Annotated in this window: 37 protein-coding genes (2 of these 37 only partly in view); 16 read left to right on the forward strand and 21 right to left on the reverse strand. The window is 55.3% G+C overall.

What is annotated here, in order from left to right; genetic code table 11:
- The 7 genes from HG66A1_RS30835 to HG66A1_RS30865 all read right to left on the reverse strand — a co-directional run.
- On the reverse strand, nt 1–10 hold the 5' portion of the coding sequence (locus tag HG66A1_RS30835; protein ID WP_145045584.1) for a hypothetical protein. It extends 305 nt beyond the left edge of the window; 10 of the gene's 315 nt are visible here — the first part of the coding sequence; its start codon is at nt 8–10; its stop codon lies off the left edge, out of view.
- A gap of 69 nt (nt 11–79) precedes the next feature.
- Nucleotides 80–1,159, reverse strand: a complete 1,080-nt coding sequence (locus HG66A1_RS30840; RefSeq protein ID WP_145193275.1) for a DUF1559 domain-containing protein — start codon at nt 1,157–1,159, stop codon at nt 80–82.
- 255 nt (nt 1,160–1,414) lie between these two features.
- Nucleotides 1,415–1,885 (reverse strand): hypothetical protein, encoded by a 471-nt coding sequence (locus HG66A1_RS30845; RefSeq protein WP_145193277.1) that lies wholly within the window; start codon nt 1,883–1,885, stop codon nt 1,415–1,417.
- Between the two features lie 36 nt (nt 1,886–1,921).
- Complete coding sequence (locus HG66A1_RS30850; RefSeq protein WP_197996894.1) at nt 1,922–3,442, reverse strand: DUF4339 domain-containing protein; 1,521 nt, start codon at nt 3,440–3,442, stop codon at nt 1,922–1,924.
- A gap of 286 nt (nt 3,443–3,728) precedes the next feature.
- The gene (gene lnt / locus HG66A1_RS30855; RefSeq protein WP_145193281.1) at nt 3,729–5,618 is read right to left on the reverse strand and encodes an apolipoprotein N-acyltransferase; all 1,890 of its coding nucleotides are present in this window, start codon (nt 5,616–5,618) and stop codon (nt 3,729–3,731) included.
- A 225-nt stretch (nt 5,619–5,843) separates the two neighbouring features.
- Entirely contained in the window at nt 5,844–7,058 is a 1,215-nt protein-coding gene (gene glp, locus HG66A1_RS30860; RefSeq protein WP_145193283.1) for a gephyrin-like molybdotransferase Glp, read from the reverse strand.
- Between the two features lie 22 nt (nt 7,059–7,080).
- Complete coding sequence (locus HG66A1_RS30865) at nt 7,081–7,686, reverse strand: anthranilate synthase component II (protein ID WP_145193285.1); 606 nt, start codon at nt 7,684–7,686, stop codon at nt 7,081–7,083.
- 363 nt (nt 7,687–8,049) lie between these two features.
- Here HG66A1_RS30865 and HG66A1_RS30870 point away from each other — a divergent pair, with 363 nt between their 5' ends.
- The 5 genes from HG66A1_RS30870 to HG66A1_RS30890 all read left to right on the forward strand — a co-directional run bounded on the left by HG66A1_RS30870 (nt 8,050) and on the right by HG66A1_RS30890 (nt 16,068).
- Nucleotides 8,050–9,966: a polysaccharide biosynthesis protein gene (locus tag HG66A1_RS30870; RefSeq protein ID WP_145193287.1), complete on the forward strand. Its 1,917-nt coding sequence runs from the start codon at nt 8,050–8,052 to the stop codon at nt 9,964–9,966.
- A gap of 145 nt (nt 9,967–10,111) precedes the next feature.
- Nucleotides 10,112–11,101 carry a sugar ABC transporter substrate-binding protein gene (locus HG66A1_RS30875; protein WP_145193289.1) on the forward strand — a complete coding sequence of 330 codons (990 nt, stop codon included), beginning with the start codon at nt 10,112–10,114 and terminating at the stop codon, nt 11,099–11,101.
- A 3-nt stretch (nt 11,102–11,104) separates the two neighbouring features.
- Nucleotides 11,105–12,610: a sugar ABC transporter ATP-binding protein gene (locus HG66A1_RS30880; RefSeq protein WP_145193291.1), complete on the forward strand. Its 1,506-nt coding sequence runs from the start codon at nt 11,105–11,107 to the stop codon at nt 12,608–12,610.
- On the forward strand, nt 12,607–13,557 hold the full coding sequence (locus HG66A1_RS30885; RefSeq protein ID WP_232102091.1) for an ABC transporter permease: 951 nt from the start codon (nt 12,607–12,609) through the stop codon (nt 13,555–13,557). The genes HG66A1_RS30880 and HG66A1_RS30885 overlap by 4 nt, the downstream gene beginning before the upstream one ends.
- 171 nt (nt 13,558–13,728) lie before the next feature.
- On the forward strand, nt 13,729–16,068 hold the full coding sequence (locus HG66A1_RS30890) for an efflux RND transporter permease subunit (protein ID WP_145193293.1): 2,340 nt from the start codon (nt 13,729–13,731) through the stop codon (nt 16,066–16,068).
- A gap of 16 nt (nt 16,069–16,084) precedes the next feature.
- On the opposite strand, the gene HG66A1_RS30895 is transcribed toward HG66A1_RS30890, so the two are convergent.
- The 8 genes from HG66A1_RS30895 to HG66A1_RS30930 form a co-directional block, all read right to left on the reverse strand.
- Nucleotides 16,085–18,037, reverse strand: coding sequence for a helicase-related protein (locus HG66A1_RS30895; protein ID WP_145193295.1), 1,953 nt, complete (start codon nt 18,035–18,037; stop codon nt 16,085–16,087).
- A 343-nt stretch (nt 18,038–18,380) separates the two neighbouring features.
- A complete protein-coding gene (locus HG66A1_RS30900) occupies nt 18,381–19,328 on the reverse strand; it encodes a DNA-methyltransferase (protein ID WP_145193297.1) in 948 nt (315 codons plus the stop codon).
- 31 nt (nt 19,329–19,359) lie between these two features.
- Nucleotides 19,360–19,998 (reverse strand): thioredoxin family protein, encoded by a 639-nt coding sequence (locus tag HG66A1_RS30905; protein ID WP_145193299.1) that lies wholly within the window; start codon nt 19,996–19,998, stop codon nt 19,360–19,362.
- A gap of 45 nt (nt 19,999–20,043) precedes the next feature.
- Entirely contained in the window at nt 20,044–21,114 is a 1,071-nt protein-coding gene (locus tag HG66A1_RS30910; RefSeq protein ID WP_145193301.1) for an Ldh family oxidoreductase, read from the reverse strand.
- Nucleotides 21,115–21,299: 185 nt separating this feature from the next.
- A complete protein-coding gene (locus HG66A1_RS30915; protein WP_145193303.1) occupies nt 21,300–22,622 on the reverse strand; it encodes a PQQ-binding-like beta-propeller repeat protein in 1,323 nt (440 codons plus the stop codon).
- A 29-nt stretch (nt 22,623–22,651) separates the two neighbouring features.
- Nucleotides 22,652–24,121, reverse strand: a complete 1,470-nt coding sequence (pyk, locus tag HG66A1_RS30920) for a pyruvate kinase (RefSeq protein WP_145193305.1) — start codon at nt 24,119–24,121, stop codon at nt 22,652–22,654.
- A gap of 69 nt (nt 24,122–24,190) precedes the next feature.
- Nucleotides 24,191–26,716: a DUF255 domain-containing protein gene (locus HG66A1_RS30925; protein ID WP_197996895.1), complete on the reverse strand. Its 2,526-nt coding sequence runs from the start codon at nt 26,714–26,716 to the stop codon at nt 24,191–24,193.
- 290 nt (nt 26,717–27,006) lie between these two features.
- Complete coding sequence (locus tag HG66A1_RS30930) at nt 27,007–27,960, reverse strand: AAA family ATPase (protein WP_145193309.1); 954 nt, start codon at nt 27,958–27,960, stop codon at nt 27,007–27,009.
- 323 nt (nt 27,961–28,283) lie between these two features.
- Between HG66A1_RS30930 and HG66A1_RS30935 the strand changes: the two genes are divergently transcribed.
- The 6 genes from HG66A1_RS30935 to HG66A1_RS30960 all read left to right on the forward strand — a co-directional run bounded on the left by HG66A1_RS30935 (nt 28,284) and on the right by HG66A1_RS30960 (nt 35,515).
- Nucleotides 28,284–30,392 carry an alpha/beta hydrolase family protein gene (locus HG66A1_RS30935; protein ID WP_145193311.1) on the forward strand — a complete coding sequence of 703 codons (2,109 nt, stop codon included), beginning with the start codon at nt 28,284–28,286 and terminating at the stop codon, nt 30,390–30,392.
- Nucleotides 30,393–30,517: 125 nt separating this feature from the next.
- Nucleotides 30,518–31,588, forward strand: coding sequence for an AAA family ATPase (locus tag HG66A1_RS30940; protein ID WP_145193987.1), 1,071 nt, complete (start codon nt 30,518–30,520; stop codon nt 31,586–31,588).
- Nucleotides 31,545–32,450, forward strand: coding sequence for a DUF58 domain-containing protein (locus tag HG66A1_RS30945; RefSeq protein ID WP_145193313.1), 906 nt, complete (start codon nt 31,545–31,547; stop codon nt 32,448–32,450). Before HG66A1_RS30940 ends, HG66A1_RS30945 begins: the two co-directional genes overlap by 44 nt.
- Before the next feature lie 21 nt (nt 32,451–32,471).
- The gene (locus HG66A1_RS30950; protein ID WP_145193315.1) at nt 32,472–34,721 is read left to right on the forward strand and encodes a VWA domain-containing protein; all 2,250 of its coding nucleotides are present in this window, start codon (nt 32,472–32,474) and stop codon (nt 34,719–34,721) included.
- A 95-nt stretch (nt 34,722–34,816) separates the two neighbouring features.
- Complete coding sequence (locus HG66A1_RS30955) at nt 34,817–34,996, forward strand: hypothetical protein (protein WP_145045622.1); 180 nt, start codon at nt 34,817–34,819, stop codon at nt 34,994–34,996.
- Nucleotides 34,997–35,041: 45 nt separating this feature from the next.
- A complete protein-coding gene (locus HG66A1_RS30960) occupies nt 35,042–35,515 on the forward strand; it encodes a DTW domain-containing protein (protein WP_145193317.1) in 474 nt (157 codons plus the stop codon).
- On the opposite strand, the gene amt is transcribed toward HG66A1_RS30960, so the two are convergent.
- A complete protein-coding gene (gene amt / locus HG66A1_RS30965; RefSeq protein WP_145193319.1) occupies nt 35,516–38,176 on the reverse strand; it encodes an ammonium transporter in 2,661 nt (886 codons plus the stop codon).
- A 751-nt stretch (nt 38,177–38,927) separates the two neighbouring features.
- Between amt and carB the strand changes: the two genes are divergently transcribed.
- On the forward strand, nt 38,928–42,182 hold the full coding sequence (gene carB, locus HG66A1_RS30970; protein WP_145193321.1) for a carbamoyl-phosphate synthase large subunit: 3,255 nt from the start codon (nt 38,928–38,930) through the stop codon (nt 42,180–42,182).
- A gap of 64 nt (nt 42,183–42,246) precedes the next feature.
- On the opposite strand, the gene HG66A1_RS30975 is transcribed toward carB, so the two are convergent.
- On the reverse strand, nt 42,247–42,822 hold the full coding sequence (locus HG66A1_RS30975) for a class I SAM-dependent methyltransferase (protein WP_145193323.1): 576 nt from the start codon (nt 42,820–42,822) through the stop codon (nt 42,247–42,249).
- A 205-nt stretch (nt 42,823–43,027) separates the two neighbouring features.
- On the opposite strand from HG66A1_RS30975, the gene HG66A1_RS30980 reads away from it, so the two are divergent.
- The 3 genes from HG66A1_RS30980 to HG66A1_RS30990 all read left to right on the forward strand — a co-directional run bounded on the left by HG66A1_RS30980 (nt 43,028) and on the right by HG66A1_RS30990 (nt 48,048).
- The gene (locus HG66A1_RS30980; RefSeq protein WP_145193325.1) at nt 43,028–45,202 is read left to right on the forward strand and encodes a cation:dicarboxylate symporter family transporter; all 2,175 of its coding nucleotides are present in this window, start codon (nt 43,028–43,030) and stop codon (nt 45,200–45,202) included.
- A 307-nt stretch (nt 45,203–45,509) separates the two neighbouring features.
- A complete protein-coding gene (locus HG66A1_RS30985) occupies nt 45,510–46,643 on the forward strand; it encodes a hypothetical protein (RefSeq protein WP_145193327.1) in 1,134 nt (377 codons plus the stop codon).
- 1,129 nt (nt 46,644–47,772) lie between these two features.
- On the forward strand, nt 47,773–48,048 hold the full coding sequence (locus HG66A1_RS30990; protein WP_145193329.1) for a hypothetical protein: 276 nt from the start codon (nt 47,773–47,775) through the stop codon (nt 48,046–48,048).
- Between the two features lie 490 nt (nt 48,049–48,538).
- On the opposite strand, the gene HG66A1_RS30995 is transcribed toward HG66A1_RS30990, so the two are convergent.
- Together HG66A1_RS30995 and HG66A1_RS31000 are read right to left on the reverse strand one after the other, a co-directional pair.
- The gene (locus HG66A1_RS30995) at nt 48,539–50,161 is read right to left on the reverse strand and encodes an arylsulfatase (protein ID WP_145193332.1); all 1,623 of its coding nucleotides are present in this window, start codon (nt 50,159–50,161) and stop codon (nt 48,539–48,541) included.
- A gap of 608 nt (nt 50,162–50,769) precedes the next feature.
- Nucleotides 50,770–51,765, reverse strand: coding sequence for a TIM barrel protein (locus HG66A1_RS31000; protein WP_145193334.1), 996 nt, complete (start codon nt 51,763–51,765; stop codon nt 50,770–50,772).
- A 134-nt stretch (nt 51,766–51,899) separates the two neighbouring features.
- Here HG66A1_RS31000 and HG66A1_RS31005 point away from each other — a divergent pair, with 134 nt between their 5' ends.
- Nucleotides 51,900–53,135 (forward strand): class I SAM-dependent RNA methyltransferase, encoded by a 1,236-nt coding sequence (locus tag HG66A1_RS31005; protein WP_145193336.1) that lies wholly within the window; start codon nt 51,900–51,902, stop codon nt 53,133–53,135.
- 2 nt (nt 53,136–53,137) lie between these two features.
- Here HG66A1_RS31005 and HG66A1_RS31010 read toward each other — a convergent pair whose 3' ends face one another.
- Both HG66A1_RS31010 and HG66A1_RS31015 read right to left on the reverse strand, forming a co-directional pair.
- Entirely contained in the window at nt 53,138–55,219 is a 2,082-nt protein-coding gene (locus HG66A1_RS31010) for an ATP-dependent helicase (protein WP_145193338.1), read from the reverse strand.
- A 131-nt stretch (nt 55,220–55,350) separates the two neighbouring features.
- Nucleotides 55,351–57,671: the 3' portion of a family 16 glycoside hydrolase gene (locus HG66A1_RS31015; protein ID WP_145193340.1), read on the reverse strand. 223 nt of this gene lie beyond the right edge of the window; the window shows 2,321 of its 2,544 coding nt (coding positions 224–2,544); its start codon lies off the right edge, out of view — the gene reads right to left on this strand; its stop codon occupies nt 55,351–55,353.

The raw sequence follows: 57,671 nt of genomic DNA on the forward strand, positions 1-57,671 counted from the left end.
AGGTTTTCATAGAGAACGCTTTCCAGTGATGAAGTTTCAGCTTTCGAACAGGCTCGAGTAAAACGGGCATCGGTACAGATTAAAATTCGCCCAGCACTCGACCATCGGCAATCCCGCCCAGGCTCTGCCAGGTCGTGTTGTCGATGTTATCGCTGACGAACCGGGTTGCCCCATCGCCCATCAGCACGTGCACGCCACCCGTGTGCCGACTGCGTGCAGGAAAGAGGCCGGGGGCATCATTCGTTCCGCAGGAAACACAGGTAACGCAGTTGGGATAAGGTGAATTCGGATTGAGCAGGGTATTGAACACGGTCAGTCCCCCGTTTCCATAAACCCAGTTCGATCCTGTGTCACCCCGGGGAGCCGTTGCAGCAGGCAGGGTACTGATCATGGCCTGGCATGAAGCTCCCCAGCCTTTGAGATCGGACAATGCAGGGAATGAACTCGCGGTGCTGCCACGACTGCCACCACGAACTGTGTCGCCACGGTCAACCAGGGTGGTGCTGTTGTTGCCGTCACCCATCATAATCTCACTGGCAGCGATTGTATTTGAGCTGCCGTCGATGATATCACGCAGACGAACCGTCTTCCGGTAGTTAAACATACCCACCTGATGCTGCAGGTTCTGAGGTGACGTGTTCGTCGAAGGAGCAGATCCAAACCAGTAAACCGAAGGACCTGAACTGACCGCGTAACTGTTACCTGGTCCCAGACCATAGCCGCCGCCATTCAGAATTCGACGGGTATCCGAAGGACATAGAAACGCGGGAATCACAGCCCGCTTCGCGGTGTCATTCACACCCTGGTTGGGTGCCAGGGAAAAATTGAACTGGTTGTACAACGGTGCCTGATCCATGAACGGCAGGAGCATCGTCTGGGCAGAAAAAGAGAAGTAGGAATAGTTTCCATACCCATAAGTAGACGCATCATAGCGTTCGAAATTCCCACGTGGAAAAATCGAATGCGTGTCGTGGTAATTGTGCATCGCCAGACCAAGCTGCTTCAGATTATTTTTACAGGCACTCCGCCGGGCCGCTTCACGCGCCTGCTGAACTGCCGGCAGCAACAGGGCAATCAAAATGGCAATAATGGCAATCACAACCAGTAATTCGATGAGGGTAAAACCTCTGTTCTTTCGAGAGGGAAAGTGTACGTTCATGATAAATTGTCTCTCAATTGCAGGATGGTAGGAATAACTCTGGCGGGAACTGGGGAGGGTTGCGGTGAATGACCGTGGTGTGAGAAAGTCCATTCACACCAGTATCGGAAGGAAAACTCGGTTATTCACCATTTGTCCACGCAGTGAATTGTAGCACTGGGGAAGACCGTTGAGAAGTAGGCGGATTCAAAAATGAGGTCTGTCTCCGGAACACTGACGCAGTCTGATTTAGATCCCCAGCAGGACACTAAATTATTAGCTTCCTTTATTAATCAGCTGCTCGGCCCTTTTCAGATTCTTGACAAACTTCACCTGATCTTGACTTGGTGTCGTTCTTGCTGAATCCAGCATTTTGGGTAACCAGTCTCTGCTTGCCCACAGCATATGCTGTAGATGCGGGTATTCCGAACAAGCAGTCTCACTCAGGTATTTGACAACCGGTTTCAATTCACCTTGGACCTGTTTTTTGAACTGTTCCCATTCTGCATCACTGGCCTGCAATTTTTGCAGGGCCAGAAATTTTTGATATACCTCTTGCAGCTTTTTCAGCTCGGCTTTTCCATCGTGTTTACCATCTGTGTTGCTGAGTGAATCGGCCAGAGAAACAGAACTTGAGTGAAACATCACTCCTGCGATTAAAATCAGGACCGCTCGCATCCCTGCGACACAGCGACGCGCTGCGGCTCCCAGCTGTGACTTTTGGGTTCTCTTGTCGCTGACGCGCATGGTCGTGTTCCTGATTCAGTAATTTAAATAGCGAACTCATTCATTAATAATGCGTTCTGCCTCTTTGAGATGCTTCTCAAATTTTTCCTGGTCGGGGCTTGGTTCGGTGCGTGCATTGTCCAGCATCCCAGGCAGATAATCGCGGCCCGCCCAGAGCATCTGCTGGAGCTGAGGGCGATCAGAACCGGCACTCGATTCGAGCTCTTTGATCAGGGGGTCCATCTCTGATTTGACCTTGTTCTTGAAACTGGACCACTCGGCATCGCTGGCCTGCTTCTGTTGCAGTGCCAGAAATTCCTGGTGGATCGCTTTGAACTTGGCCAGTTCAGCATCTCCGCCGGGGGCAAACAGGTCTCCCAGTGGGACGAAGTACAGAATTGCAGCCAAGACGATCGCTCCGCCTACACCTCCCAGAATTTTGGGATCCATCATAGGCCCCAGCGCCTCGAATGGATTGGAACGGGCGACTTTGATCTGCGGCTTGGCGGGACGGGACGGCGGAGGAGTGGCAGCCATCGGAACTGGAGAGGCAGCTGGACTACTGGCCGGCGGTGGAACAGCAGCTGCGGGAGTTGCCGCAGCGGTCGTCGCCTCAGCGCTCTCCGTTTCCGCGGGAGCTGCTGCTTCCTCTTTCTTCGGCTCGGGCTTTTTCAACTGTAACGCTTCAATCTGCCAGGCTTCAAACCACTCCCCTTTTCTACCCAGCTTGAGCAAATCGGTGGGTTCGACACGCTGCTGCTCCGCCCACATTTTGATTTTGTGTGCTTCGATTGGACCGTAACCCATGCCTCCCAGTTTGCAGTACCATTTCTGACGGGACCGCAACTTCAGGATCGGTGGCTTGGGTGGCTCTGCTGCTTTCTTCTCTTCTTCTTTTGCTTGCTTTTTCTTGCTTTTCTTTTTCCTGGATGATTCAGAAACTTCCGCTTCTGCCTCTTCGGTCTCCGTTTCGCCGGACGTCGGTACGATCTGGTCTGCATCCATATCTTCCGCATCAATGACGTCCAGGTCACTTCCCGATGAACTTAAGAAGACCACCGTTCGCGCAGGAACCCACTCCGGTTCTGCAGATGACTTCACCTCATCGTTGGGTGCCAGTTCGCCATCAAACAGCATCTGCATCAGATCTTCGGCTGACATCGGCCCGAGTTCATGATTCAGCACCCGGCAGTACCACTGCACTTTCTGATGCTTGCTCCGCACCGCTTCCAAAGTGGCAAAGCGGGGGAGTTGAGATTCGAGCTCGGAAGAAAGCTTATCTTCCTCTTCGACGATTGAGAAACCTTCCATGGAGGGCAAGTTCGCATTCTCTTCCATCCCGAACGAAGAGTCCACGATCGAAAAATCGTCCAGAGAGAGTTCGGTCTCCCCTGACTCGCGTGCGTCGAACAACCCTCCAATGTCTGCTGCGGGAAACCAGTTCCCGCCCTCACCAACTCTGACCTCCATTTGTGGCGTCAGCTTTCTTGCATGAGCCATGGAAAACAGCTCTTCGAAAGAGATGGGACCAGATGTTGTTTCTTCTGACTGCCTGTAATACCAGCTGTCCTGTGCCATTTTTTATCTAACAATCTGTGACAGATCTAAAGTGAATTTGTGCCTGAGTCTCTGGAACTGCGCGCACAAGGCCCGTGCTCTAGTTGCCTATTTTAATGGGCAGGGTAGGGCGCATATCTACGATTTTCGCCTTGTTTTTTCGAAAAACCGACAAAAACAAAGGGGCGCGCGCAGTTCCACCACCTGGAAGTGAGGCGTTTCGACCACCCGCTACCGGAATCGTTACGATTGGCCCCTCCAGCGGTTAGCAGACGCTCAGACATGCCAGATGTCAGACGCAACTGCTTCAGGCAGCAGCAGTTTTCTGCTTTCGCAGCAACAGCCCCATAAAGAAGACAAACAGGGCACTAAAGCAGCAGAAGCCCGCAAACCAGTCACCGTATTTCGTGTACAGGCTGGTCCGGTTATCCAGGGGAACCGTATCGATGACAACCGCATTCATCGATTTGTTCCACCGCCCGGTCTTCGGATTCACAAACGATTTCCGCCCCTGATTGTCACCATCAATGAAGACATCGGGCTCAACAATCATGCCGTCACCATCGATGACAGCCGAGATCCCTGTATTCACGGCACGTACCATCGGCGTCCGGTTCTCCACGCAGCGGAACGAAGCGGTAATCAGGTGCTGATCCAGCTCACTGGAGCCATGGAACCAGCCGTCATTGGTCAGGTTGACAAGGCAGTCGATCGGGGCCGAGGGTGACTCTGCCGTCGATGACTGATTCATTACCGAGCGAACCAGCTGGGGAACGGTATCTTCAAAACAGATCACCGGGGCGAAGTTCCAGTCCTGGTATTCAAAGTTCGCCGCGTGCTTCCCAGGTTGAATCCCGAAGGAGGCCCCATAGGGAGTGAAGACCTGCAGGAAGGGCAGGGTGTCGCGTAAGGGGAGATACTCGCCGAACGGAACCCGGTGAATTTTGTCGTAGCGGGAGGTAATCCCGACATCCGGCCGCACGAAGACAGCAGAGTTATATTGCTCCACGCGCTTGTCTCCGGCAGAGACCGTATCGAGTCCAATCACCAAAGCGGCGTTCGCTTCCTGGCTCATATTCGTCAGTGTTTTGTGAACCGAAGGTTCGTTCCATTTCTTCAGCGGAATTTCCGGTGCGATCGCCTGAAGTTGCTCGTTGGTTTTTCCGTTGCGATCTACCAGCGGCCAGCGGAACATCGTCTCCGGCCAGACTACCAGATCGGGCTGATGCCGGACAGCGGCGCCCATCAACACCAGATGTTTCAGGTAGATTGACCGCCACTGATTCTGATCGTGTTTGACTGACGTCGGGAAATTACCCTGAATCAGCGCGATACGGGGGCCATCTTTAAACTCAGCCTGCCCGCGACGCAGATAGCCATAGCCCAGTACCGACAGAAACAGGGCCAGACAGACCGCGGTCTGAACCAGCTGCTTGCGACCAATCTGATCCAGGTTCTGTTCTTCCGGTGTCAGATTGGTCGGAAAGAGTTGAAGCCGCTTCATCAGTGACATCGGCAGCAGATCGGTAAAACAGGCAGCCAGCATCACCACAACAAAGCTGACACCGTAGGCTCCCGTAATATCACTGATCTGAATCAGCTCGGTCCACCGGTATTGCGTATGGCCAATGTAGTACCAGGAGAACCCGGTCAACAGGTAAGCCCGCATGTATTCCAGACCCACCCACATCACGGGTGCGGCCAGTGGCAACGGAATACGGAACCGATGCACGGAAATGCGGCTCAGAAAGACGAAGGTCGGAAAGTACAATGCGAAGTAACACGCGAGTGCGATCCAGGCGATATACATACTGGGATCACCGAGTCGCATCCACTGCAGCGTGGGAACAGTAAACAGCAGTCCGCCAAAAAGGGTGGCGGTATACATCAATCTGGTTGCGCGGGGAATGCGAACCAATAACAGCAGCGGAATCAGGCAGACCCAGCCCAGCGGTCCGAAGTCAACGGGAGTGAAGCTGGCCCACATCAGCACCGCCGTCAATCCCGACAACGTCCAGGCTCCCCAGGTGGGAGCAGGCGAAGTCCGCGCGGTATTGATGATCCGCTGAATGTCCTGCCCCAGGGCATGATCGGGGGTGGATTCAGGTTGGGAGGATTGAGCATCAGACACGGACTGTGGTTCCATTTCAGGAAGGTCAGAGGGATTTGGTTCGGTAGAAATTGTGGTCGAGGTCATGAGTTCCATCCTTGGTTTTCGATCTCGCAGAGAAACGCTGACTGAGCGATTTCCTGAACGTGAAACGTCCTGTCCCACGGAAACCGGTCATTCTTCTTACGTCGCTTTAACGCTTCTCAATGGGGCCAATCCAGTCAGCGGTCCCCATTTTTATGTCTGATTCTGGTGTTTTTTACTGAAATCAGGCTTTCAGGAGTAGATCAATCAGGGGAGAAACTCACTCTACTACCATAAAAATGTGTCAATTAAGAACCCGCTCTGATACAGCTGATTGCCCGTAGAGAACAGCGCTACTGCATTTGCGGCCACTGTTGCATGCAAATCTGCAGAACCCATTGATTTCAAAGGAGTTACAGACGCAGCCCCCTCTGACCACTCGACGCGAGCGGGTTGATAAGTGGGGCGATCCCCTCGCGAGTGAAAGTCCGCCGTCAGCCGTGCTCTCAATGTCCGGGGCATCGGATGGGGATCTCCGAGGAACTGTCGCAACGCGGAGCGCACAAAAAGTTCGAAACAGACCATACTGCTCACCGGGTTCCCAGGCAAACCGAAAATGTAGCAGGGCGAACCAGTCTCACGCTCCAGAATCCCAAACCAGAGCGGCTTGCCCGGCTTCAGATTCACCTTGTGAAATACCTGTTTCACGCCGGCTGCTTCCAACTCCGAGGGGACCAGGTCCAGTTCCCCGGCAGAAACACCACCGGAGAGCAGCAGAAAGTCGCTCTCGAGACCTTCCCGGATTTTCTCGCGTAGATGGGTGCGTTCGTCGCGGGCGATTCCCAGTGGTACAGGTCGGGCATCGGCTTGCAGGATCTGGGAATGCAGCATGACTTCATTCGAATTACGAATCTGTCCCGCCTGGGGACGCTCTTCCGGGGGCACCAGCTCATCGCCGGTCGCCAGAATCGCTACCGATGGTCGCATGCGGACCGAAATCCGGGGACTGCCGGTCTCGGCCAACGCGCCGATCTCCTGGGCGCGAAGATACGCGCCCGCTTTGACCACGGTCGCCCCTGCCTCCAGCACCGAAGCCCGGTAAAGCATATTCTTACCCGGTTCGACGGGCGTCGTTTTAAGCCGCACCGTCTGCTCGGATTCGTTGATCTCACAATGTTCGATCTGAATCACAGCATCCGCACCTTCCGGCAACGGGGCGCCGGTCATGATCTGCGACGTCTGTCCCGCCTCCAGTGACCGACTCGGCACCGAACCGGCGTAGATGACTTCCTGAATCTGCAGGGTCCCGGTTCCGTCAGGCACGTCGCAACTGCGAACGGCAAAGCCATCCATCAGTGCCTTATCGAACGGGGGAATATTGACATCACTGACGGCATCTTCCGCCAGCACACCATGCGTGGCTTCAAACAATGAGCAACGTTGGGGAGTCGTGGGTCGGACTGTTTTGAGAATCTGATCGAATGCTTGCTGGACAGACAGCATCTGGAACGCCTCCCTCTCTGGATCAAACGCTGGTGAGTTCTTCCGCGGGCAACTGCAGGAAGTTTTTCAGTAGAGTGATTCCTTCGTGCGTCAGAAAACTTTCCGGATGGAACTGCACGCCATGGACCGCGAATTTCCGATGTCGGAGCCCCATGACCTCTTTTGGCTGTCCCTCTTCTTCGACCCAGGCACAAACTTCCAGCTCCTCAGGGCAGGTTTCCTCGGGAACAATCAGGCTGTGATAGCGGGTCGCCTGAAATGGGGAAGTCAGGTTCTGAAACACGCCTTTGCCGTCATGATATACCTCAGAGACTTTTCCGTGCATCAGGCGCTGAGCACGAACCACTTTCGCACCAAAGACTTCTGCGATGCACTGATGCCCCAGACAGACACCCAGGATGGGAACTTTCCCCGCGAAATGTGCAATGATCTCTTTCGAAAGACCTGCTTCACCCGGAGTACAGGGACCGGGAGAGATAATGATTTTCTCAGGGGCTAACCGCTCGATCTCCTCAATCGAAGTCTGATCGTTGCGGGCCACTTCAATCTGAAGTGTCGGATCAATTTCCCCAAACCGTTGAACAAGGTTATAGGTAAAGGAATCATAGTTATCGAGAACGAAAATCACGTGTCACCCTGCAGCAGATCAAGTTAAGTAATGTGTATTGGGAATAACAAATCATAGACAACAGACGGCCGAAAAGCGACTGGCCTGGAGTAATTCCTATCCTTCACGGCCGATCTGGAGCCGCGAATTCCGACTGACCGTCACACGTACATCCATCGGCAAATCAACCAGCGGCGCCTGTCCTCTCTGACTGATAAGACAACGTATTAACTGGTTTGTTCTTAAGAATATTGGTGTTGACCAGAAATGGCAATAATTGTTATGAATCCCTGCCTTTCCGGAAGGATCCGGATCACAAATGCTTAAATGTACACATTTCGCTCGCATTAAACCGGCGGAAACCTGTAAATACAGGGGTTAAGGTTGGACTCCAGGCCGATATCAAACTGGTTGAAACGCTTTACCATCTCACGGCGGCAGCTGTTCTGGATGGTTGTCTTTCTACCTATATTCTGCGCGATCTACTATCTGGCGTTCTGGCTGCGCTATGAAGGCTCTCTCAACGTCGATGGCGTACTGGGAGAAAACGGCTTTCGCATGTTTCGCGCAACGGTCCTCTGGGCCGTTGGTCTGAAGACGATCACCTTCTGGGGGAGCGGCGTCTATAAAATCCGCAGTCGCTACATCACCACCCGCGATGTGGTCAACCTGGCCAAAGCAGTCACCATCAGCTCAATCGGGCTGGCTCTGATCGATTACCTCTTCTTTCCCAAGATCATGCTTCCTCGTTCTGTCTTTCTGATTGACTGGGGCTCCACGATCCTCGTGGTCTGTGGAATCTGTGCCGGAATTCGCATGGTTCGTGACAGTGGCCGCAAGTTTCGCCAGCAGGGAAATTGCAAACCAACATTCATTATCGGTGCCAATGAAGCCGGCGCCGCGCTCTTGCGGATGATCGAACGCGATAAAAATTCCTGCCTGCGAGTCGTGGGTTTTCTGGACGACTATTCCAGCCGGATCGGTACCCGCATCAACGGGGTTCCGGTGCTCGGTTCGCTCGCCCAGATGTGCGTCCTCGCAGAAGACTACGGCGTCTCGGAAGTGCTGCTTCCGGCCGATGAGATTCCGGGCAAGACGGTCCGCCAGTTAATGGAAGCCGGCAACTCGGCCGACATCTCGGTACAGGTACTCCCCAGTTATCAGCAGTTGCTCTCGGGTAAAGTGGAGATGAAACCACGGCCCGTCTGTATTGAAGACCTGCTGGGACGTGAGCCCGTACAGCTCGACATGCAGAACATTCGCGACTGGATGGATGACCGCGTACTCATGGTCACCGGCAGTGCCGGCAGCATCGGTTCGGAAATCTGTCGTCAACTCCTGCAGTTCTCTCCCCGACGACTGATCCTGGTCGACCGGTCCGAGAACAGCCAGTTCTACCTCGAACGGGAACTGATCAAACTGGGATACGCGGGTCGCTTCGACGTCGTGATTGCCGACATCAACGATTCCAAACGCATTCGCGCCGTTATGCGGGAATACCAGCCGGACATTCTGTTCCACGCCGCTGCTTACAAACACGTCCCCCTGATGGAGGGCAACCCTGGCGAAGCGGTCAAGAACATCGCGCTGGCTACCAAACACCTCGCCGACCTGGCAGAAGAATTCAACGTCGGCTCGTTCGTGATGATCTCCTCGGACAAAGCCGTCAACCCGACCAACGTCATGGGCGCCAACAAGCGGATTGCCGAGTTGTACGTGCAGTCGCTCGCCGCTCATTCCCGCTGTCACTTTGTGACGGTTCGCTTCGGCAACGTTCTGGGTTCCGCCGGTAGTGTGGTGCCAATCTTCACACAGCAGATCCAGAACGGCGGCCCGGTCACGGTTACCGACGAACGGATGCAACGTTACTTCATGACGATCCCCGAAGCCTCGCAGCTGGTGATTCAAGCTGGTGCGATGGGGCGGGGCGGGGAAATCTTCGTGCTCGATATGGGTGAACCCGTGCGGATCGTTGATCTCGCAACCGACCTGGTTCAACTCTCCGGTCTCAAGGTGGGTGAAGATATCGAAATCCAGTTCACCGGTCTGCGGCCCGGCGAGAAGCTCTATGAAGAACTGCACGTTGACGGCGAAAAACATCTGCCGACCCGGCATCCCAAAATCATGGTCGCCGAAAAGGTCTCGGTCAGCGAACAGTTCATCCATGACTCCTTCGCGCGACTGGAAGCCATCACCGAACAACCTTCTCCAGTGATTCTCGCAGAAATTCAGCGGATCCTTCCCGAATTTCAGTCCAGCATTTCTCAACCTGCAGAGACACCTCTCCGCCGCGCTGCTTAAAGTCGGACTGTGATCCACTGCAGCTGCGATCAGCCGCTGATTCCCCGCAGTACCTTTTCATCCCTGCCTGAATCTGTTACTTAATAGTAATACAGAGAGTCGTTTTATGGGCCCGTTTCTTACACCATGAAAACGCAGGTAGATTATGAACAAGGCGCTACGGTTTCTGATCTCGTCTTCACTGTTGCTGCTCTTCGCACCACTTCTCAGTGGCTGTAATGACAGCTCCGCTCCTGGAACTGGTTCCGACCCCGCGCAGGCAGAGGGCAACACTGCCCCTCCGGGTCGACTGTTTGGTGCTTCCTTTCAGACATTGAATAATCCCTTCTTCGTCGATCTGGGCAATGGACTGCAGAAAGAACTCGCCGCGCACGGCGATGAACTGATCATCCTCGACGCGCAGTTCAATTCACTGAAACAGAAAAACGATCTCTCCGATCTGATTCTCAAAGACGTCGCCGGCATCTTTGTCAATCCGGTCAACTGGGAAGGCCTCAAAGGGTCTCTACTGGAAGCACAGCGTAAAAACGTGCCCATCATCATCGTCGATGCTCCGGTCAAGGAATCAGACGAAGAACTGATTGTCTGCACCGTCGCTTCCGATAATGTCCGCGCGGGACAACTCGCTGCCGAGGCCCTGGCCAAAGTGAACCCCAAAGCGAAATTGGTCGTATTGCACCTCTCGGTCAATAAAGCCTGTATCGACCGGGTCGCCGGTTTTAAAGAGACGCTGCAGAAATATCCGGACATGGAAATCCTCGACGTTCAGGAAGCCAAAGGGACGACCGAAGGAGCCCGCCCCGTGATGCGTGACCTCATCGGCCGCTATCCCGATCTGAACGCAGTCTTCGCCATCAATGATCCCAATGCCCTGGGTGTGATATCGGCTCTCGATTCGGCTAACAAACTGGACGACGTGACCATCGTCACCGTCGATGGTTCGCAGGCGGGGATCAAAGCGATCCAGGCCGGAAAGCTGCATTCGACTTCGGCTCAGTTCCCCAAGGAGATCGGTAAGATCGCAGCGGAGAAAATGCTCGCGCATCTGAATGGGGAACCGGTTGAAAAAGACGTGAAAGTCCGCGTCGAACTGATCACAACCGAAAATGCGGAGCAGCACCTGGAGGCAGACTGACAGATGCCTGCCACCTTAGCGCCTCTGCTACGACTGGAAGGCATCACCAAGCACTTCGGGAACGTCACCGCCCTGGATCAGGTCAATCTGGAGATTCAGGCAGGCGAAATCCATACGTTGCTGGGTGAGAATGGCGCCGGTAAAAGTACGCTGATCAAGATTCTGGGAGGCATCTACCAGCCCGATGCAGGCACACTCTGGTCGGAAGACGAACCGATTACACTGCCCAACGTCTCAGCCGCCGACCGTTATCAGATTCGACTGATTCACCAGGAACTTTCACTCGCCCCCAATCTCACCGTGGCGGAAAACATTTTCCTCGGCCGCGAACCCAGCACCCTAGGCTGGCTGCGAAAACGGGAAATGAACCGCCAGGCACAAGCATTGATTCTGCAGCTCGGACTCACCGAACTCCGCGACGTGACTGCAACCGTCTCGACACTCAGCACCGCTCACCAGCAACTGGTGGAGATCGCGCGGGCTCTGTCTCAGGAAGCACGCGTACTGGTACTCGACGAACCGACGTCGTCCCTCTCCGAACTGGAAGTGGAGGCACTGTTCCAGACACTCCGTCGCCTGCGCGCACAGGGGGTCGGCATCGTCTATATTTCACATCGCATGGAAGAGATCATGCGACTTTCTGATCGCATCACCGTTCTGCGGGATGGAAAGACGGTCGGCACTGCTCCCGCCAGTGAGGTCAATCCCCAGACACTGATCCGCTGGATGGTCGGTCGAGATATCAAGGACCACTTTCCGCGGCCCTCTCATCGTCCTGGCGCGGTCGCATTGAGCGTGAGTGATTTGAGTAACGCGAACGTGGCAGACGTTTCATTCGAAGTCCGTTACGGCGAAGTTCTGGGGCTGGCGGGGCTGGTGGGCGCCGGACGCACCGAACTCGCCCGGGCTCTGTTCGGCATCGACCGAATCGACAAGGGCACAATTCAGATCGACGGAAAGCCGGTCCGGATCCGCAGTCCCCGTGATGCTCTCAGACAGGGGTTGGTACTGGTTCCTGAAGACCGCAAACAACAGGGATTGATCGTCGAGCAGAGTGTGGCTTTCAATATCACGCTCCCCTGGCTGAAAGAATGGATTCGCGGCTGCGCCTTTCATTACAAGACTCGCGATAAAATGGTCGAACGGACCATTTCACGGTTCGGCGTCAGGCTCTCCGATGCCGAACAACCGGTCCGCGATCTCTCGGGAGGTAATCAACAGAAAGTGCTCGTGGGTCGCTGGATGGAACATCCACCGAAAATCCTGATCCTCGACGAACCGACGCGCGGCATTGATGTTGGCGCGCGGGAAGACCTGTATCGAATTATCGGAGAGCTGGTCAGTCAGGGAATGGCATTGATCCTGATCTCTTCGGACCTGGATGAAGTCATGAATATCTCACACCAGATCGGCACCTTCCGCGCAGGCCGCCTGACAGGCATCTCACCGGCAGAGTCGGTCACCGCGGAAGAAGTCATGCATCAATTAACGGGAGGTAGCAGCGCGTGAAAGTCGTGAAACAAATGGTTCCCCTGCTGGCAGCCATCATTATCCTCCTGCTGCTGTTCCGCATCTGGGTTCCCAGCTTCCTGACACCGGAAAACATGTTGAACCTGACTCAACAGATCTCCGTCAACACGATCCTCGCCTTAGGCATGACGCTGGTTATCCTCGTTGGCGGCATCGATCTGTCAGTCGGCGCGATGGTGGCTCTCGTCGGCACGACCACCGTCTACTGTCTCACCGCACTCTCGGGTGACACCCAAGATCCGTTCATGTTACTGACAGCCATCCTCGCAGGATTGGGGGTCGCTTCTCTGTTTGGAGTCTTTCATGGAATCGCGGCTGCGAAAACCGCCATGCCGCCATTTATCATCACACTGGCTTCCATGCTCATCGCCCGCGGATGCGCGCTGCGTTTCAACGGCGGATTACCGATGCCCATCAAAGACGAACAGACCTGGTTCCTCGCGATTGGCAACGGGCGACTGTTCGATGTCGTACCGTATCCCGTGGTGATTATGCTCTCACTGTTTTTATTGATGGCCCTGCTGCTGCATCGGACCCGTTTCGGTCAGCATGTCTATGCACTGGGCGGAAATCGGGAAGCGGCTCTCTACACAGGAATACCTATTGTGCGGGTAGAAATCACTGTATATCTACTCTGTTCCCTGATGGCGGGCGTCGCGGGCATGATTCATACTTCTCAACTTTATTCGGCGGAACCCGGTTCAGGGGAAATGTTTGAGTTAACAGCAATTGCCGCAGTTGTGGTCGGAGGCACAAGTTTTACTGGCGGACGGGGTACCATGTTTGGTACAATGTTAGGGGCCGTTATTATCGGGATACTCGATAAAGGCCTGAATCAGGCAGGAGTCCATTACTCTCTGCAGTACATCGTGAAGGGCGCAGTGATATTGGTTGCCGTCTACCTTGATGTCAGACGAAACCGATAATCAGACAGCACTGTGCCGATTGCAGCGATTGCGCAAGAGAATGAGCCTGCAAAAAGTTTGTCATTTTCCTGACGGACACGAAGTCGTGAGCTAGACTTCCTGTGTACGTATGGGCTGTTTATGTCCACGTACCGGTTGATCTTGTTAAGCCCCTCGTAAAGAGACCGACTCATGACTTCTGAAAAACCTCGCTATATCCGTCGTTATATCATCACTGTCATTGTCCTGGTTCTGGTTGCGCCCTTTCTGATTTATGGTGCGCATCAGAGCGTCGAAAGCATGAGTATCGCCCCTGAAAAGTGGGCGCCACCTTACATGCAGTCACGCAAAAACTATGACCGGTTCATGAAAGACTTCGAAAGCAACGACCTGATTCTGATCAGCTGGCCCGGCTGTACCGTCGATGATCCCCGGCTGACCGAATTCGAAAAGCGAATCGAAGGTCCCGGCAAGACCGACTTCGGTGAAACCCACGAGGAGATCTTTGATCGAATTGTCACCGGTGCGGGAACCGTCGACTCATTAACGGCTCCCCCGCTCAAGTTGCCCCGCGACGAAGCGCTGGAACGACTACAGGGGGTTCTGGTCGGTAAAAACCTGAAAGACAGTTGTGCGGTGATTATTCTCACCTACCGTGGCAACGAATTACGAACACAAGCCATCGATCATGTATTGAAAGTCGCGCAAGATGTCTGCGGACTGCCGCGCGAAGAATTTTATCTCACTGGACCTCCCGTAGACGGCGTCGCCATCGACCGTGCCAGTATTCACAGTGTGAATGTCTTCGGCGCATTGTCTGCCATCCTCGCAACCCTGTTATGCTGGTTCTGTATCCGCTCCTGGATGCTCACCGGAACCATCCTGCTGGCAGGTCTGTTCGGGCAGGGGCTGGTCCTCTCTATGGTCTACTACTCGGGCGCATCACTGGATGCCGTCCTGATTGTGACACCTTCACTGGTATTTGTCCTTACAATTTCCGCCGGCGTGCACCTGGTCAACTATTACTACGACGAACTCTGTACGACACAGGCGAAAACGAAAACAGAAGCAGAAGAAGCCGTCCGACGCAGTTTTGCACAAGGCTGGTTGCCCTGTCTGCTCGCTGCCATCACCACTGCCATCGGCCTGGGATCCTTGATGGTCAGCCAGATCTCGCCCATTGCCCTGTTTGGCATGATCGCCTCCATCGGTCTGTTGGTCACACTGGGGGTATTGTTACTGATTCTCCCCGGAGCCATGCAACTCTGGCCACCGCAGCGGATTCTGAAAGCCAACCAGGCAGAACACCCCGCTCATATGCCACGAACAATAACCCGTCTGTCCCGCTTCCTGAACGGTTTCACTCACTGGCTGCAGCGGTATTCGCTGCCCGTCTTCCTGACATCATTGATGCTGATGACCGTCTCCGCTTATGGTCTGGTATATACCCGCTCTTCCGTCGATATTCCGTCCCTGTTCCCACCCGGTAGTCAGGTTCTGAAAGATTATCGCTTCAATGAAGATCGCATGGGACCGCTGATTCCCGTTGAAGTCGTTATCCAGTTTGATAAAGACTGCAAGAAGACCTTCCTGCAGCGTCTGCGAATTATTGACGACATTGAGAAGACGATTAAAAACATCGACGGTTATACCGGCACCATGTCGGCAGCGACCTTCGGACCCAATCCGGTCGAACACAACGGTTTTGAATCGATTTTCCGCAAGGTCGTCACCAATAAGAAACTCAAAGAAAACCGTGAAGCCATTCTGGAATCCGTTTACCTCTCTGATGAGGATGGTGAGGAATCATGGCGGATCAGCGCCCGCGTACCTGCTCTCGCACAGGTCGATTACGGGGCCGCACTCAATAAACTGAAATCCACGCTCCAGCCGGAACTGGAAAAATATCGCGAACAGGACGTGCACCTCACCGCGTACTACACGGGGATCATGCCGCTGATTCATACCGTTCAGCAGCTGATTATGCAGGACCTGACCTGGAGCTTCATGACCGCCTTTGGTCTGGTCGCGCTGGTGATTGTCATCGTCCAGAGAAACCTGTGGACGGGTCTGCTCAGCATGTTGCCGAACGTCTTCCCCATCGTGGTCGTCTTCGGCATCATGGGCTGGATGGATATCCCGCTCGACATCGGTTCGATTATGACCGCCAGTGTCGCACTGGGGATCGCCATCGATGACACGCTGCACTTCCTCTCCTGGTTCCGCCGGGAGAAACAGCTGGATCGCAGCTGTGAAGAAGCGGTTCACGCCGCCCTGAAACATTGTGGACGAGCCATGATTCACACCACCATGATCTGTGGTCTGGGTCTGCTGGTCTTCGGCTTCAGCAGCTTCATTCCGACGCAACGCTTCGCCTGGATGATGCTGACCCTGCTGACCACAGCGTTGATCGGCGACCTGTTATTCCTGCCGGCCATGCTCATGCAGCCCTTTGCCCGGCATCTGCAGTTTGCGAAAGCAGGATTGCCCGAGACGATTGGACTCACTCACTCCAAACTCTCTACAGAATAAGCTCAGCTGACACGGGTCAGTGTGCGTTCAAGTTCGCATGCTGACCCATCTGCTGCAGCATCTGACGCCGTGCATTGATCCGGTTCACCAGTTCGACGCGCTGGCGTTCGTGGCGTTTCTCGACCCGCTGTTGTGCCTGATAGAAATAACGGACTGCTGACTGCAGATTCCGTCCGGAACGCTGATAGTCGGTCCGCAGGGCTGCTGCCTGCTCGGCTCCCAGTCCGCTGGTCAGGATCTCATCTTCGAGTGAAAGGAAGACCCGTGCACTGCCGGGATCGCCCTGACGTGCTGCACGACCGGTCAATTGACGATCGATGCGCGAAGATTCGTGCAACTCCGCACAGATCACATGCAGCCCCCCCTGTGCAACGACATCGTCGCCGAGCAGAATATCGGTTCCCCGGCCCGCCATATTCGTAGCGACCGTAATCTTACCCGACTGTCCTGCCCGTTCGATGATGGTCGCTTCGTTCTCGTGATTTAATGCATGCAGAACTTCATGCTCCAGACCGGCTGCTGCCAGGCGTTCGGAGAGCTGTTTTGAAAGATTGACTGACCGCGTACCAATCAACACCGGTCGTCCCTGTGCGTGCAGCGCTGCGGTCTCTTCGACAATCGCGGTCCATTTTTCCTCTGCCGTCAGAAAGACTCTCTCCGGGAGTTGTTCGCGGCGGCCGGGGCGATTGGTAGGAATCGTGATCACGGGAGTGCCAAACACTTTCTTGAATTCACTCCGTGCGGAAGCAGCCGTCCCCGTCATGCCTGCCATGCGGGTGTAGCGGGCAAACAGTTCCTGGACCGTGGTCTGGGCACCGACTCTGGTGGGTGAGGTAATCTCGACCCCCTCCCTGGCTTCAATCGCCTGGTGAATGCCGTTCTGCCACATCCGACCTTCCGAAATTCGTCCCGTGAATTCATCGACAATAGCGACTTTTCCTTCCCGCACGACATAGTCTCTGCCGTTCTGAAAGTAGCTCTGAACTTTGAGGGCCCGTTCGGATGAAAGATAAGCTGTTCCCGGATCGAGCGAACGAGGTGCTTCCGGCTGGAGCAGCAGTTCTCGTATCACCCGCCGTCCCGCTTGAGTGAGTTCCATACCCTTTTGCGGACCATGGTCGAGATAATGTTCGCTTTCGGCAAGCCGGGCAACCGCGGTTGCACTCCACTGGCAGACCTCTGACAGCGAGGCCTCCAGCGCATCAGCCTGTCCGATGATCAGCGGCGTTCGGGCTTCATCAATCAGGATGCTGTCCGCTTCGTCAATCAGTACCATGTAGGGAGACCGCGGATTGAGCAGCCCCTGATCTTCGCCTGTCTGTTCCTGTCCAAACAATTGTTGACGACGCGGGTTCGTGGATGTTTTGAGTTCTGGTGAATTGAGCAGGTCCCGCAGGTAATCAAAGCCGAATTCCCGTGCGGTGCCGTAGGTGATATCGCATTCATAGGCAGCGCGACGTTCGCTCATGGAGGAAGCTGCCGTGACCGTTCCGACGGTCATCCCCAGCGAATGATAAACGGGGCTCAGCCAGCGGGCATCGCGTTCAGCCAGATAGTCGTTCGCCGTCGCAATGTGCATTCCCAGTTCGGGCAGGGCGTTCAAACAGAGCGTCAACGCCGCAGTCAGCGTCTTGCCCTCACCGGTCTGCATTTCTGCAATCGCCCCCTCATGCATGGCGATCGCGCCGAGGTACTGCACCGGGTAGGGAGTCATTCCCAGGTGCCGCTGCATCTGTTCGCTGATGACCGCAAACGCTTCCGGTAGCAGGTCCGTCAGTGACTCTCCACTCTGCACACGATAACGCAGTGCGTTCCACTCGTCGAACAGTTCCGTTTCGGAACGGCTCGCGTATTCAGCCTGGAGCGACTGAATCTGCTCCACCAGGGCCCACCAGCGCGCGGGTACTTCGGTCCCCCCGCTGGGGAGCATGCCGCGAAACCGATCTGTGAGCGAGCTGATGATATTCACCACGTTGAATCCCGAATCCCTGTCCAGAGTAATAAACGATGGAACCGCTACATTCTAACCGACCAGCAGGGCCGATTCGATCCTTTTTACCGGCCTCGTCTCTTCGTACGAGTAAGCCAGGTCGATTGTTGACTTTGGGCAACGTTTCCTGGAAACGTCTGTCGCTTTCAATCAACATCACAGGCCTCAAATGCCTGTTTTCAGCTGATTTAGGACGCGAAGAATAAGAAACGCGAATCGCATGCCAGCGGCGGGCAGGGGGGAGCGGAAAAGCAACACGGCTCAAACGCCGGTCCGCAGTGCGCGCAGGGGGAGCCGGAAGGGATCAATCAGAGAGCATCGCTCAGAGCAGTTTTTTCTGCCGGGGACTGGATTTGCCCTTCGACTTGCTCCGCGGCGCAGGGGCGTCGGTCTCGCGCTCTGCGAGCCGTTTTCCGTTCTTGGTGGAAGGCGCACTGGTCAACGGATTTTCCTGACCATCCAGGGGCTGACCGACTTCGATGTCCGCCAGTCGCTGCTGTGCGCGGGCACCGTATTCCGCAGAGAGTTCAAAGCCGAGATACTGGCGATTCAGTTTTTTGGCAACCGCCAGCGTGGTGCCGCTCCCCGTAAAGGGATCGAGAACGACCTCTTCCGGATTAGAACAGGCCCGGATAATTCGTCCCAGCAGCTGCTCGGGCATCTGGCACCCGTGCCAGCCCTGGCGTTCTTTAAACGTACCGTTGATGCGGGGGAAGTACCATGTATCTTCATCCGCCTGGAAGCTCTCGGGAATGTCCTGGGGACGCAGGATCCAGGTATCGTCGGGGAGACGTCCTTTGGGATTCGCGCGTTTGTCGCCGTAGACCAGCTGTCGGGCAGAGGGAACGCGGATTGCCGGATCGTCGGCGTTGAACGTGAACTGCTTCGGATCTTTGACCATATGAAACAGGTGGGCGTGCGAACGGCTGAACTTGTTCTTGCAGTTCACACCGAAGGTGTAATACCAGATGACCCAGCTGCGACAGGTCAGCCCCAGCGTCCGCTGCATCATGACTTTCAACTCTGCCGCGTATTCATCGCCGATGGCCAGCCAGAAGGTTCCATCCGGCTTGAGCAGCCGTACCACTTCCTTGAGCCAGTTCTCACACCAGTCGAGATACTGTTCGCTCTCCAGGCGGTCTTCGTACTCATCGTATTCATAACCGATATTGAACGGCGGATCGGCGAAAGCCAGATCAACGCATGCGTCGGGCAGTGCCTGCATCCCGGCGATGCAATCCTGAATCTGTATCTGATTGAAACTGGTCATAAGCGTGGCTGTGTCGGCTGCGGGAAGAGTGTTATTTATTTCTGCGAATGCGTTTATAGCGCACATTACAGCCGATGGCAATCGTTTCGGTCGTTTCCGGCTGTTTTCCCTGCAAAGCCGCCTCGATTGCCTGTTGAACGTAATTCTGTTTGACCTTGCTGGCATCGGTCGAATCATCCATGGCGCCCATGTAGACCACCTTGCGGTCTTTGTTGAGTACAAAAAACTCCGGGGTACGCGTAGCGCCGAAAGCCTGACCAATCTGCTGTGACTTGTCAAACAGGTAAGGGAACACGAAGCCCTCCTTCTGAGCCCGTTCTTTCATCTTCTCCGGGCTGTCAGCGGGAATCAGATTAACGTTCACGGCGATGACTCCCACCCTGGAATCTTTCCCCTGATACTTCTCTGCCAGCTGATTGAGGCGTGTTTCATAATCGACGGCGTAAGGGCAGCTGTTACAGGTAAACGCAATGACGAGCACATCCTTATCTTTGAAGGAATCGCTGGCATACGATTTCCCATCGGTCGCCGGGAGCTTCTCCCAGGTCGGGGCCTGATCGCCTACATCCAGAACCGGATTATACTTTCCCGCCTGAACGGGTACCGTCAGGCAAACCAGGCTGCAGACAGCCAGAGCGAGCAGTGTTCTGATTCGATATGAAGTCGGCATGATAATCAGACCTTCTTTTTAAACTGATGATTCGAGACAGCGCGTTTACCAGGGAACGTCATACTTGACGCGCTGGGCGAGTTCTTTTAACTGCTCCGCATGATCTTTGTGAACCGAAATCCCTTCCTGCAGTGCGTGTTGTGTCTGTTCCCATTCAAGTTCGCCCGGCAGTCGCACCGGATCCTCTGTCCGCACGGGCGTCAGTTGATGCAGGGCCTCTGTCGCAGACGCCAGTTCGGCATGGAAGCGATCTTCTTCCACGAACTGTTTCAGATCGATCACATAGAAGAAATGTTCGGAACCCTCAATCTCCGGTGCTTTGGTCTTGTTGATCGGCATCTTGCCTCCCGTCAGCGCGCCGGTCAGAATGGAACTGATCAAAGCCAGTCCGTAACCGCGGGGTCCCGAGGCGGGAAGCAGTGTTTTCACAGCGGCAGCGTCAGTGGTTTCATTCCCTTCACTGTCCAGACCGTAACCAGCGGGGACGGGTAGGCCGTACATGGCCTGCGTTTCCAGTTTACCCCAGGAGGTCTTGGCACACGCCATATCCAGAACGAAGGGAGCGCCTTGCGGATTGGGCACCCCCCAGGCGATTGCATTATTGGCTGTGCCTGGCTGCGTACTTCCATGAGCGGCGACAGTCGCCCGGCCCGTGTTCGTTGTGCAGTACGCAATCATGCCGGCCTTCACCGCCATCATTACATAGACGGCGGCAGCTCCGAAGTGGTGACTGTTATAGACCGTCACGGTTCCCGTACCGACTTCGCCTGCTTTTTTAATCGCGAGTTCCATGGCGCGAGTCGCAGCGACGTGTCCCATCGCTTTGCTGCCATCCATCACGGCAATGGCGGGGGTCTCTTTGACGGTCAGGATCTGTGCGCGGGGATCGATGTCGCCCATGTCCATCGCGTCCAGGTAACGTTCTGCAGTGCGGCTCCCATGCGAGTGGATGCCCCGCAGGTCCGCTTCGATTAAGCGATCGGCGGCAATCTCCGCCTCCACCTGAAACATGCCCATCCGCACAAACAGCTTGACCAGTAATTCCTTCAGGGGTTCCAGCGGAAGCAGAACTTCCTGGGATCGATCCTGAGCCGGGGCAAAATGATCCGAAGGCATAATTGTGACTCTCAATTCGGGGCGTGGGTTAGCCACATCTGATTGCTGTTCCGAGCAGTCATCAGATGAAACATCTACCAGATTAACGCCAAACCGGGCCGGATACGACTCTCTCAGGCCTTCCCGCGAAAATCTTTTCCCGATTCTAACTGATTCAGCAAGTCGTTCAGCCTGAACAGCTTAAACTAATTACCAGCAGACGGAGCCGAAAGATCGACGCGGATAATTTCCTTATCATTCCGGGCAAACACGCTTTTCAGTGCGAAAGCCGGATGCGACCAGATTGTCATCCGCCGCTGGACGCGACGGGTCGGTTCAATCAGCTTCGCCCGGCTTAACTCTTCGTACCCTTTCGGCGACAGTTTCGCGATGATCAGGTCACCTTGTTCGTTGTGCAGAAAATAACGATCTTCGTGCGGAATGATGAAGGCATTCCACCAGCGACCCTTACCGGTCGCAGCTAATGTTTCCCATAACCGCTGGCCATTGCTCGCATCCAGACCACGGAGTTCTCCGTAGCTGCCTACGCCGTAGATGTTCTTCCCGTCGAAGACCGGCGTCATCATGATCGGATGCAAACCGTCGGTATTGATCTCGCTGTCGCTCTTCCCGGCCCAGACGATTTTGGCTGTGCTGCCATCGTCGGAGACTTCGATCATCCGCGGCCCGTTATAAAAACTGGCCACGAATAACCGGTTTCCCACTTTGCGGGGTGTCGCGATCGTCAGTCCGTACTTTACACCGTAGGGAACCTGCCAGATCACCTTGCCGGTTTCCGGCTCAAGGGCTGAGACCGCCGTCGGATGCCAGACGATCAATTCCCGCTTTCCCCCAAACTCAAAGATGACCGGCGGTGCATAACCAACGGCCGGGTCATTGAGCGATCGCCAGAGTTCTTTGCCTGTCTTTTTATCAAAGCTGACCACCAGCGCATTCTGTTGGCCGCCGACCAGCGTAATCAGCTGATCGCCGTCTACCAGGGGAGAGGCCACCATACCCCAGTTGGGAAGCTTCGTGCCGTAGTCTGCTACGAAGTTTTTGCTCCAGAGCACTTTCCCCGTTTTGGCATCGAAGCAGAAGAAGTGCCCCTGGGCCCCCAGGGTATAAACGCGACCGTCATTGATGACGGGAGTGGAACGGGGACCGGCGGGATAGCTGACGGTGTATTCGGCCGGGTATTCGTAGCCCCAGATCAGTTTTCCCGTCACTGCATCCAGACAGTGCACGCGTTCGAAGCCGACCCGTTGTTTATAAATTCGATCGGTCACGAAGACACACCAGCGGGAATCGACTTCCGCGACCGCGGGCCCGGAGTAACCTTCACCAATGGGAGTCGACCAGACCCGGGGCAACTGGCCTTTGGTTGGCAATTCTTTGACAATCCCTTTTTCGCGCCAGACCAGGTCGTGCTGCGGTCCTCCCCATTGGGGCCAGTCATCACTGAAACCGGTTTGAGGCAGCAGGGTCGTCCAGAGTAACATCAGCGCGAGCGACAGTTTCGGATACATCAGAGCCTCACAGGTTTCGGGGTTCAGCGTTATTTCACTTCGTGAACCAGCAGCATGTCATGCCCCAGCGAACTCCAGTCGGTGCCGGAGATCAGGACGATCTGACTGCCTGATGACAGAAAGCCATGCTTCTTTCCATAGTTCACGATGTACTTCAGAATTTTCTGAGGTGACTTGTCGACCACGTCGGTCAGGAGTGAAGTCACTCCCCAGTAGAGTGTCATCCGGCGAGCCGTTGCCGGGCGATCGGTGAGCGCCACGGTAGGTACCGTCCGCCGCTGTTTGGACAGAGCCATCGCGGTTTTGCCTTCGTGGGTACAGGTTACCATCAGGTCTGCATCCAGCTTCTCTGCCGTCATCCCGGCTCCGAGGGTAACCGCTTCGGTCACTTCGCGGGCATACAGGCGACGGTTACTGGTGGTCTCTTCCGAATGCAGATTCGATGAGAGAATCCGCGCTGCTTCACGGACAATGCGGCTCATCATTTCGACGGCCGCCAGCGGACTGACGCCGACCGCTGTCTCACCGGACAGCATGACCGCGTCGCTGCCGTCCAGTACTGCGTTCGCGACATCGCTGGCCTCGGCGCGGGTCGGAAATGTGTTGAACTGCATGCTGTCCAGCATCTGCGTCGCGGTGATTACCGGGACACGATACTGGTTGCAGAGATGGATGATCCGCTTCTGAATGATGGGCACCCGTTCGATGTCGACTTCGACGCCGAGGTCCCCGCGGGCCACCATAACTGCATCGGTCAGTTTGAGAATCTGTTCGATATCGCTGACTGCTTCGATTTTTTCAATCTTGGCGACAACGTGCGGCGCCTCAATCGGATTCAGTTTTTCGATCTCGTCGTAGAGCTGTTTGATGTCATCCGCGGAACGCACGAAACTGAGCCCGATATAATCGAGTCCATGCTGCACAGCCCAGGCGAGGTCTTCCAGATCTTTCTCCGTAAGACAGGGAGTGCTGAGCTGGACGCCGGGCAGGTTGACTCCCTGCTTACTCCGAATGACGCCTTCCCGCTCGACCACACACTCGACGTACTCATTATCTTCCGATTTCTCGGTGACCCGCATGGCGACCATTCCGTCTGCCAGCAGTACCGGATCGCCGACCCGCAGATCGCTGATCAGCGATTCGTAGGTGCAGGTCAGTTCCTGGGGATTGTCGGTCTCTATTCCCTGAATGAACCGAAACTGCATGTCCTGCCGACAGTTGATTTCGTCACCAGGTAAGACTCCCAGCCGAATTTTGGGGCCGGATAGATCGCCCAGAATTCCGATGGGGCGGGCCATCTCTTCGGACAGCTCATGGATATTCGTAACAATTTCGGCCAGCCATTCATGCTTGCCGTGCGCGAAGTTCAACCGAAACAGATCCACGCCCGCGATGATCAGCTTCTGCAGCATTTCGCGCGAACAGGAAGCGGGACCAACGGTAGCGATGATCTTGGTTTTTACGAGTGGATGTTCCTGGTATTGGGCCGCGTTCATCATGAACCTTTAGCGTGAATCTATTTTAAGCAAATCATTCGCTGCGCTTTGATTTGCTGGAGCAGAAGTTTTTCAGTTGCCGGATTCGGTTTTAAACCATTTCTGATTTACCTGGCGGACTGCTTCTCCGGAAGCGGCAACCTTGAACTTGCCTTTGAGGCTGACCGTCGTCGGTCGGATACAGGTTTGATCGTTACAGGCCTGGTATTTGATATTCAGTTCAAGTGCTTCCTCTTTCCCGGCTGCAGAGGCAGGAATTTCCAGCGTTCCCCGAATGATGGCCTGCTTTTCGTAGACCAGCAGCGGTTCGTCGAAGCCTGCCACTTCAAATTTATGACCAGCCGGATATTTGATGTCGGTCAGTTTGATGTTCTGGGCCGACTTGATGCTGAAGGTCGTTGGTACAAGGAAATCAGGGCTGGATGGATTCTGATTGATGTGCCAGCCATCCTCGATGGTCAGCACAATCGCCACCTTGCACTTCTTGCCAGCGGGCAGTTTGTCGACCGAGAGGTAAGCATTGGCTTTCACCAGTTTTTTCTGTTGTCCGGTCTGTCCCAGTCCGGCTGCAGCCAGCAGTTCGAGTCCCGGATTGACCGAGACCAGCTGATCCGGTGCTTCTACCAGCTCTACGAATCCGCCTGTTGAAAGGGAGACTGCGGACTGCTTCTGATCAGCGGGTGTCTGCAGATATTCTCCTACCGCCTGAACGAGCTGGGCACAGCGATTCGGGTAGCGTTTAATCACTCGCCCAAACAGCTGCAGTGTCTCATCGGCGTGTTGGCGATAGCGGGCCTCCCCTGTCAACTCGGAAAGCTGAATCAGATTACGGGCACTGATGCTGTTACCGGAAGGGATTGCAGCGTCGTACGCGTTTTTCGTACGGGCAATCAATTGCTCATGGTCGTGGGTGGTGAAGAAGAAGCCGTGCTCTTTCTGATCCCAGAAGAGGGTGATCTGCAAATCGGTCAGTTTGCGGGCTTCGTCCAGCCACTGCTGTTTGCCGGTTGCCTGGTGCAATGCCAGCAGTCCCTGTGTGAAAAATGCATAATCATCCAGGTAAGCGTTGAGATGGGCTTCGCCACTACGGTAGCTGCGATAGAGGTGTCCCTCTTTATCGCGCATCTGATCGAGAATGAACTGTGCTGCTTTTTCTGCAGCGGAGGTGTAATCGGGTCGTTTCAACACACGACCTGCGGTCGCCATGCCTTCAATCATCAGACCATTCCAGCTGGTCAGGATTTTATCATCCTTGAGCAGCGGCTTACGCTGATTACGAACGGCGTGCAGTTTCTGACGCGACTCGGCCAGTTGTGAAGCCAGTTCGTCCGCACCGGTGTTGTGTTTTTCGGCGAGCTTCTCCAGCGTGGTAACGCGGTGCAGCACGTACCCATGATCGAAGCGGACGGGCTCATTCAATCCATAAAATTCGGCGAAGAGCGGGTAGTCCTCTCCCAGAATGGTTTTCAGTTCTTCCTGCGACCAGGCATAGTGTTCGCCTTCGACGCCATCAGTTTCAGCATCCAGCGCGGAATAAAAACCGCCCTGCGGATCGGTCAGCTCACGCAGCACGAAATCGACGATCCCTTCAGAGACCTGTTTGTACTGCGGCTTACCCGTCTGTTCGAAAGCGCGGGCATAGAGACCGGCCAGCTGACCGTTATCGTAGAGCATTTTTTCGAAGTGGGGCACGTGCCAGTAGCGATCGGTACTATAGCGATGAAATCCACCGCCGAGGTGATCGTAAATTCCGCCGTTGGCCATCGCGTCCAGTGTGTGATACAGCACCTTTGCCGATTCCGCTGACGTCGGGTTCTGTTCGGCGGCCTGAATGTCGTACTGCAGCAGAACCAGTTTCGAGGACGTGGGAAACTTGGGAGCGTTGGGAGTCACTTCCGAAAAATCGATCCCGCCGTATTCGGCATCGTAACTGGCATTGATGGAACGAACGCCCGCGATGACCAGCCGGTTTTCCAGGGGAATTGCTTCCTTGGCTCCTTCTTCCTGCTGCAGGCGGGCGACTTCTTTAGCGATGATTGTCGCGCTCTGCTGGACCTGTTCTTTGTTTTCTCCCCAGAGCTGATGCACCTTCTGCAGCACGCGGGGGAAACTCATCTGGCCTCCCTGATCGGTGGGTGGAAAATAAGTGCCGCCGGCAAAGGGCTCGCGATCGGGGGTGAGGAACATCGACAGCGGCCAGCCTCCGCCAGAAGGGGCACCGATGAGATGAAAATAGACAGAGAGTGAAGTCATGTAGATATCATCGATGTCGGGACGTTCTTCACGATCGACTTTGATGTTCACAAAGTTCTCGTTCATGTATTTCGCGATTTTGGGATCTTCAAAAACGAGCCGCTCCATCACGTGGCACCAGTAACAGCTGCTGTAGCCGACCGAGAGGAAGATCACCTTGTTTTCCTGCTTCGCCTTTTCGAAGGCTTCGGGCCCCCAGGGATACCAGTCCACCGGGTTGTGCTGATGCAGCAACAGGTAAGGGCTGGTCTCTTTGGCCAGCCGGTTCGTAAACTGCTTTTCCTGGGGTGCAGACTTTGCTTCCTGTTTCGGTTCCTGCGGGTTCTCTTCGCTGGCAGATAACATGCGAGGGCTCCCGGATGAGCTGATGACGAGCAGACAGAGAATCAGGGCGTACCGCCTCAATGATGTCGGGTTCCAATCCATTTTTATTCCTCCAGGGGCAGGCAGAAGATTCGGTGCCCTGTTGTTATAAGGGGGCTGCAATCATTTCTTCGAAAGTCGGTTGCTCGGATGGTGGGGTACACGTATCTTATCCAATCCGACGGCAGACGACTATTTAATAATAGCAGAACGGCCAAAAATCGATACGTTCAGGCGGTGCATCAGGATAACGGGATCACCTATTTTAACTTTTAATTGGGAACCGACACCTTCTGCAGAATCTGACGGATAATTTCCGTGGCACGTGTCCGCTGACTTTCGCGGACCAGCGAGCGGGTGATCACACGATGCGCTAAAACGGGAACTGCTAACTTCTTAATGTCATCCGGAATGACATAGTCCCGTCCTTCCGTAAAGGCAAGACTCTGGGCCGCCTGGGAAAACGTGATCGCGCCACGGGTACTGACTCCCAGCGTCAGTTCCGGATGATTGCGTGTGACTTCGACAATTTCCAGAATGTAGTCCGTCAGTGCATCATCGACGCGGACATTCCGTACGGCTTCCTGCATCTCGCGCAACTGCTTCAGCGAGACGACGGAATCCAGCGTGTTGACCGGTTCACCGTTCCGGTGCTGGATCAGTACTTCCCGCTCGATGGCACGTTCGGGATATCCGATCTCGATACACATCATGAATCGGTCGAGTTGGTTTTCGGGCAGGGGATAGGTGCCTTCAAATTCGAACGGGTTCTGTGTGGCCAGTACAAAAAACGGGGGATCCAGCGTAATCGTCTGCCCTTCCACACTGACCTGCCCCTCGTTCATCGCTTCGAGCAACGCACTTTGTGTACGGGGAGGCGTGCGGTTGATTTCATCGGCCAGCAGCACATTGGTAAAGATGGGACCTTTGCGAAATTCGAATTCTCCTAGGCTGGGGAGGAAGACATTCGAACCCAGAATATCCGAAGGCAGCATGTCCGGCGTGAACTGCACGCGTTTGTAGTCGCAGTCGAGACTTTTGGCAATTGCCTTGGCCAGCGAGGTTTTACCCACACCGGGGGCATCTTCAATTAAAACATGGCCCTCCGCGAGCAGGGTGACGATTGCCAGTTGAACCACTTCTGGTTTTCCAATGAGCACACTGGAGATGTTATCATGAAGCGTCTTAACCAGACTGGCAGTTTCCTGCTGGGAGCGAACTTCCATTAAAGATCCATTTCTGAAGGCAAAGCTGCGGTAGCAACGGAGAGCACATACGTTTTTATATGTTCAGCTTTACTGAATTCCCCTGCGGTTTTCAACCGATAGTCCAACCGCTTCCCGCAGGGAGGGGAATTCTAAAAAACCATTAAAAATTTTCTGTACAACTCCCGGAGTCAGATTCATTATAGAGAAGCCGATTGTAAAGAAAAACAAATTTTGTTAACAAACAGCAATGAACGGAGCAGCTGTTCAACTTTGTTCAGCTCGATCACCAGATATATCAAATCATCGTATCTGCATTCATTGTTTTAAAGGATTAATAGATTATGCCGGCCTCAAAACCGTCGACGGACGACACGTTTTCTCTCTCACGACGAAATTTTCTGCAAACAGGATGTGTCACAGTCACCGGCTTGAGCCTGCTCGAAAATCTGGTTATCCAGGAACTGGCAGCAGCCCCCGGTTCAGCAGACCAGAGCCCCCCGGCCCTGAATCGCTTTCCCCGCATGGTCCAGGAATACTTTGTGGACCGCGTCCGGGAACAGGAAGCCAAAACCATCGCACGGCTGGACGCTTTGAAAACCAAAGCCGACGCGGAAGCCTATGTGGAATCGGTCCAGAAACGAATTCGCGAAGCATTCGGCCCCGAACCAGAGCGGACTCCGCTGAATGCGAAGGTCACGAAAACCACCGATCGCGATACCTACACGATTGAAAACATCATTTTCGAAAGTCGCCCCGGTTTTCTGGTGACGGCGAATCTTTACATCCCCAAGGGGATCACCAAACCGGTGCCCGGCGTCGTCGGCACCTGTGGACACTCCCACAACGGCAAAGCGGAAACCGCCTATCAGTCCTTCTCCCAGGGGCTGGCCCGCAAAGGATATGTCGTTCTGATTTACGATCCCATCGGACAGGGCGAACGTATACAGTACAGCGGCGATGATCTGAAATCCACAATCGGCGTTGGCGTCCGCGAACATCTGCACGGGGGTAATCAGCAGTTTCTCGTCGGTGAAAATCTCTCGATGTGGCGTGCCTGGGATGGCGTGCGTGCCCTGGATTATCTGCTGACACGCAAAGAGGTCGACCCCAAGCAGGTCGGTGTGACCGGAAACTCGGGTGGCGGAACCATGACCACCTGGTTGTGTGGTGTAGAACCACGGTGGACAATGGCGGCTCCCAGCTGCTTCGTGACCACTTTCCGCCGCAATATGGAGAATGAACTCCCTGCAGATACCGAACAGTGTCCGCCAAAAGTGCTGGCGCTGGAACTGGATCACGCGGACTTCCTGGCAGCTCAAGCACCTAATCCCGTACGGATCCTCAGTAAAGAGCGAGACTATTTCGATGTCCGCGGGGCACGCGAGGCCTACCTGCGACTCAAACGGCTCTACAAACTGCTGGGCCATGAAGACAACGTCTCGCATTTCGTCGGACCGACTTATCACGGCTACTCGCAGGAAAACCGGGAAGCCATGTATGAATGGTTCAACAAAGCCACCGGAATTTCAGATGAAGACAAAGAGCCCAAGCTGACTATCGAAAAAGATGAGACACTCTGGTGCACCCCCAAAGGTTCCGTCGCCGATCTCGGCTCGAAACCCATTCATGAATTCACCGCCGAGCGCTCGCGGGAACTGGCGAAACAGAGAAAAACAAAATCAGGTGCCGCCCTGCAGTCCGCTGTCGCGGAGACACTCAGGCTGAAGCATGTCGAGGGTACTCCCGATTACCGCATTCTGCGCAATCGCGGCGGCAAGGGTTATCCCGCGAAGTATGCCATCACTTACGCAGTCGAAACCGAACCGGGAATCCAGGCCGTCGTGTACCGGGTCTCCGACGAGCGCCTCTATTCGCGTCCACCTCAGAATGCCGGCAAAAAAGCGACGCTCTACCTCTCACACGTCTCGGCCGATGCTGAACTCAAGGAAGAACCGCTGCTGAAGACCGCCATTCAGGATAAAGAACGCGTACTCTACACCTGCGATGTACGGGGAATCGGGGAATCGCTGCCTGATACCACCAACCCGAATTCCTTCTTCACGCCTTACGGTAGCGACTACTTCTACGCGGCTCACTCTGTAATGCTGGACGATCCCTATCTCGGCCAGAAAACGTTTGACGCCCTGCGTGTCCTCGACTGGCTCGCCGCCAACGGGCATACCGACGTACATCTGATTGGTCGGGGCTGGGGTGCTCTGCCAGCGACCTTTGCCGCCCTGTTTTCACCTCACGTCAAGCAGGTCACGCTGAAAAATGCCCTGACATCCTTCAGTGATGTCGCCGAAACGGAACATTATCACTGGCCCTTATCGACGCTGGTGCCCAATGTACTGACGAGCTTCGATCTACCGGAATGCTATGCTGACCTCAAGCGCAGTAAAGGTTTGACGCAGATCGCTCCCTGGGGAGCAAAAGGTGCTGACAGCTGAGAAGACGGCTAAACAGCCTTGCATCTTCACCTGAGTGCCCGCCACAATAGAGGTACGTATTCAGGCGGGCGTCATTTCTTTCTCCGATACAGGAAACTGACAACACTGTGAGCAGCGATCCTCCGATGGAAGCTTCCGATCTGGAAGCCGTCGAAAAATTACACCAGGCCTACGAACGACTTCTAAAGGAAGTGAACCACGTCGTGATTGGCCAGCACAAGGTCGTCGAGGAGTTGATGATCTCGCTGCTGGCAGGCGGACATTGTCTGCTGGTGGGAGTTCCTGGGCTGGCTAAGACCCTCATCGTCCACACCCTGGCTGACACACTGAACCTCTCGTTCAACCGCGTGCAGTTCACACCCGACCTGATGCCCGCCGACATCACCGGGACTGACGTGATTCAGGAAGACAAAATCACCGGCAACCGCGATTTTAAATTCCTGGCAGGCCCCGTATTTGCCAACGTGGTTCTCGCAGACGAGATTAACCGTACGCCTCCCAAAACACAGGCAGCCCTGCTGGAAGCAATGCAGGAGCACCAGGTCACCGCGGGGGGACGTAAACACAAACTGCCGGTTCCGTTTTTTGTGCTCGCGACACAAAACCCGATCGAACAGGAAGGCACCTATCCGCTGCCCGAAGCGCAGCTCGACCGGTTCATGTTTGAAATCAAGGTCGAGTATCCTACCGAGGAAGAAGAGTTTGCCATCGTCAGGCAGACAACCTCGGATGAATCGTATGCAGTGAAAAAAGTTCTTGAACTGGATGAGCTGCTTTCCTTTCAGTCGCTGGTCCGTCGCGTTCCCGTAGCCGATCATGTGATTCGGTATGCGATGCAGTTCGCCCGCATGACGCGTATCATTGCCACCGACGATGCCCGGGCGACAGACATTCCCGATTTCATTCGCGAATATGTCAGTTGGGGTGCCGGCCCCCGCGCCAGCCAGAACCTGGTCCTGGGTGCCAAAGCCCGGGCGATTTTGCATGGCAGACTGTATGTGAGCACCGACGATGTGCGTGCGGTTGCACATCCGGTACTCCGGCATCGCATCATCACCAATTTCAATGCGGAAGCCGACGGGATGTCTCCCGATAAAATCGTCGATCGCCTGATTGAACTCATCCCCGTCGATTCCTCGCAGGAAAAACTGGATGGACGATTACCACAAGTATTTAGATCCGCAGACGCTCGCTAAAGTTCAGAACCTGGACCTGGCGGCACGTCAGATTGTGGAAGGCTATGTTTCGGGGTCCCACAAGAGCCCCTTTCACGGCTTCTCCGCTGAATTTGCGCAGCACCGGGAATACGCGGTGGGGGATGACCTGCGTTACGTCGACTGGAAAGTCTACGCCAAGTCGGACCGCTATTATCTGAAACAGTTTGAAGCCGAGACCAACTTCACCTGCTACCTGCTGCTCGACTGCAGCGAATCGATGCGCTACAAGTCCGCGGATGCGGCTCTGTCCAAGTGGGAATATGGTCGGCTGGTCGCTGCAGCCCTGGCATACGTCGTGATCAAACAACAGGACGCCGCGGGATTGTGTACGGTCAGCGACAAGGTAAATGATTTTCTCCGCCCTGCCAGTCAGCCGACGCATCTGAAACAGATTTATTACACGCTCGAAAACACAACTGTCGCCGGTGAATCCGGCCTGGGTAAGGTCTTCCACGAACTGGCCGAACGCATCAACCGCCGCAGCCTGATTATTATCATCAGCGATCTGTTCGATGACCTTGAATCGGTGCTGCTGGGCCTGAAACATTTCCGGCATCGCAAACACGATGTCAGTCTGCTGCAGGTGATCGACCCAGCGGAACAGGACTTCCCCTTCCAGGAACCGGTGCTGTTTCATGGCCTGGAAAATCTGCCCGAACAGATGGTTGAACCCCGGGCTTTGAAGAAAGCCTACCAGGAAGAGTTCGAAAAGTTTCTCAAAACCGTTCAGCGTGGCTGTCGCGATCTGAAACTCGATTACAGCCTGATCCGCACCGATCAGTCGCTGGATGTCGCCCTGTCCTCATTCCTGTCGCATCGTCAGTCCCGCGTCGGTTCTTAAGGATTCAGCAAGATTCATTTCATGTCCCAGACTTTGTCGCAGCCCCTGTTGGCATTCGGATTCGCCAGTCCCTGGCTGCTGATGGGATTACTGGCAGCAGGGGTTCCGGTGCTGATCCATCTGCTGCACAAGCGGAAGTTCATCGAGACCGAATGGGCGGCGATGAAATTTCTGCTGGCGGCGACGAAAAAGTATTCACGGCGCGTCCGTTTCGAACAGCTGCTGATTCTGCTGGTTCGCTGTCTGATCCTGCTGCTGCTCGCAGTCGCTTTTTCGCGGCCTTACTGGTCGGTCAAAGGCGCGTTCTTCGAAACCGCGGCTCCCGTACATCGAATCCTGGTGATCGACACCTCTTTCAGCATGCGCTGGCAGAACGACGGCCGGGAAAAATTCGCCTCTGCCAAAGAGCTGGCTGAGACGCTGGTCTCCGATTCGAATACCGGAGATGCGTTTCAGTTGATTCAGATATCCAGCGTTTCCCCCCAGACACTCATTTCCCGACCCTCGCGGCAGCAGGCTTACGTACTCGATGAAATCAGTCGACTGCAACCCACCGAAGAATACGGTGACGTCACCCAGGCACTGCAAAGTGCGCTGGAGTTTCTGAACCAGGCACAGGAACTCGCCCAGAAAGAAGTGATTGTAATCAGCGATTTCCAGGCGAAAAGCTGGGCACCCCTCGAAGGAGAAGCCGGTGATGCGCGGGTACTCTCGCTGCTGGAAGCGATCTCGAAAAAAGCGACCCTGGTCCTCAAAGATGTGGGACAGGCGGATGAACCCAACCTGGCAATCGTCGATTTCAGCAGCCCGTCCATCTTTGCCACGTTGAATCAACCGGTCCGCCTGGGCGTGACTCTGCACAATTTCAGTCCCCTGAATCGAGAGGCAGTGAATCTGCAATTGTATGTCGACGGTCAGCTGGTGAACCAGAAGCAGATTTCGCTCCCCGCGAATACCGACACGCAGGCCGAATTTACTCACCAGTTTACCCGGGTCGGCGACCATCGACTGGAAGTCCGTATTGGCGAGGATCAACTTCCCCTGGATAACCGTCGCTGGAAAGTCATGCCGGTCAAGAAAGAGATCAATGTTCTGCTCGTTAACGGCAGACAGTCGGGCGAAGCCATGGGACGGGCGACCGACTTCCTCGAGCTGGCGCTGTCCCCCTCGTTGCGGGAACAACCCTGGCAGGGAGCCATCAAACCCCAGGTGATCAGTGAAGGGGAGCTGGCCAACACCGAACTCGAACTCTACGACGCAGTCGTGATCAGCGATGTCGCGTTGTTTACCGACCATGAACGGGACCTGCTCAAAGGGTATGTCAAACGTGGTGGGGGTCTGATTGTCAGCCTGGGAGCACAGGTCGATGCAAACAACTACAACCAGACCCTCTTTCAAACCGGCTCCGGCCTGATGAATGTCAAGCTGCTGGATCGCCAGGGAGATGCGAAACAGAAATCGAAGATTTTTGAATTCGACCCGCTGCAGTACCAGCATCCCGTGATTGAGATCTTCAAAGGGAATCCGGATGCCGGCCTGGAAACGACCCAGATTTATGAATACGTGCAGACCGAAGTACCGGCGAATTCGAATACGCGTCTCGTGCTGAACTTTGACACAGGCGACCCCGCCGTGATTGAGAGCACGCTCGGTCGGGGTAAGATCCTGCTGATCACCACATCCCTCGACCGTCGCTGGGGCAGTTGGGCAGTCTGGCCCAGTTTCCCCCCGATGATGAATGAATTCGTACTCGATGTCGCGACGGGGAAATGGAGTCGCCGTGAATCACTGGTCGGGCAGCCCCTGGAAATTCTGGCCCGGGAAGATCAGCTCGCTTTGACACCCCGCATACAGGCTCCTGACCAGGCAGAGTATCCGCTGCGAAGTATTCTCGATCGGAATGCGGAATCCCGCATGATCACCTTCGATCAGACGCAGCTCTCCGGGATTTACGAGCTGGACTGGGGAGTGGCCTCGGCTGAAAAAATGCTGTTCGCTGTGAATGTCTCCCCACTGGAAAGCGACCTGGCCCACATCGGCCCCCAGGTAATCCCCCCGCATTATTTCCGCCGACCAGACAGCTTCGCTCCCCTGGCCGCGGAGTTGCCCGCGGAACGAACCACACAGACAGGGCTCGCCGAAAACCTGTTACTGACCGTGCTGGCCCTGATCGTGGTCGAACAGCTGCTCCTCTGGCGCTTCTCCGTGGGGGCGCTGACTTTTCTGGCAGTCATGTGCCTGGCCTGTCTGAGCCTGTTTTTTCAGAGTTGAGGCGTTCGGGGGCTATGTTCTCCCGGTCAGGTTTGTGATATACTCGCTGGTCCGGTTTCCATTTGTCACCCGCAACAAGAGAAAGCGTTTACAGCATGGGCTTGAATAAAAAACAGAAGAAACAGATCGACGTCGCTCGTCAGAAAATCCAGAAGCTGCGTCAGCGGTTGACCGGTGCCAAGGCGCAGATGGATGACCCCCAGGAAGTCGCCTCTCTGGAAAAAGAAATCGCCGACCAGGAAGAAATCATCAAAAAAGTTCAGGAAGGCAACTGAGCCCGCTGACTGACTAGAACATCTCGTCAACTGAAATCCGAAAACGTGTCCGCCGCCCATCCCCCTACGATCATTGTTGTCCATCCCAAAGAGCGCAAAAGTAAATGCTCGGTACAGCCGCTGCGCAAACGTGACGATTTCATTTTCTGGAAATTTCCCCGCAAGGAACCGGAAAAACTGACGACCTACGTCCGTCTCGGCATGGAAGGACCTGAGATCGGCAGGGACGATGCCGACCGCGGCTTGCTCGTACTGGATGGCACCTGGCGGCTGGCGGAAAAAATGGAAGGCGATTATGAGGAACTACCCGTTCGCAGTCTGCCTGTCTGGGAGACCGCGTATCCACGGGTTTCGAAACAGTTTGATGATCCGGGAGCAGGCCTTGCCACGATTGAAGCGATTTTTATCGCCTACCATCTGATGGGCTACGACACGACCGGTCTGCTTGACGAGTATTACTGGGCCGATGATTTTCTGAAACTCAATCACGATCGACTGGTTCAGAACGAACCCACCTGATCAGCAGTGGAGCCCTACCGGCTCCGAAAAGTCCGTCAGTGACTGATAGGTTTCGATGATCTCGCGAAGCTTCTCCCGATTGACAGGTTTGGTGGCATAATCGGTACAGCCTGCTGCGATACATTTTTCACGGTCGCCATTCATGGCGTGAGCCGTTAATGCAATAATGGGCAGCTTGTAGCCTTGCTCGCGCAGTTTTTGGGTTGCGCCGTATCCGTCCAGTACCGGCATCGACATGTCCATCAGAATCACATCGAAGGGCTGTCCCTGTTCGAGGGCATGCATCGCATAGCGAACCGCAATTTCCCCGTTCTCAGCCAGTTTGACTGCTGCGCCCTCTTTTCTGAGCAGCATGGAAATCAGCCGTTGGTTGTCTTCTCCATCTTCAGCCAGCAGCACAGAACAGCTTCGGTTAGCTGCCTGCACCGGTTTTGCGATCACGGGAGCCGGCTTGTGTGCAGCTGCTTCGAGCGCGTCCTGGGGATCATTGTAATATTCCAGAGACTCTGATTCGCCAATCTGAATCTGTAATGTGAATGTCGTGCCGACATCAGGAGTGCTTTGGCAGGTCAGATCACCGCCCAGCATTTTTGCCAGTCGCTTACTGATGGCCAGCCCCAGTCCGGTTCCTCCGAATTTCCGAGTCGTGGAAGAATCGGCCTGGACGAAAGGCTGGTACAATCCTGCAACCTGTTCCGCGTTCATTCCGATACCCGTATCGATGATTTTGAACTGCAGCAGCGGCTCAGGCGAATCCGGATTCAGGCACGATGTTTCCACCGAGACCTGGCCCCCATCGGGAGTAAACTTGATCGCGTTTCCGATGAGGTTGATCAGAATCTGTTTCAGTCGGGTGGGATCACTCTGGATCTGTTTAGGAATTTTGCCTGCAAATGTCAGGTTAAAGCTGATTTCCTGCAGCTCGGCACGCACCTGCATTAAGGACTGCACTTCCTGCAGTTTTTCGATCAGCGAGAAGGGAATCTTTTCGATATTCAGACTTCCCGATTCGATTTTCGAAAGATCCAGAATATCGTTGATCAGATCCAGCAGATAATTTCCGTTACGTTTGATGACTTCAATTAACTTGATGCTGCCCGGGCGTCCCCAGCTCTCTTCCATCAAAACATCAGTGTAACCCAGCACCGCCGTCATCGGCGTACGGATTTCGTGACTCATATTCGCCAGGAATTCACTCTTCGCGCGGGAAGCCGCTTCCGCATCCAGCGAAGCCTGACGCAGACTTGCTGCCTGCACCTCCAGCTCGCTGCGGGCCTGCTCCAGATTGTCCGTGCGGACCTCCAGTTCTTTCAACGCCTGGTCCCGTACCTGGGTCACCCGGTTATATTGACGGGCAATTAAACCGACGTCACTGTGTTCGTCCAGATCTTCAATCGGTGCCGAATCTCCCTGGATATGCCGTTCCATGGAATTGAGCAGATCGTACATCTCGGTGGTCGCTCCGTGCTCTGCCATATTCAGACCGATCTCTTCTTCTTCGGCCGTCACACGCAGTCGCATGAACTTACTGACAACCCGCAGGGTCACCCAGCAGAAAGAGAAGCACCAGATAAAGCAGATCGTACAGCCCAGCAGCTGCACACAGAACAGCTCCAGCCGCGAACGAGTTAAGAGTTCCGCAGGTATAAACAGCGCCACCGCCAGTGTACCCCAGACGCCGGCAAAACCATGGACGGGGATCACTCCAATCGTATCGTCCAGGCGACGCCATTCCAGAAACCAGCTGCCGGCTTCCATGACAATCGCTGCGACAATCCCGATCACCGCAGCCGCAATAGGAGACACAACATCGCAGCTGGCACTACTGGCAACCAGGGCCGCCAGCAGGCCATTGAGAATATTTTCAATTTCAATCTGTTTCCGCTGATAGAACTGCCAGAGGAGCAGGGTGATCGCCCCGCAGGCCGATGCCAGGAATGTGTTGATCAGAATTTGAGGGACGTGCGCCGTGAATCCAAATTCACTACCGCCGTTGAATCCAAACCAGCCGATCCAGAGGATAAACACCCCGGTCGTCGCCAGCGTCAGATTATGACCTTTGAATTTGCGTGTTGTCTTTTCCTGGTCCTGGTCGAAGCGACCGGTCCGCGGTCCGATAATCATGATCGAAGCCAGTGCCGCCCAGGCACCGATCGAATGCACGACCGTCGATCCACTGAAATCCCGAAATCCCAGAGACTCCAGCCAGCCGGGTGCTTTCCCGGCAAAGTGGCTCGTCCAGGCCCAGTGACCGAATACGGGATAAATGACGCCCCCCAGGACCACTGCCAGAATCAGGTAGGCGGTAAACCGCATCCGTTCCGCAGAGGCTCCCGAAGCAATCGTGGCTGCAGTCGCACAGAGCATCAACTGAAACAGAAAGAACGCCGACAGGAAGATATTCGTTCCCGGATTGATAAACGGAAAGTGAGAAGTTCCAATCAGACCGCCTGTCGTGGTACCGAACATCAGACCAAAACCGAAGATCCAGTACAGCACACCGACCAGACTCACGTCGACGATATTCTTAATCGCCACGTGAATGCTGTTTTTCGAGCGGGAGAGTCCCGATTCCAGACAACAGAATCCCGCCTGCATAAACAGGACAAAGATACTGCAGAGCAGAACCCAGATAATGTCAATTTGCTGATGGAGATCCATAGTCGTTCATTCTCAAGTCAGTACGTATTCGATGGGAGTTTCTATCACCTTTCCACAGGCCGTCATCAGATTGATCCGAGAGCAGAGGCGAGAGAACTCGACCGAATTGATCTGCTGTCAAATCAAGTTTATGTCCCGTTCCTTCAACATGTGGCGTTAAAGCAACACATTCTGAGAAGCTTCACATTTCGAAAACTGGTGTGCGGTAATTCCCTGTATCTGAATGGAGGTGAAGGATTTAATTTGTCTAGCTGGACGAAAATCGAGCAGTTATCGGAGTTGCAAATCCAAAATCTTCTCTTTTAAAGACTTACGCACATCGAGCTCCCCACAACGCAATCAGCACAACCGCTACAACAATCCAGACCCAGAGATACACTTTATCCGGCACCCAACCCGAAAATTATTCCTCTGATACCACTTACCTCAATCAACGTCGCTGATAATTCGAGTCAAACCACTGTTGCGGGCTGCTGTTCGTTGTGTCTGTCTCTTGTGAGCTCAGCCAATCCAGCTCCGCTAAAATAGAGTTCGTTGTCCGTCTCCCCTCACCGAACGAAAGAACTACTGATTCAAGTCGCCTGTTCTCCTCGGCACGATGGAACCACGTTTCAAAGCGCGTTCTGTCACTTTCTGGTCTGCCTTGCTTGATTATTTTGGTGTGCTTGTTAACGTTGGGAAGATTTGCGCAGAAATTCGCTACGACATTCGCATGATAATGTACATTTGCTGTTGAAAGTGATCTAAAAAAGTGCCTAGACGCGACGACATTAAGAAGATTTTGATTCTTGGCTCCGGTCCGATTGTCATCGGGCAGGCATGTGAATTTGACTATTCGGGAACGCAGGCCTGTAAGGCCCTCCGCGAAGATGGTTATGAAGTGGTGCTGGTCAACTCCAACCCCGCGACCATCATGACCGACCCGGAAACCGCTCACCGCACCTACATCGAACCGATTACCTGGCAGTACATCCAGAAAGTAATCGAAATCGAAAAGCCGGACGCACTGCTCCCCACGCTGGGGGGACAGACCGGCCTGAACGCAGCCATGGACCTCGCCCGCCGCGGAATCCTTGATCAACTGGGCGTGGAACTCATCGGTGCCCGCGAAGAGGTCATCGCCAAAGCGGAAAGCCGCGACCAGTTCAAAGAAGCCATGACCAAAATCGGCCTCGACTGCCCCCGCAGTGCCGTGGTCCACAACATGGAAGAAGCCAATGCCGCGGTCAAAGATATCGGTCTGCCGATCATCATCCGCGCCAGTTACACACTCGGCGGTACCGGCGGTGGGGTGGCTTACAACCGTGAAGAGTTCGTAGAGAAAGTCCGCAGCGGGCTGGCCCTCTCCCCCGTGAACGAAGTTCTGCTGGAAGAATCCATCCTCGGCTGGAAAGAGTACGAGATGGAGGTCATGCGGGACCAGGCCGACAACGTCGTCATCATCTGCTCGATCGAAAACTTCGATCCCATGGGTGTGCACACCGGCGACTCGATCACCGTCGCCCCCGCTCAGACGCTGACCGACAAAGAATACCAGCGGATGCGCGATGCGACCATCGCCTGTATCCGCGAGATCGGCGTCGAAACCGGCGGTTCCAACGTGCAGTTCGCCATCAATCCCGATACAGGCCGCATGACGATCATCGAAATGAACCCCCGCGTCAGCCGCTCCAGTGCACTCGCTTCCAAAGCGACCGGCTTCCCGATTGCCAAAATCGCAGCCAAGCTGGCCGTCGGCTATCGCCTCGATGAAATCCGCAACGACATCACCCGGGAAACGCTCGCCTGCTTCGAGCCAACCATCGATTACGTCGTCACCAAGATCCCCCGCTGGACATTCGAAAAATTCCCCGATGCCGACCCGGTCCTCACCGTGCAGATGAAATCGGTCGGCGAAACCATGTCCATCGGCCGTACCTTCAAAGAGTCGCTGCAGAAAGCACTCCGCGGTCTGGAAATCGGTCACTTCGGGCTGGGTGGCGGTAACAAGGATCTCTGGGGCACCCCCAAGCAACCCGCGCGGGACCTGATTCAGTCCAAGCTGTCGATCCCCAACGACGAGCGGCTGTTCTACCTGCGGTACGCATTCAAATCCGGCATGAGCGTCGAAGAAGTCCACGAGCTCAGCGACATCGATCCCTGGTTCCTGAACCACATCCGTCAGCTCGTGGAATTCGAAGACAAGATCCGCGCCGTCTCCCGCCTGGAAGACCTGGACTATGCCTTCATGAAACAGGCCAAGCAGCACGGCTACTCCGACAAGCAGCTCGCCTTCTGGCTCGACTCCACCGAAATGGATGTCCGCCAGTACCGCAAGAGCCTGGGTATTGAAGCCACCTTCAAACAGGTCGATACCTGTGCTGCCGAGTTCGAAGCTTACACACCCTACTTCTACTCGACCTACGAAGAAGAAAACGAAACGCCGGGCAATCCCGATCACAAACGCCGCATCATGATTCTCGGCGGCGGACCCAACCGCATCGGCCAGGGGATTGAATTCGATTACTGCTGCTGCCAGGCTTCGTTCGCCCTGCAGGAACTGGGTATCGAAAGTATTATGGTCAACTCGAACCCCGAAACGGTCTCGACCGACTATGACACCTCCGACCACCTCTTCTTCGAACCGCTGACCACCGAAGATGTGCTCAACATCTGCGATCGTATGCAGCCGGATGGCGTCATCGTGCAGTTCGGCGGACAGACTCCGCTTAACCTCGCCCGGGGACTCGAAGCCGCCGGCATCAACATCATCGGCACCAGCCCCGAAATGATCGATGCTGCCGAAGACCGCGAACGCTTCCAGGCAATTCTTGAGAAGCTCGAACTGCATCAGCCTCCGAACGGCATCGCCACGAATATCGAGAGCGCCCGCAACGTCGCCCGCAAAATCAGCTACCCGATTCTGGTTCGCCCCAGCTACGTGCTCGGCGGTCGGGCCATGGAAATCTGCTACGACGAAGAATCGCTGGTCCGCTACATGAACGAAGCGGTCAGTGCCTCTCCAGACCATCCGGTCCTCGTCGATCAGTTCCTCGAAGACGCGATCGAAGTCGATGTTGACGCCATCTCCGACGGCATCACCACCCTGGTCGGGGGCGTGATGGAACACATCGAAGAAGCTGGCGTGCACTCCGGTGACTCGGCCTGTGTCCTGCCACCTCACTCGCTCCCCGATTCCGTCATCGACGAAATCAAACGGGCCACACATGCCCTCGCTCGCGAACTCAAGGTCAAAGGCCTGATGAATATCCAGTTCGCGGTGAAGAAGACCGAAGACGATTACATCGTCTACATCCTCGAGGTCAACCCGCGTGCCAGCCGGACGTCGCCGTTCGTCTCCAAGGCCACCGGGCTCCCGCTGCCTAAAATCGCCGCCAAAGTCATGGCCGGTGTCTCGCTGCTGGAACAGAACGTGACCAAAGAACCGAAACCCAAACACACCTCGGTCAAAGAGAGTGTCTTCCCCTTCTCCCGCTTCCTGGGTGTCGACATCATCCTCGGCCCCGAAATGCGGTCTACCGGGGAAGTCATGGGAATCTCGGATGGCTTCGCCATGGCCTTCGCCAAGAGCCAGCTCGCAGCAAATACCAGCCTGCCCTCCGAAGGCACCGTCTTCATCAGCATGGCTGACCTCTACAAAGACATGATCATCGATCCCGCACGACGGCTGATCGACCTCGGCTTCAAAATCGTCTCGACCTCCGGCACCGCCCGCGTTCTCCGCGAAGCAGGCCTCGAAGTCTCGACCGTCAAGAAGCTCAAAGAAGGTCGTCCCAACCTGCTGGACATGATGGCCAACCAGGAAGTCCAGTTCATCTTCAACACGCCTAGCGGCAAAGGCTCGCGGACGGACGAAGGCAAGATCCGCTCGGCATCGGTTTCGTACGGCGTGACCTGTGTCACCACGATCCCCGGCTGCCTCGCGGTTGTCAAAGCCCTCGAAGCACTCGCCGAAGATGCCACTCCCCAGGTCCGTGCCCTGCAGGACTGGATGGCCGATCTCTAAACGCAATCTCAAGTCGCTGTGCTCCTCATCAGCGTGAGGAGCACAGCCTTGTCTGATCAATCCCTCAGCGGTTCCGCTTCTTGCGTTTGGCATACGTGTCGCGTCGCTTCTCCGCGTGAAACACAAAGTAGCCGTCAATCTCGTGCACTTCGGTCCCTCCGAAAATGCTCGTCAGCTTCTTCTGGTACCACAGCCGTCGCCGTGTGACCATCACCATCCGTCCGCCGACCTTCAGCCGGTTGAATCCCTTCATGATAAACTGCTTGGCGACCGCAAAATCCTCATGGTAAGGCGGGTTAGAAAGAATCCAGTCGAAGTCGGTCTCCCGGTGATCCTGTAATCCGTCGCTCTGCAGAATCGTCACCCCCGCAACCTGGTTCCGTTCGGCGTTCTGTCGAGCCACTTTAACCGCCCGGGCATCGATGTCCGTCATCACCACATTCTCCGACCCCACAATCGAAGCCGCCAGAATTCCCACCACGCCCCAGCCGCATCCCAAATCCAGCACCCGCTCTCCTGGTGCAAATGTCACCGTCGAGAGCATCACTTCCGTCCCCCGGTCAAGATTCTGGGGAGAAAATAATTCCGCCGCAGTTTCAAACTGGAACTGCCGACTATGATAGGTAAGGGAGAATGGCATACAGGTACAACAGGTCTGGAGTTAAGAACGATTTTGTGTTAAGAAACCTTAACACTCGCAGGTCTGGATTCACACTCCAGATTACTGTATCTTCTGTGGAAACATACACATCCGACCTGGATTTCTCCATGGCCCGTCCTGGGTTTCCTGTGATGTAGATTTGATTTTTTCGGCACTGATACCTCAGCGGGCAAGGATCTGGCGTATGGAAAAAGGCGCTCACCCCCATTTCAAACCGGGACTCACCACCTGGATTCTCACGAGTCTGGTGCTGGGGATCTCCTGTGGTTTGTTCTTTGGCGAACTGTGTGCGCCCCTGAAAACGGTCGGCGAGATTTTCATCGGCCTCCTGCAGATGACCGTCCTCCCCTATATCACGCTCTCCCTGATCCTCAACCTCGGTCGGATCTCCATCCGTCAGACCAGGCACATGGCCCTCACCGTTGTCAGCCTGATGCTCATCCTCTGGTGCATCGGTCTGTTCACGGTCTGCCTGATGTCCCTCTCCTTTCCCTTCTGGCAGAAAGGCGCCTTCTTCAGTACCAGTATCATCGAAGGCCCCCAGACCGAAAGTCTGTACGATCTGTTTATTCCGGCGAACCCGTTCTTCTCGCTGGCCAATAACGCCGTCCCCGCCGTGGTCCTCTTCTCGATCGGTGTCGGCATCGCGTTGAGCACCATCCCCAAACGCGAACAGCTCCTCGCACCACTGTCCGTCGCCGTCAATGCGTTGATGAAACTCAACCGCTTCGTCGTGCATCTCTCCCCCTTCGGAGTCTTCGCGATCGTCGCTTACGCCGTCGGTACGCTCCCCTTTGAAAAGTTCGGCCTGCTGCAGGCTTACCTGATTACCTATACCGTCGCCACACTGATTCTGACCGTCGGCATTCTCCCCATGCTGATCTCCATCTGCACCCCGGTCCGCTACTGGGATGCCCTCCGCGTCTCCCAGCCGGCCGTCATCGCAGCCTTCGTCCTCAGCAGTACCTTCGCCGTCCTCCCCATCATTGTGGAATCGGCGCGGGAAATCCTCGAACGCTATAAACTGGAAAAAGATGAAACCGGCGGTTCGCCCGACGTGTTGATTCCCCTCGTCTTTCCCTTTCCCGATATGGGACGTATCGTCGGTCTGATCTTCATTCCCTTTTCCGCCTGGTTCTACGGCTCCAGCCTGATGCCCGATCAGTACCCCAAGTTTCTCTCGCTGGGCATGGCTGGCTCTTTCGCCAAACCCGCGGTCACCATCCCCTGGCTGCTCGACCTGATGCATATTCCGCACGACATCTTCCAGCTCTACCTCGCGGTCGGCGTCTATACCACCCGCCTGGGCGATGCGCTGCGTTCGGTCTACCTCTTCTCCTTCGCAATCCTCACAGCAGCCTCGCTCTCGGGAACGCTCAAGGTGCAGTGGAAACGCTTTTTCGTCTACACAACGCTCTCGCTGGTCATGGCAGGCATTGTCATCGCCAGCATTCATACCGTTCTCGAATATACATTCAAAAACCTCTACCAGTCCAAAGCGATGATCGCCGACCGCCAGCTGCTCTTCCCCGGCGTCAAGGAAACCATCCTCAAAGAATCGACTCCCAACCCGGACCCGATCCAGCCCGGCGAAACGCGTATCGACCGCATCCGCAAACGTGGCAAGATCCGGCTCGGCTTCGACGCCAAACGGCTGCCGTTCTCCTACTTCAACGATCGCGGCGAACTCGTCGGCTTCGACATCGATATGGCCCATCGCCTGGCCCTCGACCTCGGCGTCGATATCGAGTTCGTTCCTTTCACACCCCAGACGCTCGTTAAACAGTTGAACGCAGACCACTTCGACCTCGCCATGTCCGGACTGGAAGGCACCATCGAACGGGCGACCGCCTTCCCCGTCGCCGACTCTTACATGGACGTCACCCTCGCCATGGTCCTGCACGACTACCGCAAAGTCGAGTTCCTCGAATTCGAGAAACTCCGGCATTCCCCCGACCTCAAAATCGCCGTGGTCGCCAACAGCTTCTTTGACGAAAAAGCACATACGTTCTTCCCCAACGCCAGCTTCGTTTCCATCAATTCCGAAGAAGACTTCTTCGAAGAAAAAGCCGACGGCGCTGACCTGCTGGTCACCAGCGCCGAAGCCGGTGCCGCCTGGACGCTCCTCTATCCCGAGTTCTCCGTCATCAATCCTCTCAAGAAAAACGTGAAGGTTCCCATGTATTACCTGGGCGCCCACGACATCGAGTTCGAAGAATTCATGGAAGTCTGGCTCGAACTCAAAAAGAAGGAAGGCGTCTTCGAAGAACTCTACAACTACTGGATCCTCGGCAAAGACAACAAAAACGCCGAACCCCGCTGGTCCATCATCCGCGACGTCCTCCAATGGGTAGACTGAATCCAGAATCATAATCGACATCGACACCACCCGGTCAAGCTCTCCTGAAAAGATCATTCATATGGGTGGGCTCGGATGCACATCCGGGCCGAGCGCAGCGAGCAGGAGGTCGCAGCTGCCGATCTCAATATAAGATGCGCCTCTCTGACTGTAATTGGGACGTAATTCAGGACTTTTCGTGGACCATAATATTTCTCACCTATCATGGTTCCTCCCAGATTTCTTCCCACACGTCCCCTTTTCCTGCTATACTGTACACACATGAATTGACCCGTCATTGTTCAATCGATTCCGTCAGGAACCAGCCATGTCCGTTCGTCTGCTCCTCAGCCTCACACTCCTGTTCTGTCTGACCTCCCCAACTTTGAGTACCGCTACCGACCCCGACCCAACCCCCGTAGCAAAGCGCGAACTCAATGCCGCGGAAACCGAACACGCGCTGCAACTCCTCGCAGAGGAACTCACCAAAAATCTCGACGCCATCCACACCTGGCAGGGAACCTGCCTCTTTCAAAATCAAGTCCGGTTAGCTGATCCGCGCATTACCAAAAATTCCAAATGGCAAACCACCGAGGGACAGTACACCTTCTGGCTGGATGAAATTCACGACCGCCTGCGGGTAAATTACCATAAAATCAAAAAGCCCGATGAGTTCAACCTGCTCACGCCACAGACTCCCATAAAAGTGGGTCATCCAACAAACACCCAATGGATCGTCCAGGGTCTGGACGTCTGGGAATTGGGTGAGGAACGGTTCGGCTCCGTCAAAGGTTTTCCCGAAGGAATCCTGATCCCAGGCTCCACAGGTCGCGTCCTGTTTCGCAAGCTCAGGTATGAATCCGAACACAACGGTCTCTTCTTCGATCCCCGCGAACTGGTTGGTAATGGCTCGCACACCTTTGCCAGAACCTGTCGTATGTACGCCGACGCACTGAGCGGCAAACCAGGCACTGAAGAGAATTCCAAAGTTACCAAACGGATTATGATCACCGAACTCACTCCAGACTCGAATCACCGTCAATACCTCGTCAAAATCGATTATAACTCACCAGAAATCGAAGCTGCCCCCATCCGCTCTGAAACAACCTACGACTCTCGCTTTGGTTTCAACGCCATCAAATACGAACAGTTCCGTGGCTCAAGACTGATCCATAAACGCACCTTTCTTTACAATCGGGTCGGCGATATCTTCTTACCTCACGAAGTCGATATTGTCCGCTTTAGTTCCCGGTTGGCAGACCAGACAGAAATCGACCTTCGCCAGAACTTCAAACTGGTCGAATCAAAACTCAACCAGCCACTCGATCCAAATCAGTTCGAAATCAAATCACTCGAGCTGAAACCCGGCGAACGCATCGTCGACCAGATCCGCGGCAAAGCCTTCGTCCAATACGAAGGCCGCCTGGTCCCCGCCAGCCAGTTTCCCCTATTAATCAATTAGACTCCAATCATATTCCACATCCCAGCGTTCCAGAATTTTCGTGTCTTTCGTGCTTTTCGTGGTTCCATATCCTCATTCCCCTGATCCGTTTCCCACCTGAAAACCCACGCACCACTGCCCCACATCCACGACACAAACTGAACTTGATTCCCTCCCGCCGATCCCTAACTTTCCCCCCTGGCTCGCGCGCGAGACGGGTCTATGAGCACCGAAACACAGCCCACCACTGACACAGCAGCACCTGAATCTCCGTCGTTTTTCACTATAGATCCACCTGTTTTCTGAGAACCGGTTCCCCAGAAACAGGTCACCCAAACGAGACAAAATCAGGCCACAGCGGGACAAATTCCGGGCCAGACCAGGACAAAATCCGGTCACATCAGGACAAAATTCTGTCTTGACCTCCCCGTGCCTTTGAAGATGATTCCAAAACATCAAACATGCCTCCTACCACACACAACACGAGGGGCGGCCCCATACGCCTACCCGCTTGATAAAACAAAACACCCACCCACCGTGAGCGGAATGAGCCCTAAGCAATTCGGGCCAAGCGCGCAGGAAACCACAGCCCCCGCGATCAAAACATCTCGTCTCAACAAATCGAGGAGCGTCCTCATCACCACGCATTATAAAACATCAGCACCAGCCACACCCAGCTGAATATCAGACACTGCACTGATCAGCATCCAACCACAAAACCAGCGACCACACTGAAATTTCATTCGTGTTTTTCGTGCCGTCCGTGCTTCATCAAATCCGCTCTGGAACGGACGCGATATAACAATAAATACTGCGGGGCACTGTGCAAACAAGATCCGCAGTAGGGGCGACCCTGCGTGGTCGCCCGCAGTTCGATAAATTTGCTGTCAGTAACTCGAAACATCCACAGCATCCATCCACACGTTAAATAAAATCACGTACCCCAACAGGCGGGCAGGCACACAGGCCAGCCTCTGCATTAGAATTTCTCAGGAGTTTTACGTGCCGACCGTGGTAGATATAAATTCATGGAAGCACAGCATTTCGCAGCCCCCACCCCGCAATCTCACGAAAAGTACAGCCAACGACGCAATTTTTCGATATAATGCACCTGAACCACATCCAACCTCCTCAGACGTGTGAGCAGACGATGCATCAACAACCACCTCAGGACCCCGACACACCTGACCTGCCAGACCAGGACCTGAACCACTTACGGCGATCTCTCATCGGCGCGGCTTCCGGTGCCGCACTCCCCGTGCTGGCCGGATTCTATTTCGTCTACCAGTTCTCAGCCTACACAGCCACTTTACCTCCCGACTCCGCAGTATGTGGCACGCCGTTAGTTCTCCCTTTTTGTCTCTTCTTTTTCGTCGCACCAGTCATGGCACTCATCGGCGGCGTAATCGCAGCACTCTTACCCTGAAAAAACCAACACAAGTGAGCGGAATGGCGCTAGCCACCGGTACTATCTCCAGCGTCGCTAAAATTACCGGCGGCTAGGTAGCGTTTATTTAATAGTTTTCTACGTGATCATAAGGTCGACAGCGTTAGCTATGTCAGTATCCACCGTGGCCGAGGGTATGCTGTTACTCTTGTTTTCAGGACTTCAACAGCAGAAAAGAAAATTAGCCGCAGGGCGTTAGCCCCGGTTGAAACGTCTTTGCTATATATCATCCGAATTAAGAAACGCTACCTGGCACCTTGCCGCTCAGAAAAAGCAGGGATGAGCCCGCATAAAATTCAGACCGATCGCAGCAAGCAGGAACCGGACCGTGTTATGGCCAAAAAGAAATCAGCATTAACTGATCAGCATCCAACCACACAACCAGCGCCAACAAGAAATTTCTTTCGTGTTTTTCATGCCTTTCGTGGTAGTCATAAATTCATGGAAGCAAACCCTTTCACGGTCCATCTCACTTCGGATAAACCCCCACACGCTTCGCCCATGCCTCCCACTGTGACTTCAGATCATCCACCACCGCGCGCCTCCGTTCCGCCAGGTCATTCAGTTCCGTGCGATCCGCTTTCACATCGTACAGCTCCCACTTCTGTGGCTGATACCCCTTGGCCGGCGATACACCCCGTCCCACCAGCTTCCAGTCACCGAAACGCACGAACGCGTTACTCTCATGCTCGATGAAGATCGGTCGCCCCCGTTCCAGCGGTTTTCCCGTCAGCGCCGGACGCAGTGAAATGCCATCCAGCGTGTGGATCTTGTTGCCGGCGAACGTTTCCGGATAGTCGGCTCCCGCCACATCGAGCAACGTCGGCATCACGTCAATCAGCTGTGCCGGGCTCGTGTACCACTCGGCGCGCGGCTGAATCTGTGCCGGCCAGTGCATCAGGAACGGCGTCGACGTTCCCCCCTCATGCGCGAAATGCTTATACAGCCGAAAAGGCGTGTTGGAAGCATTCGCCCACGCTTTCCCGTAACTGTTGCTGTGCTCCTGGTTCCGCTTCTCGACATCCCGGAACTCACCCCGACCAAGAATTCCCCCTTCGGCACAACCCCCGTTGTCCGCGAGGAACAGAATCAGCGTGTTGTCCAGCTGATCATGCGCCTTGAGCCAGCCTACCAGCTTGCCGATGTTTTGGTCGATCCGATCGATCATCGCTGCATAAATCGCCATCTTCAGATCCATCTCGTCCTGCTTCTCAGGCTTCAATGTCTCCCAGGCCGGCACCTCTGCATCACGGGGCGAAAGCCTGGTGTCTTCAGAGATCAGCCCCAGCTGTTTCTGTTTGGCCAGCCGGCGCTGACGGAGTTCATCCCAGCCGATCCGGTATTTGCCGCGATACTTTTTGATCTCCTCCTCATGCGCCTGTAGCGGCCAGTGCGGCGCCGTATACGCCAGGTACAGAAAGTATGGATCCGTTTTCTGTTTTGCGTTTTCCTGATGCTCCTTGAGAAAACGAATCGCGTAATCGGTGAAGGCATCAGTCGTATAAAACGGACGATCCGTCGTGCTCTCCGGATTCTCGATATCCTGGTTGCCGAACGTCATCCCCCGCGGCGCTACCGGATGGAAATACCGCGTCGCCCCCGATACACAACCGAAATATTTTTCGAACCCCCGCTGCAAAGGCCAGCGATCCTGGTCGTTAAATCCCAGGTGCCATTTCCCCGCCATGTAAGTCGCATAGCCGGCTGTCCCCAGCACCTCTCCTAACGTCACACATTGACGATTCAGATACCCCTGGTAAGCCGGCGGTTTGGAATAACCCCGCGTCTGATTTGGCGGATTCGTCATCCAGCCAATTCCTGTCTGATGCGGATGCAGTCCCGTCATCAGCGTCGCCCGCGTCGGACAGCAGCGTCCCGAATTATAAAACTGCGAGAACCGCACGCCCCCCGCCGCCAGGGCATCGATGTTCGGCGTTTCAATCTCACTGCCGTAACAGCCGAGATCGGAGAAACCCATATCGTCGACCATGATCAGAATGATATTCGGCCGCTCGGCTTGCGCCGCATCAGTCGTCAAAATAGTCAGACAGACGACCAGACAGGTCAGAGCAGTAAAGATCAACCGAACCATAAACAGGCACCCCATCCTGAGCGGAATGGCGCTAACCACCGGTAATATCAACAGCTTTGTCACACACAACCGACGGGTAGCGCCTTGCCGCACAGTTGGAGTCTAATACCATATTCCAAATCAATAAGAATTGAAACCGGGTGACCGCGAATGTAATTCACGGTTGTCGCAGACAACAGGAAACTGTCAGAGCACGATCACGAACGGGTAAGCAATCTCCGACCTCTGTTGCTTCCTGTGTCACAGTTTCTTTCAACAGTTCGCAGATCACACTGTGTGTTTCCTGCTCGCTACGCTCGGCCCGAATTACATTCGGGGCCACCCCCTGTTTTTTGTTTTCGTGTCTTTCGTGCTTTTCGTGGTTCATCTAATCCGTTATAGAAAAGACGTGATACAAACCAGATCCGCGGTAGGGGCGACCCTGCGTGGTCGCCCGCAGTTCGACGAATTTGCTGTCAGAAACTCGAACCATTCACAGGTTCCATCCACACCTTAAATAAAATCACGTGGCCCAACAGGCGGGCAGGCACACAGGCCTGCCCCTACCTCAGAATTCTTTTCGTGCCGTCCGTGGTAGTCATCAATTCCATACAATTCTTGGTTCAAACCTACGACCACAGCGATCGGAAATACTTCGCATCGACGGCCGTCTGGTCCAGGCATTCCTGGGTGCTCAACTCTTTCCAGCTGTGCCGGCCCTTGTACTCACTGTGCAGCGAGAAGATCCCTTCGTAACCCAGCTTCCGCAGTACATCGACGTATTCAGGAATCGGTGAAATGCCGTCTGCCACGGGAACCGTTTTGACTTCCCATTTCTGATGGCCTTTCTTATCCCGGCCTTCACCCCGTTCCCAGGCAAAGTTCTTCACCGCACACAATGAGATCCAGGGAGCCAGCAGATCGAGGCCCTGCCGCCAGCCGTCGCCGCTCCCCTCTTTGACCATATGCAGCATATCCACATACGCCCCGACTTCCTGCGGCGAGTAATCCTGGATCAGCTGATACAGCTGCGTTCCGTGTGAAGGCAGAAACGCATTTGAGTGCACGTGCACGCAGGGCAGAATTTCGTACTTCTGACACAGCTTCGCGACGTTGCCGATTTTCTTCGTCGTCTCTTTCAGCTGCTGCGCCAGCGTGCCGAACGGCTTGTAGCGGTAATAGCCGATCTTGATCCGGTCGATGCCCTGTTCCTGCGCGGTCGCCAGAATCCGTTCGGCGTTTTTGTCGGGCTCTTCAATCATCGTCGTCAGAAACAGGATCTTCACACCCGCCTCTTTCGCCGCCGCACACGCTAACGGCAGTTCCTGCTCCGCATTCTCAGGCAGGATATGCCCCTTGGGCCGCACGGTCAGATCGAGGCCGTCCAGGCCGATCGACTTGAACGCTTTACACACCTCGGGAATCGGCATGTCCTGAAAGCTCTTGGTGAACGCCCCCAGTTGATAGCCGTCCGCTGACTTCTCTTTTTTCGTCTCACCCGCCTGCACAGACGCGGATTCCGCTGCGCCGCCGGCCAGCATGGTGCCTGCCAGGGCCGAGAGAGACGCCTGTTTGAGAAAATCCCGTCGGGGAAGCCGATTATGAGGGTGGGGAGTATTCCGCATGTTGAAAACCTTCTTTATGATCAGTTGTCGGGTAGAATTCGAGGGAGACCTTTATATAGAGTATGATCACCGTTCGACCCATTTTCTACCGGTATTGACCGTTTTACTGAAATCCCAAAAGAACCACTGTCCGCATGTCTGAGCCGCTCACCCTGATCGCCACGTCCACCTTTGGCCTCGAAGCCGTCGTCGCCCGCGAACTGAAGCAGCTGGGCTACGAAGACCAGACGGTCGAAAACGGTCGCGTCATGTTCCAGGCGGATAAAGCAGCGATCTGCCGCTGCAATCTCTGGCTCCGCAGTGCTGACCGCATCCTGATCTGCCTCGGCGAATTTACGGCTCTCGACTTCGACGATCTCTTCGACGAAACCCGCGACCTGGAATGGGAACGCTGGCTGCCTCCCTCCGCACGCTTCCCCGTGCGGGCCACCGCGGTCCGCTCCAAAATCAACAGCGCCAAAAACTCACAGAAGATGGTCAAGAAAGCGATCGCCGAGCGTCTCAAGGATCATTACATCAAAGACTGGTTCCCCGAAGACGGCCCCATGTACTCGGTCAGCGTCTCGATCCTCAAAGATCGCGCTACGCTCTGTATCGACACCACGGGTCCCGGTCTGCACAAGCGCGGCTATCGCAAGCTGACAGCCGGTGCCCAGCTCAAAGAGACACTCGCCGCCGGGCTGATCCAGCTCAGCTACTGGAACAACGAACGTGCCCTGGTCGACTCCTGTTGTGGTTCAGGTACGATTCCCATCGAAGCCGCCCTCATCGGCACCAACACTGCCCCCGGACTCAACCGGAGTTTCGTCGCGGAAGAGTGGCACAAAATTCCCGCCGAACTCTGGAGTGAGGCCCGCGAAGAGGCCCGTGACCTGCAGGACCTCGACGCCCTCTCATTCCGTCTGCAGGGCTACGACATCGACCCCGGCATGATCCGCATGGCCCGCTACCATGCCCGCGAAGCGGGTGTCGATGAGCTCGTCCATTTTCAGGATCAGCCGGTCGCCGAATTCAGCACCCCCCGCAAGTACGGCTGCATCATCACCAACCCCCCATACGGGGAACGACTCGGCGAAAAGGAAGAAGCCGAGGTCATCTACCGCCAGATGAAAGAGGTCTTCGCGCCCCTGGATACCTGGTCGATCTACGTGCTCACCTCGCATCCCGGTTTCGAACGCATCTTCGACCGCAAGGCCCGCCGCCGCAAACTGTATAACGGGCGCATCGAATGCACCTATTACCAGTTTCCCGGGCCACCCCCGCCGCGCAAAAGGTCTCCCTGGGACGACGCGACGAATACGGATTCAGAGTCTACATCGGAAACAGACGCCGACGCCCCCGCTGACGACACAACCGACTCCGCCGACTGAAGTCAGCTGGACCACATATTACGGATATTCTTGCGAATATCCTCGGCCGTCGTTTCGATCTGCGCCTCTTCGGGCGTATCCAGATCCTCGGCGTTAAACGCAGGCCGCCGCTGAAACAGGGGGAGCGTCTTTGAAGAAATGAACCGCGTCAGCTGCGCGTAACTGTGTGCCTGGTTCCAGCGACGGTTCTGGAAATACTGGCGATGCGGGAAACAGACATAGAGCCAGTTCTTCGCCCGCGTGAGCGCCACGTAGAACAGCCGACGTTCCTCGTCGATCTCATCATTGCTCTCCAGCGACATCTCAGACGGAATGCTGCCGTCCGCCGCCTGCAATACATAGACCGCGTCCCACTCGAGTCCTTTCGAAGAATGAATCGTACTCAGCACCAGGAAGTCGTCGTCCGTCTTACTGCTGTCATTCGCAATGTCCTGCGTCGAACTGGGTGGGTCGAGCGTGATCTCTTCCAGGAAACTCATCCGGCTGCTGAACCGGCTGGCGACCTGCTCGAGCTGTTCCAGATCGCGCTGGCGGGCCGGCCCGTTGTCGTACTGCTGATCGAGCAGGGGACTGTAAAATGTCCGCACCTGGTGAACTTCGGACGAAATCCCTTTTTTCTCGGACTGCGGCGATGACAGGTTCTTCATCAGCCGAATGAATAAAGGCCAGTGCTCGACCGTCGCCGCCGGTGGTTTGAACTCCGACCAGGCATCAAAACGAAAACCGGATTCCGCCAGCAGGTTGAGCAGCTGCTGCGCTTTCTTCTGACCGATGCCCGGCAGCAATGTCAGCACACGCAGACCGGAAACCGCATCGCGGGGGTTCTCCGCCAGTCGCAGATACGCCATCAGGTCTTTGACGTGTGCCGTTTCAATGAACTTCAATCCGCCGTACTTATGATAGGCAATGTTCCGCCGCGCCAGTTCGACTTCCAGCGCGAGGCTGTGATGCGAAGCCCGGAACAGCACCGCCTGCTGATTGAGGGGAATGCCCGCCTCCAGGTGTTCGAGTACCTGCGTCACCACGAAGTCGGCCTGCTCGTTATTGTCGCTGCAGTCCACCAGAATCGGTGGCTCGCCGGCAATCTTCGACGACCAGAGTTTCTTCTCGTAGCGTTCATGTGCTTCATCAATGATCTGATTTGTCGCCGCCAGTATCGGCTGCGTGCTGCGGTAGTTCTCTTCCAGCGTGACCACCGTCGTCCCCGGATACTCTTCCGGAAAATCGAGAATGTTCCGCACCGTCGCCGCCCGGAAGGAATAGATCGACTGAGCATCGTCGCCCACCACCGTCAGACCTGCGCCATCGGGACAGAGATTTTTCAGGATGCCGGACTGTAATACGTTCGTGTCCTGGTACTCGTCCACCAGCACCGCTTCGAACTGACCTCGCAGCAGTTTACCTCCCGCGGGATCGGAAGAGAGTGCGTGCCAGAACAGGAGCAGATCGTCATAGTCGAGTATGTTCTGCTGCTCCTTACGATCGACGAACGCCTGAAACAGCTGCTTGAGTGCCTCTACATGTTCCAGGCACCAGGGGTAATACCGTTCGAGTACCGGCTCCAGCTTGAGGCAGGTATTCACACAACGGCTGTAAATCTCGACCAGTGTCCCTTTGCGGGGAAACTTGGCCACGTTGTTTCCCAGTTCGAGTTCACTCCGTAGAGAGCTCATCAGGTCTTCGGCGTCGCTGCGATCGATGATCGTAAAGTCATCCGGCAGACCGATCGACTGACCGTAGCGTCTCAGTAGACGCGCTGCCGTAGAGTGGAACGTACCTCCCCAGATGCTCCGTGAGCGAGCCGAGGCAGCATGTTCGCGACTATCGCCCATCGCCCGCAACAGTGCATCGACGCGGCGGACCATCTCATTCGCGGCTCTGCGGGAGAAGGTCAGCAATAGAATCCGGCTCGGATCGATGCCCTGCGAAATCAGCCAGGCCACCCGGTGTGAAAGCGTGGTCGTCTTTCCCGTTCCCGCACCGGCGATGATCAACAGCGAACCGGTATCGTGACAGGCCGCCGCCCGTTGCTGGGGGTTCAGCTGCGCGAACAGGTCTTCAATGTGTTGCGGAATCTCTGACATCCGTGCCTCATTGGGGTCGAACGAAGTGAAAAACGAAACTCAACCCCTATTTTCGCGGCACAGACGATGATCGCAAGGGGCGGCCGCCAAAATTGTGCAGAACGACCGTTTTTCCCTGCGTTCAGGCTCGTTTACAGCTCACGCAAACGCATATTCCGATAGTGCACCTGGTTCACCAGGTTCCCGTGAATCTGCAGCGCGATGATCCCCTTCAGCGGAATCTGCGGGTCTGCTTCGACATAATCGACCGTCTGCACTCCGTTGATCCAGAGCTGAATCCGTGGCCCCTGGCAGCGAATCCGATACGTGTTCCAGTCATTCATCCGGACGGGCAGGTCGCGAATCTCTTTGGGCGGACCGGCCAGAATCTTCCGTCGACGCGATTCGTCATACAGACACCCCCAATACCCGGTCCCCAGGTCGGCCTGGAAACCGCTGACTTCATGATCGTCGGGAATCTCTGCAGTACGAATCTGCACACCCGCGTTGGTCTTCTCGCCCAGCAGCTTGAATTCCAGAATCAGTTCGAAGTCTTCGTACTCTTTATCCGAACGCAGAAACTCGTTCTGCTTGACCTTCTCCGTCAGGCTGCCGGCGACGATCTCACCATCTTCAATCCGGAAGATCTCCTCGTTCCCGTGCCAGCCGTTAAATGTTTTCCCATCGTACAGCGGCTGAAACCCGAGTGCCTGCTCTTCCTGCGCCGCCTGGGCGCTGATCCGTTCCAGCTGCTGTTCTGCCCGCTGCTTGAGACCCGCGTTGTCTGTTGTTGTTATTACCTGCTGTAACGCATCTCGCAGCAGTGTGTTCTCGATCGGCGTTCCCCGTTCGGCCCACGATACAATCGTCGCGGACGCGGCAACGTTCAGATCTTTCTCCTTGAGCAGATTGATGGTGAAGTTGACCGCTTCGGGAGTCGGATAACGCCGCAGCACTTCAAACACAAGCTTCTTCTCATCGTTCCGCTCCGCATTCGCGAGCGTATTACGACAGACTTCCAGCCGTTCAGCCGGCGTCATATTCAGCTGCCGGGCCACGCGGATGTATCCCCGCAGCGCACGGATTTGATACTTACGATTCTCCAGTGACTGCGCCAGATCGAGCAGCGGCGGTGCGACATCAATCGTCACCCATTTGCCCAGCAGGTCGGTCGCTGTGTTCTGTAAGGCATCCTCATTCGAACGGGCCGCCTGCACCACGGTTTTCAATGCGGTCTCGCCGCCGATCGCTGCCAGCTGATTCAGGATCAGCTGCTGTTGCTCAATCGACGCCCCGTCCATCGCCTGTGCCAGCGTCTGCGCCGTCTCTTCGAGCGGCAACCGGGAGCAGGCCGCTTTGAGGGCATCGCTGATCGCAGCATCACCCGGATTCTTCACCGCCAATGTAATCAGCTTTGGCAGATCGTCTGAAGACGTCGTTCCCCCCAGTGCCTGGATGGCAGCCTGTTTGACTTCCGGATTCGAGTGACCCACCAGCTGATAGACAGCGGGAGTCAACGAACTCAGCCGACAATCACCGGCCAGCTGAAGCCCCGCCAGTTGCTGAGAGAGTGCCTCACTCTCGACCAGCTTCCGGGTACTCTCTTCAATCGCGGACTGCACTTTGTCAGCAGTTTGACTGCCGTTCATTTTTCCAATCGTATCTGCAGTCGCCTCGGTCAGAGCAGATGGACTCTGCTTGAGCTTTCCAAACAATGCACCGAGCACCTGCAGCTGTTCGTCAGCCTTCAACACAGACACCAGCTCACCCAGCGAGAGGACTGCCTGCAGTTGTAAGGCTTCACTGTCACTTTTCAGCGCCTGCTGAATCAAAGGCAGGGCACTCGCATTTTTGGACTGACTCAGCGCGGCAATCACGAGCCCCTTCCGCTCGTCAGACAGCTCCGGATAGACGGCCACTAACGTCGTCGACGCTTCCGGTCCCACCTTACGCGCTGCCTGCAAACCAGCCCGGAATCGCGCCAGGTCGTCGGCTTTGAGTGTTTTCGCTAACAGGTCGAACCCGTCCTTGCCCAGCAGCACAATCGCCCGCTGCGTCGCCGCCAGGTTGACGTTCTCCGGCAGATCCGCTTGCAACACCACTTCCGTCAGCTCGACTGCCTCTCCCTTGTTGCTGTCAGCCAGCGAACGGGCACACATCAACAGGGCAAACGCGACTTCCTGCTTCACCGCACCCCGGTCGGTTCCCAGCGATTGTTTCAACGTAGCCGCCGCATCGCTTGTACCAATCGCCCCCAGGGCATGCGCTGCTGCAATCGCGACTTTCGGATTATCATTCGCCAGCAGTTTCGCCAGTTCAGCGGTTGCCCCTTTGTCTCTCCGTTTCGCCAGCGAGTTGATCACCCCCACCAGCTGGTCCCCCTTGACCGACTTGAGAGCCGCTTCCAGAGCCTGGTCGGCAGCGTCAGCAGGAATGTTCTCCAGAGCCGAACGGGCGTAGGTCGCCAGTTTTT

The organism is Gimesia chilikensis, from assembly GCF_007744075.1.
GTDB lineage: Bacteria > Planctomycetota > Planctomycetia > Planctomycetales > Planctomycetaceae > Gimesia > Gimesia chilikensis_A.

Bases quoted from the DNA above. Each gene is read 5' to 3' on its own strand.
- HG66A1_RS30915 (WP_145193303.1), bottom strand. From the start codon at position 22,622: ATGTATCCGAAACTGTCGCTCGCGCTGATGTTACTCTGGACGACCCTG.
- HG66A1_RS31000 (WP_145193334.1), bottom strand. From the start codon at position 51,765: ATGCGGAATACTCCCCACCCTCATAATCGGCTTCCCCGACGGGATTTT.
- glp (WP_145193283.1), bottom strand. From the start codon at position 7,058: ATGCTGTCTGTCCAGCAAGCATTCGATCAGATTCTCAAAACAGTCCGA.
- HG66A1_RS30990 (WP_145193329.1), top strand. From the start codon at position 47,773: ATGCATCAACAACCACCTCAGGACCCCGACACACCTGACCTGCCAGAC.
- HG66A1_RS30995 (WP_145193332.1), bottom strand. From the start codon at position 50,161: ATGGTTCGGTTGATCTTTACTGCTCTGACCTGTCTGGTCGTCTGTCTG.
- HG66A1_RS30950 (WP_145193315.1), top strand. From the start codon at position 32,472: ATGTCCCAGACTTTGTCGCAGCCCCTGTTGGCATTCGGATTCGCCAGT.
- HG66A1_RS30935 (WP_145193311.1), top strand. From the start codon at position 28,284: ATGCCGGCCTCAAAACCGTCGACGGACGACACGTTTTCTCTCTCACGA.
- HG66A1_RS30910 (WP_145193301.1), bottom strand. From the start codon at position 21,114: ATGCCTTCGGATCATTTTGCCCCGGCTCAGGATCGATCCCAGGAAGTT.
- HG66A1_RS30945 (WP_145193313.1), top strand. From the start codon at position 31,545: ATGGACGATTACCACAAGTATTTAGATCCGCAGACGCTCGCTAAAGTT.
- HG66A1_RS30880 (WP_145193291.1), top strand. From the start codon at position 11,105: ATGCCTGCCACCTTAGCGCCTCTGCTACGACTGGAAGGCATCACCAAG.
- HG66A1_RS30845 (WP_145193277.1), bottom strand. From the start codon at position 1,885: ATGCGCGTCAGCGACAAGAGAACCCAAAAGTCACAGCTGGGAGCCGCA.
- HG66A1_RS30925 (WP_197996895.1), bottom strand. From the start codon at position 26,716: ATGTTATCTGCCAGCGAAGAGAACCCGCAGGAACCGAAACAGGAAGCA.
- pyk (WP_145193305.1), bottom strand. From the start codon at position 24,121: ATGATGAACGCGGCCCAATACCAGGAACATCCACTCGTAAAAACCAAG.
- HG66A1_RS30930 (WP_145193309.1), bottom strand. From the start codon at position 27,960: ATGGAAGTTCGCTCCCAGCAGGAAACTGCCAGTCTGGTTAAGACGCTT.
- HG66A1_RS30940 (WP_145193987.1), top strand. From the start codon at position 30,518: ATGGAAGCTTCCGATCTGGAAGCCGTCGAAAAATTACACCAGGCCTAC.
- HG66A1_RS30890 (WP_145193293.1), top strand. From the start codon at position 13,729: ATGACTTCTGAAAAACCTCGCTATATCCGTCGTTATATCATCACTGTC.
- HG66A1_RS30900 (WP_145193297.1), bottom strand. From the start codon at position 19,328: ATGACCAGTTTCAATCAGATACAGATTCAGGATTGCATCGCCGGGATG.
- amt (WP_145193319.1), bottom strand. From the start codon at position 38,176: ATGGATCTCCATCAGCAAATTGACATTATCTGGGTTCTGCTCTGCAGT.
- HG66A1_RS30985 (WP_145193327.1), top strand. From the start codon at position 45,510: ATGTCCGTTCGTCTGCTCCTCAGCCTCACACTCCTGTTCTGTCTGACC.
- HG66A1_RS30850 (WP_197996894.1), bottom strand. From the start codon at position 3,442: ATGGCACAGGACAGCTGGTATTACAGGCAGTCAGAAGAAACAACATCT.
- HG66A1_RS30980 (WP_145193325.1), top strand. From the start codon at position 43,028: ATGGAAAAAGGCGCTCACCCCCATTTCAAACCGGGACTCACCACCTGG.
- HG66A1_RS30905 (WP_145193299.1), bottom strand. From the start codon at position 19,998: ATGCCGACTTCATATCGAATCAGAACACTGCTCGCTCTGGCTGTCTGC.
- lnt (WP_145193281.1), bottom strand. From the start codon at position 5,618: ATGACCTCGACCACAATTTCTACCGAACCAAATCCCTCTGACCTTCCT.
- HG66A1_RS30875 (WP_145193289.1), top strand. From the start codon at position 10,112: ATGAACAAGGCGCTACGGTTTCTGATCTCGTCTTCACTGTTGCTGCTC.
- HG66A1_RS30840 (WP_145193275.1), bottom strand. From the start codon at position 1,159: ATGAACGTACACTTTCCCTCTCGAAAGAACAGAGGTTTTACCCTCATC.
- HG66A1_RS30955 (WP_145045622.1), top strand. From the start codon at position 34,817: ATGGGCTTGAATAAAAAACAGAAGAAACAGATCGACGTCGCTCGTCAG.
- HG66A1_RS31005 (WP_145193336.1), top strand. From the start codon at position 51,900: ATGTCTGAGCCGCTCACCCTGATCGCCACGTCCACCTTTGGCCTCGAA.
- HG66A1_RS30975 (WP_145193323.1), bottom strand. From the start codon at position 42,822: ATGCCATTCTCCCTTACCTATCATAGTCGGCAGTTCCAGTTTGAAACT.
- HG66A1_RS31010 (WP_145193338.1), bottom strand. From the start codon at position 55,219: ATGTCAGAGATTCCGCAACACATTGAAGACCTGTTCGCGCAGCTGAAC.